At 69.6% G+C, this 57,671-nt stretch carries 46 protein-coding genes and 6 pseudogenes (2 of these 52 running past the window's edge); 20 read left to right on the top strand and 32 right to left on the bottom strand.

The genetic code is table 11. From position 1 onward, the window contains the following. The 3 genes in view from OG485_RS06335 to pdhA are tightly spaced (at most 8 nt apart) and all read right to left on the bottom strand, a layout consistent with a single transcriptional unit that may run on beyond the window. Nucleotides 1-728, bottom strand: the 5' portion of a protein-coding gene (locus tag OG485_RS06335) for a dihydrolipoamide acetyltransferase family protein (RefSeq protein ID WP_328665003.1). It extends 574 nt beyond the left edge of the window; the window shows 728 of its 1,302 coding nt (coding positions 1-728); it begins with the start codon at nt 726-728; its stop codon lies beyond the left edge, outside the window. After that, the gene (locus OG485_RS06330) at nt 725-1,765 is read right to left on the bottom strand and encodes an alpha-ketoacid dehydrogenase subunit beta (RefSeq protein WP_328674249.1); all 1,041 of its coding nucleotides are present in this window, start codon (nt 1,763-1,765) and stop codon (nt 725-727) included. The genes OG485_RS06335 and OG485_RS06330 overlap by 4 nt, the downstream gene beginning before the upstream one ends. A gap of 8 nt (nt 1,766-1,773) precedes the next feature. Then, nucleotides 1,774-2,904 carry a pyruvate dehydrogenase (acetyl-transferring) E1 component subunit alpha gene (gene pdhA / locus OG485_RS06325; protein WP_328665002.1) on the bottom strand — a complete coding sequence of 377 codons (1,131 nt, stop codon included), beginning with the start codon at nt 2,902-2,904 and terminating at the stop codon, nt 1,774-1,776. Nucleotides 2,905-3,407: 503 nt separating this feature from the next. Between pdhA and OG485_RS06320 the strand changes: the two genes are divergently transcribed. Genes OG485_RS06320 through OG485_RS43940 form a run of 3 tightly spaced genes read left to right on the top strand, consistent with a single transcriptional unit; the run spans nt 3,408 to nt 6,050 of the window. Continuing rightward, nucleotides 3,408-4,169 carry an AfsA-related hotdog domain-containing protein gene (locus OG485_RS06320; RefSeq protein WP_328665001.1) on the top strand — a complete coding sequence of 254 codons (762 nt, stop codon included), beginning with the start codon at nt 3,408-3,410 and terminating at the stop codon, nt 4,167-4,169. Nucleotide 4,170: 1 nt separating this feature from the next. Further along, entirely contained in the window at nt 4,171-5,385 is a 1,215-nt protein-coding gene (locus OG485_RS06315) for a chorismate mutase (RefSeq protein WP_328665000.1), read from the top strand. Next, a complete protein-coding gene (locus OG485_RS43940) occupies nt 5,361-6,050 on the top strand; it encodes a TetR/AcrR family transcriptional regulator (RefSeq protein WP_443048662.1) in 690 nt (229 codons plus the stop codon). Before OG485_RS06315 ends, OG485_RS43940 begins: the two co-directional genes overlap by 25 nt. Here the strand turns inward: OG485_RS43940 and OG485_RS06310 are convergent. Together OG485_RS06310 and OG485_RS06305 are read right to left on the bottom strand one after the other, a co-directional pair. After that, nucleotides 6,000-6,686, bottom strand: a complete 687-nt coding sequence (locus OG485_RS06310; protein WP_328674248.1) for a LysR substrate-binding domain-containing protein — start codon at nt 6,684-6,686, stop codon at nt 6,000-6,002. The two genes, OG485_RS43940 and OG485_RS06310, sit on opposite strands and share 51 nt — an antisense overlap. 90 nt (nt 6,687-6,776) lie before the next feature. Then, nucleotides 6,777-6,923: pseudogene (locus OG485_RS06305) on the bottom strand (helix-turn-helix domain-containing protein); the annotation flags it as partial. Between the two features lie 1,303 nt (nt 6,924-8,226). On the opposite strand from OG485_RS06305, the gene OG485_RS43935 reads away from it, so the two are divergent. After that, complete coding sequence (locus OG485_RS43935; protein WP_443048661.1) at nt 8,227-8,532, top strand: response regulator transcription factor; 306 nt, start codon at nt 8,227-8,229, stop codon at nt 8,530-8,532. 83 nt (nt 8,533-8,615) lie between these two features. On the opposite strand, the gene OG485_RS06300 is transcribed toward OG485_RS43935, so the two are convergent. From OG485_RS06300 to OG485_RS06260, 8 genes and pseudogenes are all read right to left on the bottom strand, one after another. Then, nucleotides 8,616-9,311: a TetR/AcrR family transcriptional regulator gene (locus tag OG485_RS06300; protein ID WP_328664999.1), complete on the bottom strand. Its 696-nt coding sequence runs from the start codon at nt 9,309-9,311 to the stop codon at nt 8,616-8,618. A 34-nt stretch (nt 9,312-9,345) separates the two neighbouring features. Next, a complete protein-coding gene (locus OG485_RS06295) occupies nt 9,346-10,500 on the bottom strand; it encodes an MFS transporter (protein WP_328664998.1) in 1,155 nt (384 codons plus the stop codon). Between the two features lie 714 nt (nt 10,501-11,214). Beyond that, nucleotides 11,215-11,412 (bottom strand): annotated as a pseudogene (locus tag OG485_RS06285) (IS982 family transposase); the annotation flags it as partial. Between the two features lie 75 nt (nt 11,413-11,487). Then, nucleotides 11,488-12,528: a vWA domain-containing protein gene (locus OG485_RS06280; RefSeq protein WP_328664997.1), complete on the bottom strand. Its 1,041-nt coding sequence runs from the start codon at nt 12,526-12,528 to the stop codon at nt 11,488-11,490. Between the two features lie 106 nt (nt 12,529-12,634). Next, nucleotides 12,635-13,615, bottom strand: a complete 981-nt coding sequence (locus OG485_RS06275; protein WP_443048660.1) for an endonuclease/exonuclease/phosphatase family protein — start codon at nt 13,613-13,615, stop codon at nt 12,635-12,637. Between the two features lie 370 nt (nt 13,616-13,985). After that, on the bottom strand, nt 13,986-14,984 hold the full coding sequence (locus OG485_RS06270) for an iron-containing redox enzyme family protein (protein ID WP_328664996.1): 999 nt from the start codon (nt 14,982-14,984) through the stop codon (nt 13,986-13,988). After that, the gene (locus OG485_RS06265; RefSeq protein ID WP_443048659.1) at nt 14,981-15,226 is read right to left on the bottom strand and encodes a CDGSH iron-sulfur domain-containing protein; all 246 of its coding nucleotides are present in this window, start codon (nt 15,224-15,226) and stop codon (nt 14,981-14,983) included. The genes OG485_RS06270 and OG485_RS06265 overlap by 4 nt, the downstream gene beginning before the upstream one ends. Next, the gene (locus tag OG485_RS06260; RefSeq protein ID WP_328664994.1) at nt 15,174-15,845 is read right to left on the bottom strand and encodes a HemK2/MTQ2 family protein methyltransferase; all 672 of its coding nucleotides are present in this window, start codon (nt 15,843-15,845) and stop codon (nt 15,174-15,176) included. Before OG485_RS06260 ends, OG485_RS06265 begins: the two co-directional genes overlap by 53 nt. A gap of 207 nt (nt 15,846-16,052) precedes the next feature. On the opposite strand from OG485_RS06260, the gene OG485_RS06255 reads away from it, so the two are divergent. After that, a complete protein-coding gene (locus tag OG485_RS06255) occupies nt 16,053-16,388 on the top strand; it encodes a hypothetical protein (protein ID WP_328664993.1) in 336 nt (111 codons plus the stop codon). A 152-nt stretch (nt 16,389-16,540) separates the two neighbouring features. Beyond that, complete coding sequence (locus OG485_RS06250) at nt 16,541-16,885, top strand: hypothetical protein (protein WP_328664992.1); 345 nt, start codon at nt 16,541-16,543, stop codon at nt 16,883-16,885. Between the two features lie 530 nt (nt 16,886-17,415). Here the strand turns inward: OG485_RS06250 and OG485_RS06245 are convergent. The 8 genes from OG485_RS06245 to OG485_RS06210 all read right to left on the bottom strand — a co-directional run bounded on the left by OG485_RS06245 (nt 17,416) and on the right by OG485_RS06210 (nt 25,803). Next, nucleotides 17,416-18,597 (bottom strand): acyl-CoA dehydrogenase family protein, encoded by a 1,182-nt coding sequence (locus tag OG485_RS06245; RefSeq protein ID WP_328455694.1) that lies wholly within the window; start codon nt 18,595-18,597, stop codon nt 17,416-17,418. 383 nt (nt 18,598-18,980) lie between these two features. After that, a complete protein-coding gene (locus OG485_RS06240) occupies nt 18,981-19,553 on the bottom strand; it encodes a TetR/AcrR family transcriptional regulator (RefSeq protein WP_328455696.1) in 573 nt (190 codons plus the stop codon). 289 nt (nt 19,554-19,842) lie between these two features. Then, on the bottom strand, nt 19,843-20,754 hold the full coding sequence (locus tag OG485_RS06235; RefSeq protein ID WP_328664991.1) for an ATP-binding cassette domain-containing protein: 912 nt from the start codon (nt 20,752-20,754) through the stop codon (nt 19,843-19,845). Nucleotides 20,755-20,762: 8 nt separating this feature from the next. Further along, nucleotides 20,763-21,830 (bottom strand): ABC transporter permease, encoded by a 1,068-nt coding sequence (locus tag OG485_RS06230; protein ID WP_328664990.1) that lies wholly within the window; start codon nt 21,828-21,830, stop codon nt 20,763-20,765. Further along, a complete protein-coding gene (locus OG485_RS06225) occupies nt 21,830-22,849 on the bottom strand; it encodes a sugar ABC transporter substrate-binding protein (RefSeq protein WP_328664989.1) in 1,020 nt (339 codons plus the stop codon). Before OG485_RS06225 ends, OG485_RS06230 begins: the two co-directional genes overlap by 1 nt. 188 nt (nt 22,850-23,037) lie before the next feature. Beyond that, entirely contained in the window at nt 23,038-23,544 is a 507-nt protein-coding gene (locus tag OG485_RS06220) for a helix-turn-helix transcriptional regulator (RefSeq protein WP_328664988.1), read from the bottom strand. Between the two features lie 113 nt (nt 23,545-23,657). Then, nucleotides 23,658-25,085 (bottom strand): sensor histidine kinase, encoded by a 1,428-nt coding sequence (locus tag OG485_RS06215; RefSeq protein WP_328664987.1) that lies wholly within the window; start codon nt 25,083-25,085, stop codon nt 23,658-23,660. 40 nt (nt 25,086-25,125) lie between these two features. Continuing rightward, a complete protein-coding gene (locus OG485_RS06210) occupies nt 25,126-25,803 on the bottom strand; it encodes a response regulator transcription factor (protein ID WP_328455708.1) in 678 nt (225 codons plus the stop codon). A 150-nt stretch (nt 25,804-25,953) separates the two neighbouring features. Between OG485_RS06210 and OG485_RS06205 the strand changes: the two genes are divergently transcribed. Together OG485_RS06205 and OG485_RS06200 are read left to right on the top strand one after the other, a co-directional pair. Beyond that, nucleotides 25,954-26,559 carry a hypothetical protein gene (locus OG485_RS06205; RefSeq protein WP_328664986.1) on the top strand — a complete coding sequence of 202 codons (606 nt, stop codon included), beginning with the start codon at nt 25,954-25,956 and terminating at the stop codon, nt 26,557-26,559. Nucleotides 26,560-26,911: 352 nt separating this feature from the next. Further along, complete coding sequence (locus OG485_RS06200; protein ID WP_328664985.1) at nt 26,912-28,759, top strand: hypothetical protein; 1,848 nt, start codon at nt 26,912-26,914, stop codon at nt 28,757-28,759. Between the two features lie 244 nt (nt 28,760-29,003). Here OG485_RS06200 and OG485_RS06195 read toward each other — a convergent pair whose 3' ends face one another. Together OG485_RS06195 and OG485_RS06190 are read right to left on the bottom strand one after the other, a co-directional pair. Further along, entirely contained in the window at nt 29,004-30,161 is a 1,158-nt protein-coding gene (locus OG485_RS06195) for a Gfo/Idh/MocA family protein (protein WP_328664984.1), read from the bottom strand. A gap of 282 nt (nt 30,162-30,443) precedes the next feature. Then, nucleotides 30,444-31,007 (bottom strand): PadR family transcriptional regulator, encoded by a 564-nt coding sequence (locus OG485_RS06190; RefSeq protein WP_328664983.1) that lies wholly within the window; start codon nt 31,005-31,007, stop codon nt 30,444-30,446. An 82-nt stretch (nt 31,008-31,089) separates the two neighbouring features. Here OG485_RS06190 and OG485_RS06185 point away from each other — a divergent pair, with 82 nt between their 5' ends. After that, the gene (locus OG485_RS06185; RefSeq protein ID WP_151468855.1) at nt 31,090-31,482 is read left to right on the top strand and encodes a nuclear transport factor 2 family protein; all 393 of its coding nucleotides are present in this window, start codon (nt 31,090-31,092) and stop codon (nt 31,480-31,482) included. Between the two features lie 51 nt (nt 31,483-31,533). Further along, complete coding sequence (locus OG485_RS06180; RefSeq protein WP_328664982.1) at nt 31,534-31,908, top strand: ferredoxin; 375 nt, start codon at nt 31,534-31,536, stop codon at nt 31,906-31,908. An 18-nt stretch (nt 31,909-31,926) separates the two neighbouring features. Here OG485_RS06180 and OG485_RS06175 read toward each other — a convergent pair whose 3' ends face one another. After that, nucleotides 31,927-32,514 carry a histidine phosphatase family protein gene (locus tag OG485_RS06175; protein WP_328664981.1) on the bottom strand — a complete coding sequence of 196 codons (588 nt, stop codon included), beginning with the start codon at nt 32,512-32,514 and terminating at the stop codon, nt 31,927-31,929. A gap of 206 nt (nt 32,515-32,720) precedes the next feature. Here OG485_RS06175 and OG485_RS06170 point away from each other — a divergent pair, with 206 nt between their 5' ends. Further along, nucleotides 32,721-33,911 carry an acyl-CoA dehydrogenase family protein gene (locus tag OG485_RS06170; protein ID WP_328664980.1) on the top strand — a complete coding sequence of 397 codons (1,191 nt, stop codon included), beginning with the start codon at nt 32,721-32,723 and terminating at the stop codon, nt 33,909-33,911. Nucleotides 33,912-34,284: 373 nt separating this feature from the next. Here OG485_RS06170 and OG485_RS06165 read toward each other — a convergent pair. Further along, nucleotides 34,285-35,040 (bottom strand): annotated as a pseudogene (locus OG485_RS06165) (transposase family protein). Nucleotides 35,041-35,157: 117 nt separating this feature from the next. Here OG485_RS06165 and OG485_RS06160 point away from each other — a divergent pair. From OG485_RS06160 to OG485_RS06130, 6 genes and pseudogenes are all read left to right on the top strand, one after another. Beyond that, nucleotides 35,158-35,328, top strand: a pseudogene (locus OG485_RS06160) (IS110 family transposase); the annotation flags it as partial. Between the two features lie 17 nt (nt 35,329-35,345). After that, nucleotides 35,346-35,631: pseudogene (locus OG485_RS06155) on the top strand (transposase); the annotation flags it as partial. Nucleotides 35,632-35,749: 118 nt separating this feature from the next. Then, entirely contained in the window at nt 35,750-36,226 is a 477-nt protein-coding gene (locus OG485_RS06150; protein WP_328664979.1) for a hypothetical protein, read from the top strand. 453 nt (nt 36,227-36,679) lie between these two features. Then, complete coding sequence (locus tag OG485_RS06140; protein ID WP_328664978.1) at nt 36,680-37,462, top strand: intradiol ring-cleavage dioxygenase; 783 nt, start codon at nt 36,680-36,682, stop codon at nt 37,460-37,462. A gap of 342 nt (nt 37,463-37,804) precedes the next feature. Continuing rightward, nucleotides 37,805-40,012: an ATP-binding protein gene (locus OG485_RS06135; protein WP_328664977.1), complete on the top strand. Its 2,208-nt coding sequence runs from the start codon at nt 37,805-37,807 to the stop codon at nt 40,010-40,012. Nucleotides 40,013-40,347: 335 nt separating this feature from the next. Beyond that, nucleotides 40,348-40,446 (top strand): annotated as a pseudogene (locus OG485_RS06130) (MerR family transcriptional regulator); the annotation flags it as partial. 599 nt (nt 40,447-41,045) lie between these two features. Here OG485_RS06130 and OG485_RS06125 read toward each other — a convergent pair. Continuing rightward, nucleotides 41,046-43,052 carry a collagenase gene (locus OG485_RS06125; protein WP_328664976.1) on the bottom strand — a complete coding sequence of 669 codons (2,007 nt, stop codon included), beginning with the start codon at nt 43,050-43,052 and terminating at the stop codon, nt 41,046-41,048. Between the two features lie 250 nt (nt 43,053-43,302). Here OG485_RS06125 and OG485_RS06120 point away from each other — a divergent pair, with 250 nt between their 5' ends. After that, nucleotides 43,303-44,736, top strand: coding sequence for an aminopeptidase P family protein (locus OG485_RS06120; RefSeq protein ID WP_328664975.1), 1,434 nt, complete (start codon nt 43,303-43,305; stop codon nt 44,734-44,736). A 38-nt stretch (nt 44,737-44,774) separates the two neighbouring features. Here OG485_RS06120 and OG485_RS06115 read toward each other — a convergent pair whose 3' ends face one another. Continuing rightward, the gene (locus OG485_RS06115) at nt 44,775-45,734 is read right to left on the bottom strand and encodes a LysR family transcriptional regulator (protein ID WP_328664974.1); all 960 of its coding nucleotides are present in this window, start codon (nt 45,732-45,734) and stop codon (nt 44,775-44,777) included. A gap of 547 nt (nt 45,735-46,281) precedes the next feature. Between OG485_RS06115 and OG485_RS06110 the strand changes: the two genes are divergently transcribed. Together OG485_RS06110 and OG485_RS06105 are read left to right on the top strand one after the other, a co-directional pair. Beyond that, nucleotides 46,282-46,974: a hypothetical protein gene (locus OG485_RS06110; protein WP_328664973.1), complete on the top strand. Its 693-nt coding sequence runs from the start codon at nt 46,282-46,284 to the stop codon at nt 46,972-46,974. 74 nt (nt 46,975-47,048) lie between these two features. Further along, nucleotides 47,049-49,955, top strand: coding sequence for a helix-turn-helix transcriptional regulator (locus OG485_RS06105; protein ID WP_328664972.1), 2,907 nt, complete (start codon nt 47,049-47,051; stop codon nt 49,953-49,955). Between the two features lie 3 nt (nt 49,956-49,958). Here OG485_RS06105 and OG485_RS06100 read toward each other — a convergent pair whose 3' ends face one another. The 5 genes from OG485_RS06100 to OG485_RS06080 all read right to left on the bottom strand — a co-directional run. Further along, nucleotides 49,959-52,115 (bottom strand): bifunctional serine/threonine-protein kinase/ABC transporter substrate-binding protein, encoded by a 2,157-nt coding sequence (locus OG485_RS06100; protein ID WP_328664971.1) that lies wholly within the window; start codon nt 52,113-52,115, stop codon nt 49,959-49,961. Between the two features lie 39 nt (nt 52,116-52,154). Then, entirely contained in the window at nt 52,155-54,464 is a 2,310-nt protein-coding gene (locus OG485_RS06095) for a bifunctional serine/threonine-protein kinase/ABC transporter substrate-binding protein (RefSeq protein WP_328664970.1), read from the bottom strand. Then, nucleotides 54,464-55,309 (bottom strand): hypothetical protein, encoded by an 846-nt coding sequence (locus tag OG485_RS06090; protein ID WP_328664969.1) that lies wholly within the window; start codon nt 55,307-55,309, stop codon nt 54,464-54,466. Before OG485_RS06090 ends, OG485_RS06095 begins: the two co-directional genes overlap by 1 nt. Then, nucleotides 55,306-55,845 carry a DUF4184 family protein gene (locus OG485_RS06085; protein ID WP_328664968.1) on the bottom strand — a complete coding sequence of 180 codons (540 nt, stop codon included), beginning with the start codon at nt 55,843-55,845 and terminating at the stop codon, nt 55,306-55,308. Before OG485_RS06085 ends, OG485_RS06090 begins: the two co-directional genes overlap by 4 nt. A 635-nt stretch (nt 55,846-56,480) precedes the next feature. Then, nucleotides 56,481-57,671: the 3' end of a pullulanase X25 domain-containing protein gene (locus OG485_RS06080; RefSeq protein WP_328664967.1), read on the bottom strand. It continues 1,365 nt past the right edge of the window; 1,191 of the gene's 2,556 nt are visible here — the last part of the coding sequence; its start codon lies off the right edge, out of view; the stop codon is at nt 56,481-56,483.

The following is a 57,671-nucleotide window of genomic DNA, read 5'->3' as shown; positions in this document are numbered from 1 at the left end:
AGCCGTGTGGCGTCCACATCGACCCATGTCGTCGCGTCAGGGATCTCCAGATGGCTCCGTGTCAGTTTGTCCGCGATGGCGCGCCGGGCTCCCCTCAAGGGGATGCGTACGGCCTGCCGCGTAGGACACACCGCCGGTTCCCCGGAGGGAGCGGGAGAGGTCTGCGGCTGCGAAGCATCCCCGTACGAAACCCGGTTGGTCCGCTCGACGTCCTTGCGGAGTATCAGCCCACCGGGGCCACTGCCGCGCACCGCGCGCAGGTCGATGCTGTGCTCTCTGGCGAGTCTCCTCACCAGCGGGGAGATCACGCGAACGGGCCCGGTCGGGGGCTCCTTCGCCTCGACAGTCGCGGCCGCCGCCGCACGGGGAGACGGAAGGAGGACCCGCCGCCGACGAGCCGCAGATGCGGAAGTGCCGTAGCCGACCAGTACGTTTCCCGAGCCCTCCGAAGCCGTGGTCGCGGCCTCGGGCGACGCATCCTGTTTCCCGCCGATCGACACAAGCGGCCGGCCGACGTCCAGGCTTTCGCCTTCCCGCCCCCACAGGCGGGTAACGACTCCGGCGTACGGGCATGGCACTTCGACCACGGCCTTCGCCGTCTCCACCTCCACCACAGGCTGGTCGACGGAGACGCGGTCCCCGACCCGGACCAGCCACCGGACGATTTCTGCCTCGGTGAGACCCTCGCCGAGGTCGGGGAGGACGAATTCCCTGACGTCGCCGGTCATATGTCCTCTCCCCGAGCGTTGCCCTCCCACTGCAGACGTGCGACGGCGTCCAGGATGCGGTCGACGTCGGGCAGGTGGTGGTGCTCCAGCATGGGAGGCGGATAGGGAATGTCGAATCCGGTGACCCGCAGCACGGGCGCCTCCAGGTAATGGAAGCAGCGCTCGGAGACACGGGCGGCGACCTCGGCGCCGAATCCGGCGAATCCCTGGGCCTCGTGGACGACGACGGCTCGTCCGGTGCGCCTGACACTCGCGCACACGGCCGCGTCGTCGAAGGGCACCAGACTGCGAAGGTCCAGGACTTCGAGGTCCCAGCCCTCGGCCTGCGCCGCCTCAGCGGCGTCCAGGCACACCGGCAGAGAAGGGCCGTAGGTGATGAGGGTGGCCGACGACCCGGTGCGTCGTACGGCTGCCTCGCCCAGCGCGGGCAACGCCGCCGAGCGGTCCATCTCGCCCTTGGTCCAGTACAGACGCTTGGGCTCCAGGAAGATGACGGGGTCGTCCGAGGCGATGGCCGTGCGCAGCAGGCCGTACGCGTCGGCGACGGTCGCCGGCGCGACGACGTGGAGGCCCGGTGTGTGCGTGTAGTACGCCTCTGAGGCATCGCTGTGATGCTCCACGCCGCCGATGCCACCGCCGTAGGGGATGCGGATGGTCACAGGCATGGGCAGAGCTCCGCGGGTACGGTTGCGCATCTTCGCGACGTGGCTCACGAGTTGCTCGAAGGCGGGATAGGCGAAGGCGTCGAACTGCATCTCCACCACGGGACGCAGCCCGTACATGGCCATGCCGACGGCGGTGCCCAGGATGCCTGCCTCGGCGAGCGGAGTATCGGTGACCCTGTTGTCGCCGAATTTCGCGGCCAGTCCGTCGGTGACACGGAACACGCCGCCCAGCGTGCCGATGTCCTCACCCATCAGATGGACTCGGTCATCGTCGGCCAAGGCGTCGTGGAGTGCCCGGTTGAGCGCCTTGGACATCGTCGCCTGCTCGATGGCCGAGGCGGTGCCGGTGGTCCGGGCGGTGGTCGGATCCATGGTGACAGTCACTGACCGGCCTCCTCGACGCCGCCGCTGTTCGTCCTTCGCAAGGCATCCAACTCCTGCATCAGCATGGAGCGTTGCTCGTCCAGCTGAGGGGTCGGCCGGGCGTATACATGGTCGAACAGGTCCAGAGCGGCGGGGGACGGATCCGTGCCGAGCCGATCGCGCAGGTCCTCCGCCATGTCTTCGGCTTCCTTCCGGATCCGCTCCGCCGACGCGTCATCCAGGAGGCCTCGCTCCCGAAGATGCTGTTCCATGCGGGTGACCGGGTCTCGCCGGCGCCAGAACTCGACTTCGGCCGGGTCACGGTAACGGGTGGCGTCATCGGCGTTCGTGTGTGCGTCGATGCGGTACGTCACCGCCTCGATGAGGGTCGGCCCGCCGCCTGCGCGGGCGTGCTCCGCGGCCTGGCGCACTTGGTGGTAAACGGCAGCCGCGTCGTTTCCGTCGACCAGGACGCCCGGCATGCCGTAGCCGATCGCCTTGTGGGCGAGGCTGGGAGCAGCGGACTGTTTGCTGAGAGGGACGGAGATCGCGTAGCCGTTGTTCTGTACAAGGAAGACGACGGGGGCCCTGTAGACGGCGGCGAAGTTCATCGCCTCGTGGAAGTCGCCCTCGCTGGTGCCTCCGTCACCGATCATCGCGAGAACGACCAGGTCATCCCCGCACAGCGTGGCGGCGTGCGCCAGCCCCACCGCGTGCGGCGTCTGCGTCGCCAGTGGGGTGCTCAAGGGGGCTATGCGGTGGGCGCGCGGGTCGTAGCCGTTGTGCCAGTCGCCTCGCAGGAGCGTCAGCACATCCACAGGGTCTACACCCCGTACCAGCAGGGCCATGGTGTCCCGGTAGGTGGGGAAGATCCAGTCCTGGCGTTCCAGGGCGAGGACGGCGCCCGCCTGGCAGGCTTCCTGACCCGTGGTCGACGGGTAGACCGCCAGGCGGCCCTGCTTGGTCAGTGCGGTCGCCTGAAGGTTGTATCGGCGGCCCCGGACCAGTTGCCGGTACAACTCGAGCAGGACAGAGTCGTCGAGGGACTCCGTGCCGGACGCGTCGGCGATGAGGCTCAGAGGTTCCGAGGAAGGCAGCATCGCCGTCACACCCGTCTCGCGGACACCTGGCGGATCAAGAACTGTCATACGGATGAGCTCCTTCGGCCGGGTAGTGGGATCGCCGGTTCCCGAGCGCACGTCTGCGAGCGCATGCCGGTGGCCGGGGGGCCGACGTCCCCGCACCAGCATTCGTGGTGGGAGGAAGCGGCGGCAGTCGGCCGATACGGCTAGTACCTCGGCTCTACCCTCCGGCCCTCTCGCCCCCGAGGGGTCACCGAACCTGACCTCAAGAAGCCGGGCTTCGGGGGACGTGCCGGCGATCGCCGAGCGGCTGGACGGTCCGGCCGACGAGCCCCGGCCGGGCCGGCCGCCCACCATCAGCGTCGATCAGGCGGAAGCGGTGGTGGTCGCCACGCTGGAACAGCTGCTTCTGCCGACGGATCCGAGGCGCAGGACACTAGAACTCCGGGACTAGACAGCCGGCCCTACTCCCAACTGGCGACTACCGACGGCGATTTGAGGACTTCACGCTGAATGAACTCGGCCGCGACGGTGCGTGGTTGCGGCTTCACCCAGCCAGGAGGAGATCCATGAGCAGTGCAGCCACCTCCCGACTCGTCGTCGGCGACCGGTTCCGCGACTTCGCCGAGGCCGTCGGCGCCGAGACCTTCTCGGGCCTGGCCCGCTCACTCGATGCGGGTGACCTGGATGCGCTCCAGGGCCCGGTACGTGTGGTCACCGGACAGGGCGTCGGGGAGTTCGAGGTCTCCTACCTCCGCGACGCGATCACCCGCCGCCAGTTGGACGAGCACGTCGTGCTGGTGCACTCCACCGGAGAGCCCGCACGCCGGCAGGAACTGCACAAGGCACGCGAGGACAACGTTCTGGTCGCCGGCCTCACGCAGATCGACGACAGTACGTACGAGGCTCAACTGCGGTTGCACGACCACAATGAGCTCCTGGTCGATGTCCAGGACCGGGTGCACGTGCAGGGCATGGTGGCGGTCGAGGCGGCTCGGCAGATGTTCCTCGCGGTGATCGAGCGCTACTTCACGGCACGCTGGCCACAGCAGCGTTACTACATCGTGCTCAACTCCATGAACACCACGTTCTCGAACTTCCTCTTCCCCGTGGGTGCCGTCTTGCGGTTGACGCTGGACGAGTCCGACCTGTCGGAGCCCAGCCGGCTCACCATTCGTACGACGGTGGAAGTGGAGCAGGCGGGGCGCGTCGCCGCCGGGGTGACCATCGACGCGGCGGCCTTCGCCCCGGGTCTGCTGGAGGACAAGGAGCTGCGGCGAGCCAAGAGTGCCGTGGCGAGTGCGGTGGACGCGGCTCTCGCGACCGGCTGACATGAAGCTGCCGATACCGGGCGCGGAGGTACCTCCTGTCGATGGGGAACTCTCCGGCAGTGACCGGAGATTCGCCTACCTGGGACCGGAGGGAACCTTCACCGAGCAGGCCCTGTACTCGATCCAGGAGGCCAGGGGTTCTCGGCTGCTGTCGGCCGCCACGGCTTCGGAGGCCCTGGCGTATGTGTGTCGTGGAGTCGCCGACGCCACGATGCTGCCGGTACACAACACGGTGGCCGGCATGGTCCCGGACACGCTGTGCGCGCTGGTCGAATCACCGTCACTGATCGTGGTGAGGGAAGTCGTGCTCGGTGTCGAGTTCGCCCTTCTGGCGCGTCCGGGGACGCCGCTGTCGCAGGTCCGGACGGTGAGCGGTCATCCTCATGCGCGGACGCAGGTGCGTCGATGGCTGAACAACCATGTGCCACAAGCTCGTTGGATTCCCGCGCCCTCCAATGCCGAGGGGGCGCGCAGTGTCAGGGACGGCGAATGCGACGCCGCGGTGGCCGGAGAGTTCGCTGCCGCGCGCTACGGCCTGGAGCCCACCGCCACGGGGATACAGGACGCCGCTGGTGCCGCCACGCGATTCCTGCTCTGCGCGCGCCGCGGCACGCTGAGGGTTCCGGATCCAGATGCGGCCGGCCGGACGTCGCTGATCGGTCGCATAGCGGGTCGGCCGAGCCAACTGGAGAAATTTCTGGGTGAGTTGAAGAGTCACCGATTTCTGCACGGGGTTTCCCTGAGCGTTGTCCGCTACGGCTCGGACAGCAGCGTTCTCTTCGTCGACTGCCCGGGCCGTATTCATCAGAAGGCGACCGCGCGCGCCGTCGGTCTCCTGCAACTGAGCCTGCCGGGGCTGAGATCGATGGGGTCGTACGCCTCGGCACCTTCCGTGATCTACCCGTCTGAACGGAGCAGGACAGTGCATCCCAAGGGCATCACAGGAGCTGATGCATCGAGAGAACCCGCGTCGGGGGACATCGCCCAGTTGAGGGAACAGATCGACGCCCTGGACCATTCGCTCATCGGCACGCTGCAACAGCGGTTGGAGGCATCCAGGGAGATCCAGCGTCTCCGCACAGGCGGTGGCGGCTCACGTGTGGACTCCGGGCGCGAGCACACGATACGGGGCCGGTACACCGAGACCCTCGGTAAGGGCGGAAGCGAGGTCGCGGACGCCGTACTCGAGATGTGCCGGGGGCGGGTCCCACAGTGAGTCCGCCATCGAAGACGGCACAGTCGCCGTCTGGCCTCCGTCGCGGTCGCGAGAGAGTTCTCGCGGCCGCGACGGCCTTGTTCCACGCACGGGGCTACGACGCCACGAGCATGAGTGACATAGCCGATCACGTCGGTGTGACCAAGGCTGCCGTGTATCGACACGTGCAGAGCAAGGCGGAGTTGCTGTGCGCCGCCACAGGGCCCATGCGGGGGGCCCTGTTCTCGTTGCTGGGCACCGGCGCGGCAGGGGGTGGCCGGAGTGTGGACAGGCTCGCCGGGCTGTTGCGTGGTCTGGCGGACGTGGCGGCGGCCGACCCGGCCGGACACGCCCTTCTTTGGGGAACGGGCGGCCACCCGGACGAGGACCACCGGGATTCCGTATGCCGTGAATCGGTGTTCTGCCGGTTGACGGAACTGCTGGAGCAGGCGATCGCGGAAGGCCACGTACGGGACGACATCGAGCCCCGGCTCGTCGGAAGACTGCTCCTCGGAGCCATAGTGGGACCCAACTGCCTTCCGGGCGAACCGGTTTTACCCTCGTATCCGGCAGTCGACGCTCTGCTCGACGGGCTGAGGCCGGGGCGAACGCCGGGACACACCGCTGGAACGGTGTCAGGCCGCGGACGGGGTCCGCGTGAGCGCGGACCGTATGGCTTGTCGTAGCCAGACATGCACCGGTTCGGTCTCGTGCCGAGGATGCCACGCCTGGCAGATGCTGATGGGGTCCGTCTCGACCGGAAGGTCGAACACCTCGATACCCACGGACTTCTGTGCGCTGATGGCGAGGGAGCGGGGCATCGCCGTGACGAAGTCGGTCAAGGGGAGCATCAAAAGCGCCTCCCCGTAGTTGGGCACGGAGGCGATGACTTCCCTGCGCAGCCCGAATTCGTGCAACGCGACGTCGATCGGTCCGGTCAAGCGGCCCTTGCGTGAAACGCTGACATGTCGTGCTGCAGCGAACGCCTTGGCGGTCACGGCGTCGGCGAGGAGAGGATGACCGATTCGGACCACGCCCACGAAGCCGTCCTTGAAAAGCGGCTCAATGCGCAGTTCCGGCGAGGGCTCGTCGATGATGCCGACTTCGATGTCCACGGCACCTTCCCGTAGCGGTGCGTTGCCATGGGTGCTCTCGACGGTGAACATGAAGCGGGCAAGGGGCACTTCCAGGATCGCTTGACGCAGCAGGGCCGGCGAGAGCACTGCGGCGTAGGCCTCGTCCGCGATGATGGTGAGCGTCCGGCTGACCTGGGTGAGGTCCTCCTGATAGGACGGGGTGAGGATCTCCTCGGCCTCGCGCATGAGAGCGCGGACCTTGGGCTGAAGCTCCAGTGCTCTGGGGGTGGGGACCAGCCCGCGGCCGGCCCGGACCAGGACAGGATCGCCGAGAGCATGTCGGATCCTGGACAGGGCACGGCTCATGGCGGGTGGAGAGAGCGACAGACGTGCGGCCGCACCAGTCACGCTGCCCTCCAGCAGCAAGGCGTCCAGAGCAGGCAGCAGCCGTATATCCACGTGAGGTGCCGGCGGAGTGGACATCTCCTCGGTCCAGTCGTCGTGTCCTGGACTGCCGACGTCGGTTTCAGTCAATGCCTCTCCTGAGAATTGTTGTGCCTTCCGGTCGGCGGGCGCAGGAATGTTATGGCCAGGAGGAAGGCAAAGAACAGAATGATCCCTGTCGCACGCGAGGATTCGGCCATTCCCGCACTGAATGCTTCGCGCACATGGGCGGAGATGTGTGCCGCCATCGCTGCACTGGAGTGTTGGACACCAATCAGAGTGGAGCCTGATGTCTGCCTTCCTGTGGAGCCGTCCCGAAATCGTTGGCCCGGTGCCGACCGCTATGAGCGGTCCGTGACCGGTGTGCGCAGACCCGCCCGCACCACTGGACAGTCCTTCTCATTCATCAAGTGCCGGCCGTCGAGGAGAAAGGCCGAGTACGTAGATATGAAGGACACGGCGATGCCGAGAGTCCCGGCACGCATTGTGGGACGAGGAACACGCTTGGCAGAATTCGAATTCACCGTCGATGACTTGCCTATTCTCGCCGACCCCAGTCGCCTCCAGGTATCCCTGTGTCGCAGATCTGTTCAGAATTCGAATCCCGCATGCGTGCGCATTGCGCGAAAGAACGTGTGCGGCATTCGGCCGATGCCTTCTCGGGGTATACAGCACCTACCGGAATATGTTTTATCCGGAGCGTCCCGGAATTCATCTTCGCGGGGATGTGGATAACGGCGTCGACTTCCACGCAAAAATTGTTGTGCTCATTCTATGGCCCTGTTCGTGAGCCGCAGGCCGCGTACAGGGCTGAGTCACGGCAGGTCGATGACATTACCGCAGGCGGAGAAGAGAAGGTGAGCAGCGGCGAGAGGGGCTGCCCGGACGAATGAAAAGGGCAGGCACCGCAAGAGGAATGCAGGCGTCCGGCCAGGTGAATCTAGTACTTCTTTCGCCGTTCTCGATCGGCTCACCTACCCGTGGGGGAAAATAAGTGGCATTTCCAGATGGATTCCGTTCCTCATCCTACGTGGCCGGTGCAGGTTAATCCAGTACCTTCTGTGTGAAATATATTTTATCAAGGGTAACCACTGATTCGCCGGCGCGTCTCTGGCGGATGGGTTCGCGCCGCTCGCTCGACAGCTGCCGAACAATCAGATTTGGGAATTGATTAAATGCGCAACCACTGCGCGTGACGTAACCCACGTTTAACCTGTCTACTTGAATTTTTCCTATACAATGATTCCGCAAAGTGTAATGGTTGACGAAGTGACACTGCGGGCAACGGGGCTCGCGTGCGTGGTCTTGGTGGACGATTGTCGTTGCGTGACAGGGGGAGCATATGTCTCTTGGGGGACCTCGCATATCCCGTACGATTTCCGGGGGAGTTTCTTCTGATCTGGATCTTGAAAACGGGGGATCTGGACAGGATGGCGAGCAGTTCGTCTCCATGCTGACACCCAGGGAGCGGCAAGTTTTAAACGGGATCAAAGAAGGATATTCCAACCGGATGGTCGGCAGGGTTCTCGGTATTTCTGAATGTACCGTAAAGGTCCACCTGCATTCGATTTTCATCAAGCTGGGCGCCACTTCGCGTACCGAGGCTGTCGTTGCGGGAATTCGGAGCGGCTGCATAAGCCTGCATTGACGGTCGCATGAGAGTGGCCCCCGACGTGACTGTCGGGGGCCACTCTCATGCGACCTTCACCCGCTTGTCGGCGGGACTGTGATTCAGCCGGCTTCAGGAGAGGCGGACTCTCTGGCCAGAGTGAGTACGAGCCGGGCCGTGGTGTCCACGAGTTCCTTGTCGATCGGCTTGCCGAACACGAGGACCCGGTAGTACAGGGGACCGAGCAGCAGATCCACGAGGTGGTCGACGGTCCGGTCGTCGACTGTGTGGTCCTGGGCACGCGCGAGGAGCACGCGCAGACCGGCGATATCGCGCTCGCGCTGTTCCAGCAGGAAACCGCCGCGTAGCGAGGCGGCGGTTTCCTTGTCCAGTTGGGCATGTCCGAGGAGAGCCTGCATCACCTGGCCGGCCGGCTCCTGGAAGAAGTCGGCCACACGCTGCAGATGGTCCTTGAGGTCGTCCTCGGGGCTGCCTTCTCCTGTACGCCACTCAAGTGCCTCGCGGGCGTCGTCGGTGAGTGTGTCAAGGAGGATGTCGACCTTCGACTTCCACCAGCGGTAGATCGTCTGCTTGGCCACGCCCGCGCGCTGGGCGATGCCCTCGATGGTCAGGGCGGCGAACCCCCGCTCGACCAGGAGGTCGTCCGCGGCATGGAGTACTGCGACCCGGACGCTCTCGCTGCGTCGAGGACCGGTTCGGCTGACGACGGGGTGCTGGTCGCAGGCCGGTTGTGGCTTCCGCGTGGTGCTGATGGTTCCTTCAGCCTTTCGAGTAGTACGTTTCCACGATTCTGGCACAGCCGGTTCACCGGGATGTGGTGTGCGGACCGGCTCAAGCGGCCTTCTTGGCGGGGCGGACCAGGCTCAGCAGCACGCCGAGGGCGAGCGCGGCCACCGCTGCGCTGAACGTCTCGCCCGCGGGGCGCAGGCTGGTCTGGCGGATCAGGACGCCGACACCGATGGCGGGCACCGCGAGCATCGAGTACAGGATGGCGAAGAACGTGGAGACGGACGCGCCCCGGTGCTGCGGAGCACTGCGCGTGGTGATGCTGCCGATGCCGTGACCCACGGCGATTCCTGTCGCAAGGCCGTTCACGGCGGCTCCGATGAGCAAGGGCGGCAGGGTGCTGGTGGCCATGGCCACCGCGATCAGGGCGGCGGCGGCGATCAGACCGATGCATGCCACGGGCAGCGCGGTGCCGGGCTTGAGTGTGCGGACCAGGAGCTGGCCGAGGGCGGTGCAGGCGAAGGCCAGGAAGACCACGAGCCCGGTCAGTGTGTGGCTGGACTCGTTCAGCACGGTCCCCAGGAACAGACCCGTCACGGCGGTCAGAACTCCGAGCACGGCGAATCCTGCGCCCCCCGCCATGGCCGAGCGCAGGAAGTCCGACCGAATCTCTCCGGGAATGTGCAGGGGCTGGAACCGGAGGGAAAAGCTGGACCGGTGATCCGAGCTCTCGCCGCTCACCACGATGCCGAGCAGGCCGATGGCGGCGAGGACGAGCATGACGACCCAGGGCGCACGGAGCGGAGACGGCGCGAGATCCGCCAGGATGCCCGCCAGTAAGGTACCGCACGCGAGGCCGCCCATGTTCGCGAACAGCGCGAGGGTGGCGGGCTTGACCCGGCTGTTCTGGCCGAGTCGTTCGGCGAGCGAGGCGGTGGCCGCGCCGGTGACGAGCGCTGCGGAGAAGCCGGAGACGACCCGCGCGACGAGCAGCGCCGCGAGGTTCTGGGCCAGGATGAAGACCACGGCAGCGCATACGGACAGCAAGGTCGCGGCGATCAGGACGGGTCGGCGTCCCACCTGGTCGGACAGCCGCCCGAACGCGAGCAGGCCGACCACGACTCCGAGGGCGTAGACGGCGAAGATCACGGTGACGGTGAACGGCGTGAAACCGAACGCGTCGCCGTAGAGCGGGTAGAGCGGTGTGGGCGCCGTGGTGCCCGCCATGGTGATCCAGAAGGCGAAGGCCACGCTGAACACGGCGAGGCTGCTACCGCGGACCCTCGCGCTTGGGCCTGTCTGGTCGACGGCGCGGACGGTCGAGTTCCCCACTGAAGTGGCCTCTCGTGAGTGTGGATGCAGATGGAGCAACGGGAGGACAAGGCGAGACTTACCGTTGCGTCTAATCAGTGAGACTAGACTAGTCGTCGCGTCTATTCAATGGCTCTCGCTGCGTACGCGGTCGCCCGGCCCGGGCCGCCTCACGTGCCTGAAGATCACTTGGTCGCCGAGCGGAACGTGACCGGCAAGGCGCTCTCGTGCACCGTGTCGCGGACCGTCACTCGCTTCTGCCGGTCCGTGGACCGCGTCATTCGGCGCCACCATGTCCCGCGGCTGCGCGGCATCGAAGCCGAAGGCCCGCATGCCCAGCTCATGCGCCTGCTGGAGGAAGGCCGTCGTGTCGCCCTCGTCGCCGGAGGCGCTGGCCGGCGGATCACCGCTGAGCTGGTGAACAGGCTCGGGGCGCACGGTCGATTCCGGCTGGGGGCGCCGGCCACCCGGTGCGGGTGGCTCGTCTGATGGGCTTCGTGCGCGGCGGGCGGCCCGTCGGCCTTGTCGCGTGCCCGATCCCCGCAGGTGGGCCGGCACCGAGAGGACCCGGCGGCTCGTCGAGTCCGGCAAGGGCAGGTCGAGTTCGGTCAGGACGGAGCCGGAGTGCTTGCTGACCGTGCCCTCGCTGACGGCGAGGGCCTCGGCGCGGCGCAGTCGGCGCCGCTCGGACGTGTGACCGAGCAGCGCGGACATGACCGCTGGCGTGACCAGTTCGGCGTCACTGAGCGTAGATGCGATCCCGCCGACAGGCCGCCACGGGGCCAACCATGGCGAAGCCTTCAACTCGTCGTCGATGCGGGCATGGAGTGCTGTCGCGAGGGTGTCCAGGTCTGTCTTCACACACTGCGCGCACCGGCTTGATGAAGATCCTGGGCGATCCGCCGCGGATCGCTTGCGGACATCACGCTCAAGGTGTCAGAGCATGAGCAGCAGTCGCGTGTTCGGTACGAGCTTCCGGTTCACACTGGTGCTCTGCACGAAGATCGTGAAGTCGTCGTTGTGGTCGGGCTTGACGCGCACTTCCACGTCCGGCAGGCCGAGCAGGGCTCGGGCCTCGGGTCCCGAGTACACCCGGTCCGTCTTCTTCTCCAGCACCGCGATCTGCTTCCGTGCCTGGATCTTCTCGGGCTTGCTCAGCTGGTAGAACGCGCCACCGGTACGGTAGGTGTGCCCGCATTCGACGACCCAGTCCCGTATCGCCGCGTCACGGGTCACCGGGATCAGCCGGTACCCCGACGGATCCACCGCAGCGAGGCCGGCCGCCTTGATGGTGTCCTTGTTGACTGCCTCCGCGCCCACGGAGAACACTGCCCGCGACCCCCGGATGCCCTGGGTGCGGCCCACCATGAATTTCTCGGTGGCCTCCCGGATGACCTGTCCGGCTTCCTCCAGCCCCTGTGTGCTCGTGGCGTCCCATACGGCGATGTTGTCCCGCGGGAAACCGCACTGCATGGCTTCGCGCTTGCCCATCTGGTCCGGCACGAGGACGGCCAGCGTCCAGTTGTCCTCCTGCGTCGCGATCATCTCGGCCACGGCCTTGACCAGTTCACGCGGATCCCTGGCAGGCGCATCCGGACAGCGATGACTCGCGTTCTCCTGCCCGTCCGTGAGGACGAACGTCAGGAAGCTGTGGTCGCCGTACAGTTGGGCCGTCTGTGCCAGCTCCTGCTGTGACTTCAGTGCGGCTGCGAGCAGAGCCGTCATTCCACCGACCCGGTACAACTGCTTCAGCGACGGCATCCGCAGCACGTCCTTGTCATAGATGACGCACTCCACCTTGTCCGCGAAGACGTACACCGTGACACGGGTTTCCTGGTCCAGCTCCCTCGACCGGCGGGCAAGATACGCAATCTGCTGGTCGGCGACCTCGACAACCTTGCGGCTCAGATGCGACATGGACGAACTGGCATCCAGCACAAGGGCAACGTGATTGATGTAGTTCTGACTACCGGCCATGGCAGCTCCCCCTCGTTCCGACTCGATACCCCTACCGTCTCACCCACCACTGACAATCGATCTTGGCCCGACACTGCGGGGAAAGCGCGTTGTCCCGGGGATGCCCTCAGTCCAAGGTGATCCGGGCGATGACCGGCAGATGGTCGCTGCCAGTAGCGGGCAGGGTGCGAATATGGCTGACGGTGGCCGAGCGGGTCATGATCTGGTCGATCCGGGCCAGTGGGAAGGCGGCGGGGAAACTGAAGGCGAATCCCCGTGCCGGCACGTTCATCTGTGAGGACAGCGGGGTCAGCCCGCGGTCGCCCACCGTGCTGTTGAGGTCGCCGAGGAGTATTACCGTGCGCAGTTTCTCGGCGGTGACGGCCTTGCCCAGCAGGCCGGCGCTTTCGTCGCGCCAGGCGGAGGCGAGGCCGGTTGCGTGGATACGGACCGAGGGCAGGTGCGCGACGTAGACCGCGATGTCACGGTGTCGGGTGTGGACCACGCCCCGTAGCCCGCGGCTCCAGGGTTCTGTGATCTCAGGGGGTTTGATGCGCACCTTCTGAACATCGGTGAGCGGGTGTCGTGACCACAGTCCGACGGTCCCCACCACCGCGTGGTACGGATAGCGCGGGGCGAGCGTTCTTTCGTAGACCGGCAGCGCCGCGGGCAACAGCTCCTCCAGGGCGATGAGGTCGGGCTCGGCGTCGGCCAGGGAGCGGGCTGTGCCCGCGGGGTCGGTGTTCTCGTCGCCGGCGTTGTGCTGCACGACGACCAGGTCGTGCGCGCCTGGCTGTGCCCCGGGCAGCAGCAACCCGCCGAAAAGGTATGTCCAGGCCGCCGTCGGCAGCAGGAGGGCCACGAGCGCGAGCGCGGAGCGGCGCAGCAGCGCCAGGCCGAGCAGCACCACGATCACCAGGCCGGACCAGGGCAGGAACGATTCCAGCAGACTGCCCAGGTGCCCGGGGGTGTTCGGGACCAGCCGATGGAACGTCACCAGCACCGCGGTGAATACCGCCAACGCGGCGAGCACTCGCCCCCGGGTCCAGGACGACCGATCGCGGCGCGCCGCCGTCTTCGCCGCCGCACCGGGGTCCCGCTCACTCATGGCTTCCCATCCGCACGGCTCTTGCTCCTGCTCTTGCCCTCCAGGACGAGCGCCTGGTGCATCCGGTTCTGCTCTTCGCAGCGAGACCCGTATTCAACTCATGGGACGGGGTGCTCGTCGCCCATGAACCCGACCTGCGTCGAAAATCGCGTGGCTCCTTCGGCGGCGGCGGCCCGGGAAGCACATGAGTCCGGCATCGGCCGAATCCCGGGAATTCAAGGCCGGCGGCCGCATCGTACGGGTCAGCCGGCCCGACGCGTTCCGGCGGGGCCGTTCGCTCGGCCCCGCACGGCGCCGGCTCGACCGGCGGTGCTGACCGGACGACGCGTCCGGCCTCCTGCGCCGGTCGTCCGTCCGCGCCGAGCGTCGCTCAGCCGTCCGGGCCGAGTGGAATCCGCAGCGCACTGCGGCGCTGCCGCCACGCGGCCAACAGGTGGGCCGCCAGCCGGTCTTCGAGGAAGCCGGTGACCCGGACGCCGAAGGCGACGTCGGGCTCGAGTTCGGGTTCGCTCGCCAGCAGACCGCCGACGACGTCCCGGCGTACCACTTGCTCGTGGACGGCGTCGGCCTCGACGTGCTCGTCGTAGAAGCGCTGCGCCGCCTTGCCCGCCCCGACCCTGCGTAGAGCGGCGGCCAGGCGTCTGGACCCCGGCGAGGAGGCGATTTCCACTGCGGCGAAGTGTCCGACCAGAGCGCCCCGAAGGGCTCGGTGCAGGCCCAGCAGGGACATGAGATTGACCGTGGTGACCGCTTCGGTGGGGGCCGCGTCGACGTAGTGGCCGTAGTCCGTGTGCAGGCCGAGGTCGGCCATGAGGTCCGCGAAGAGCCGGGCATGGACGTCCTCCTCGCGGCCGGCACCGAACTCGTCGAACTCGACCGCCACCATGGCCGCCTTGGCGCGGCCGTACAGGCGTGGGAGGACCCAGGCGTGCGGATCGGCCTCCTTGAGGTGGTACAGGGAGCGCAGGGCGGCGTACTCCCGCAGTTGCCACAGTTCGCCGTCGCGTTCGAGGAAATGACTGACGCCGGCTTCGTCGTGGCCGACCGGTTCGAGCAGCAGGGCTTCGAGGGCGTCGTCGGCATGCGGTTCGGCGGTCACATCGTCGCGCAGGGCCTTCAGGAAGCGCAGTTCCAGAGACCGGCGCAGGGCCAGCAGTCCGGGGTCCCACTCTCGTTCGTCGCTCACCTCGGCGAAGCCCCGGTAGTGGAGTTCGTACAGCGTGTAGAGAGTGAGCTGTACGTCGTCACCGTACGGATCGGCGTCCTCCAGGCCGTGCGGGAGCGCGGGCAGCGGGGTGCCGTAGCGCAGGGTCGAGACGAGAGAGCGCGATATCCCGCCCCGCGGGGTCGGAAGGAGGGGGCCTCTCACGTCGTTTCCCGCCTCTCCCGACGTCGGTGACTGGTGTCGCACCAGGGATAGGTCCGACTGCGCCGGCAGATGCAGATCGCCGCCCGGAAACGGCGGGAAGCCACGACCGTGCCGTCCTCCAGCACCACCTCGACCGGACCCTCGACGAGAAGAGGGCCCTCGCGGTTCACGGTGACGCGGCGCGGTCGCTCAGGCTTGCCAGGCACGGATGACCACCAGCTCTTCCCGGTTGTCGTTCTCATCGGTGACCAGCCCCTGGTGTCGCAGCCAAGTCCGGCGTGAGTTCAGCACGGGGCCGAAGGGGACGAAGGCGCGATCGGTGACCGCCGCCTCGAAGCCCGCGCGGGCGAGCCGCCGCAGCGTCGGCCGCGTCCCGCACAGGGCGGAGTGGACGAGCAGCAGTACGCCACCCGCGCGCAGAGCGGCGGGCGCCTCGTCACAGACGCGGTTCACGATGACACGCCCGTCCGGCCCGGCGTCCCAAGCACGTTCCGGGGACCGGGACGGCATCCGGAGCGCGGGGGAGGGAACGTAGGGCGGATTGCTCACCACCAGGTCGTACGTCCGTCCGTGTACGGCCGCTGTGAGATCGCCGTGGCGAACGATGACACGACGCCGTGCGAGGAGCGCGTTCAGGCGCGTCGTGAGTACGGCGCGCCAGTCGATGTCGACGGCCGTCACCCGCGCCCCCAGTCTCGCGGCCCGCAGGGCAAGGGCCCCGCTGCCGGTTCCCAGGTCGAGCACGTCGGTGGAGGGGCCCACGTGCTCCCGCGACAAGGCGTGCATCAGGAGCTCGGTGTCCTGTTGAGGCGCGTAGACGCCGGGCGGCGTGATGAGCGGGACCTCGCCGGGCATCCCCATGGGGCACTTCCACATCTCGGCGTGTCTGATTGATGCCGATATATTCGACTCTGTGCCCTGAGTGCCCCTCAAGCGGAGGTCTACACGCGATCTTCCCCTCCTTCGTCGCTGACCAGCACCGGGGCGGTCCGGCGGCCACCGGCATCATCGTCGGTGAGAGGGGTACTTGCGCCTGACGCCACACCCGCGTGAGGAAGCGAGGACGCCGTGAACGAGCGCCACCCGGATGGCCCTGGGGCCTGTGGCGGGCCGATACCGAAGCCCGTACCGAGGGATCTGCCCGACCAGCAGGCCGCAGCCGACGAAGACCCGTGGGACGCCGTCGGCGTACCGAAGCAGTGGACCGCCGATGAGCGGCCCGAGACGGAGGGTTCCGGTGCGCAGCGCTCCGGGGACGAGATCCCGGACCCGGAGACCCCGGACGCGGAGATCCCGGACGCGGAGATCCCGGACACGGACGAGGCCGGCACCGGGCGCAGAGGTGCCCCGCACTCCGGCAGCGCCCGCCTGGAACATCCCGTGCCCGACGAACCGTCCGCCTGACGCGTCGGCACGCCGCGGGAGCCCGGCCGGGTGAGGCTGGGACGGCTCGCGGGGCCGCCCTGTACCCGCTTCGGGGTCTTCCGCGGCGGGCATCGCCTCCGCGGAAGACCCGAAGTGCACCGTCGTACCGCAGCGGAAAGGAGAGTGACCCGATGGCCACCGTGTCCCTCACCGGAGTGTCCAAGGAGGACGTCGCGACCGTGTTCGGCGTCCTGCGGACGGCCTTCCCGACCGACCGGCCCGCCGCCGACGTCCCTCACGAGCAGCCGGGCGACCGTCCTCCCGTGTGGAGCGCGGACTTCGATCCGACCGAGGAGCGCATCCCGACCGGTCCCACCCCTCTGGAGGGATCGGTCAGCGCCACGTTGCAGGGCGGCTACGTCGCCGTGGACCGGCTGCGTGAAGCCCTGAGGGGCTCGTTCGCCGTCGAGGAACAGGGTACGGCGCCGGGAGACCAGGAGAAGGAGGTCGACCTTCGACTCCGGACGAAGCGATAGAGCGACGAAGCGGCAGCGTCGGCGAGGCGCAAGAACGCGCGGCGCGGCCACGTGGGTTCCGCCGCCGACCAGGCCTGGGGAGTTCCGGCCCACCCCGGCGGCGCCCGGCCGCGAGGGGGAGAGCGGCATGGTGCGGATCGGGTACACGACGATGACGGAACGGTCCGCGTGAGCTCGTCGGTCATGTGGCCGGAGCCGGAGCGGGCTCCGGCCGTGGGGATCGGGTCGGGCTGTGCGAGCGGGATGTCGCGTATCCCGCGCAACGGGGAGAAGAACGGCCACAGCCCCGCGCAGCAGCCGCCGGCGACGGCGATCCACAGGGTGGTCCGGACGCCGAGGAGAGTGGCGAGTCCCCTGCCGGCCAGGCTGCCCAGTGGGGGAGTGCCCCAGGTGATCCGGCGTGCGGCGGCGCTGACCCGGCCAGGCATCTCCGGCGGGCAGACGGCCTGCCGGTAACTGGCCAGTGAGACCCCGGCAACGGTGGAGGAGAGCCGCCCACCGGTCCCGGCCGACGGGCGGTGCCGGACCCGCTACTTCCCCGCGCCGCGCACCCGGAGGCTGCCGCGGTCGCTCTCCTTCAGGCCGCGGCCGATGATCAGGCGCTGGATCTGGTTGGTGCCCTCGAAGATCTGCATGACCTTGGCCTCGCGCATGTAGCGCTCGACCGGGAAGTCACGGGTGTAGCCGGCGCCGCCAAGCACCTGGACTGCGTCGGTGGTGACCTTCATGGCGTTGTCGGTGGAGATCAGCTTGGCGATCGACGCCTCGGACTGGAACGGAAGTCCCTCGTCCTTGAGCCGGGCGGCGGCGAGCGTGGTGGCCCGGGAGACCTGCACCGCCGCGGCCATGTCGGCGAGGACGAAGGCCAGTCCCTGGTGCTCGATGATGGGCCGGCCGAACGTCTCCCGCTCCCGGGAGTAGCGCAGGGCGTGGTCCAGCGCCCCCTGGGCGAGGCCCGTGGCGACCGCCGCGATACCGAGCCGTCCGCAGTCCAGTCCGGCGAACGCGATCCTGAGCCCCTCGCCTTCCTCGCCGAGCCGGCGGCTCGCGGGGACGCGAACGTTCTCCAGGCGAACCGTGGCGGTGGCGGACCCGGTCAGGCCCATCTTCTGCTCCGGGGGGTCGGCCACCACGCCGGGTGTGTCGGCCGGGACGAGGAAGCAGGAGATGGCGTGCGAGCCCTCGTCGGACGTGCGGGCCATGACCGTGTAGAAGTCCGCGTACCCGCCGTGGGTGGTCCAGGCCTTCGCGCCGTTGAGTACGTAGTCGTCGCCGTCCCGTACCGCCCGCGTGCGCATCGCGCCCGGGTCGGAACCGGCATGGGCCTCGGACAGGCAGTAGGCGCCGAGCAGCTCGCCGCCGAGCATGTCCGGGAGCCACTCCTTCTTCTGGTCCTCGGTGCCGAACTCGGCGAGGGCGAAGCAGGACAGCGCGTGTACCGAGACGCCCACCGCCACGCTCGCCCACACGGCGGCGATCTCCTCCAGCGCCTGGAGGTAGACCTCGTAGGGCTGCTCGCCCCCGCCGAATGCCTCGGGGTAGGGCAGGCTGAGCAGCCCGGCCCTACCGAGCGTGCGGAAGACCTCGCGGGGAAAGCGTCCCTCGGCCTCCGCCTCGGCGACGCGCGGGGCGAGCTCCTTCTCGGCGAGTTCGCGGGTCAGAGCGATCAGGTCGACGGCTTCCGGCGTGGGGAGGGTGCGGGTCGCGGGCATGGCATGTCCTCGGTGGTGGCGGTTCGCCGGACGATATTGATACGCCAGGCGATACAACAGTATCGTTTTTGGTACCGCCAGGCCATGTGGACCGTCGATGGATTCGCTCCTGCGGTTCCTGGACGGTGGGCCCTGGGTGCGTGATGTCCTGTACGCGGTGGGTCGGGCTGCGGTCGGCCGGCTCCGTGGGGCAGGGCGGGCGCGGGCTCGGAGACGGGGTGCCGCGGCGCCGGCGGCTGTGGGGGCGCGGACGCGCGGGCCGTCGTCCCGGGGGTGTGGGTGGCTCTCGCGACGCCGGTCGATGCCACTCGACGGGGACGTCGGGGTGGACGGCGTCAGAGGCGGACGGCGTCAGAGGCGGACGGCGTCAGGGGTGGACGGCGTCAGGGCGAGACGGCGTGCACGATGAGCGAGGCGAGCTCGGCGTAGGCTTCGGCGTCGTTCAGTCCGGTGCGCGCGGCGACCTCGCCGCGCTGGATCTCCTGCATGGTCGCGGCCACGACCTCGCCCACGAACGCGGCATGGACGTCACGGAACGCCCCGGCGGCCACGCCGTCCGCGATCAACTGCCGGATCCTTCCCGCGGCGAGGCGCGTATTGGCCTCGTACACCTCGCGGGCCGGCTCGAACTGGGCCATGTCGTCGAGGAACTGCCGGGAGAGTGGCCGCAGCTGCTCGGCGACCGCGTTCAGGTAGGCGACCACGCGTTCGGAGGGCGCGGAGGTGTCGGCCACCTGCTTCTCGACGGCCTGCGCGGCCTCCCGGAAGTAGTGTTTCACCGCTTCCCGTACCAACTCCTGCTTGCTGCCCGCGAGTTGATACAGCGTCGTCTTCGAGCAGTGCAGCCGGTCGGTCAGCTCGTCGAGCGTGAACGCCGCGAAGCCCTCCGCCACCAGCAACGCGACCAGCCGCTCGAGCAGGTCGGTCTGGCGCGCGGTACGACGTGTGGACGGCATGATCTCAGCGTAACCGCTGCTCCATCCCTGTGACCGTCGCCCCTCCAGAGGCGTGATCACAGGACGGAAGGCCCGCTGCCCTGGGCCGATGGCCTCCAGGGAGGTCCGGCGCCGCACGCCCGCCGGCTCGCCGGCCCGGCCGGGCCGACGAGCCGGCACGAGCGGCCGGGCCGAGCCGCTCACCCACCCCGGTAACCGGTCCGTGCGATTGGTCAGCGCGATCGGTCCGGGCAACCGGTCCGGGCAAATCGGGTTCGGCAACCGGTCCCTGGGGCAGGGCGGGGGAGTGTCAGGGCGCCTCCTCGGGGGTGGCCGGTGCGGGCGCCCCGAGGTCCTCCGCCTCCGGGAGGCGCTGTACGTCGACCCCGCGCACCTGAGCCAACTCGTGCTTGAGCGCGGCCAGTTCGGCGCCGCCCGCCATGTGGTCGGTGAGCTCCTCCAGCCCGACCTCCCCGCGGTCGGCGCTGAGTTCGAGCGTGCCCAGCCGCAGCACGCTGAAGTGGTCGCCGACCATGTACGCGTGGTGCGGGTTGTGGGTGATGAAGATGACGCCGAGGCCGCGGTCGCGGGCGGCGGCGATGTACTTGAGCACGACACCGGACTGTTTGACGCCGAGGGCGGCGGTCGGTTCGTCGAGGATGAGGACGCGGGCGCCGAAGTACACCGCGCGGGCGATGGCCACGGACTGGCGCTGCCCACCGGACAGGGTGCCGATCGGCCGGTCGAGGTCGTCGAGGACGATGCCCATGTTGCGCAGTTCCTGGTCGGCGGTCCGCCTCATCCGGGCGATGTCGAGCTGGCGTACGGGCCAGGGGCCCTTGGTCAGCTCCGAGCCGAGGAAGAAGTTCCGCCACACCGGCATCAGCGGCACCGTCGCGAGGTCCTGGTAGACGGTGGCGATGCCCTTGGCGAGGGCCTCGCGCGGGGTGCTGAAGCGTACCGCCGTGCCGTCCACGAGGAACTCGCCCTCGCTGTGCTGGTGCAGCCCCGAGACGATCTTGATGAGGGTGGATTTCCCGGCGCCGTTGTCGCCGAGGACGCAGGTCACCCGGCCGGGACGGACGGTGAGGGACACGTCGTGGAGAGCGCGGATGTTGCCGTACGACTTTCCCGCGCCGCGCAGTTCGACGATCGCGGCGCTGCCGTCCCCGGGCGGGGTGCCCGGGCGGGCGCCCGCGGCCGCGGATCCGTTGTCTGCCATGGGTCGGTTCACCTCCGGGTCGCCGTGCGGCGGACCCACAGATTGACGAGCGTGGCGCCGAGCAGCATCACGCCGAGGAAGGCCTTGAACCAGTCGGGGTTCCAGCCGGCGTAGACGATGCCCTGGTTCACCATGCCGAACATGAAGGCGCCGAAGACCGGGCCGATCGCGGAGCCGTAGCCGCCGGTGAGCAGACAGCCGCCGATCACCGACGCGGCGATGTAGATGAGTTCCTGGCCGACGCCTTCGCCCGACTGCACCGTGTTGAACGAGAACAGTTCGTGCATGCCGACGAACCAGGCGCCGAAGCCGACCGCCATGAACAGCGTGATCTTGGTGAAGGTCACCGGTACGCCGACCGCGCGGGCGCTGTCCTGGTCGCCGCCGACCGCGAAGACCCAGTTGCCGTACTTGGTGCGCAGCAGTACCCAGGTGGCGAGGGCCGCGAAGACGAGCCACCACACGACCGTGATCTTCACCTGGACGCCGCCGACGCCGAACGACGAGGCGAAGATCTTCTTCGCCTGGCCGAAGCCGTCCATGTCGCTGATGTCGTCGGTGGCGACATTGTCGGTGACCAGTTTGGTGACGGCGAGGTTGACGCCTTGCAGGATCAGGAAGGTCCCGAGCGTCACCAGAAAGCTGGGCAGCCCGGTGCGGACCATCATCCAGCCGTTGAACGCCCCGATCGCGAGCGAGAGGACGAGCGCCACCACGACACCCGCCCACACGTTCATGGTGAGCTGGTAGCTGAGCATGCTCGCCGTCAGCGCCGAGGTGATCACCGCGACGCCGGCGGACAGGTCGAACTCGCCGCCGATCATCAGCAGGGCCACGGGCAGGGCCATCAGACCGATCGTCGACGACTGGTAGAGCACGGTCGCCATGGAACCGCCGGAGCGCACCGACGGCGCCGCGATCAGGAAGAAGACGAACACGGCGGCGGCGCCGAGGAACACCCCGACCTCGGGCCGGGCGAGCAGCCGCAGCGCCAGGGGTCGCCGCGAGGTCCGCCCGTCGGCCGTGCGAGGGCCGGGAGCCGGCGGCGCGGTCGCCGTCGGCCCGGCCGTGCTCATCACCGGGTGCCCTTCGTGGCGTACTTGGCGACGGCGTCGACGTTGCTCTTGTCCACGAACGCCGGACCGGTGAGCACGGGCTGCTCGCCGCCGCCGCTGTAGTTGCCGTTGTTCTTGTAGAGCCACAGTGAGTCGATCGCCAAGTAGCCCTGGAGGTACGGCTGCTGGTCGACGGCGAACTGGATGGTGCCCTTGCCGATGGCGCCCGTGAGTTCCTTGTTGAGGTCGAAGGTGGCGATCTTCGCCTTGCTGCCGGCCTCGCTCACCGACTGCACCGCGGTCAGGGCGTACGGGGCGCCCAGCGCGACGACGTAGTCGATCGCCGGGTCCTGCTTGAGCTTCGCGGTGATCGTCGACTTCACGGACGGCATGTCGGTGCCGTTGACGTACAGGTTCTCGGTCGCGCCGCTGAAGGTCTTCTTCACGCCGTCGCACCGCTGGGTGAGGCCGATGTTGCCCTGTTCCTGGATCACGCAGACGGCCTTCTTGGCGCCCTGCGCGTTCAGTTTCTTGCCGAGTGCCTCGCCCGCGACGGTCTCGTCCTGGCCGAAGAACTCCGTCAGGCCCAGCTTCTTCCAGTCGCTCAGGCCCGAGTTGAGGCCCACGACGGGTATGCCGGCCGAAGTCGCCTTGCTCACCGCGTCCTTCATGGCGTCGGGCTTGGCCAGGGTGATGGCGATGCCGTCCACCTTCTGGTCGATCGCGTTCTGCACCAGGTTGGCCTGGTCGCCCGCGTTCGGGTCGTGCGCGTAGACGAGATTGATGTTGTCCTTGGCTGCCGCGGCCTCGGCGCCCTTGCGGACGATGTCCCAGAACGTGTCGCCGGGTGCCTGGTGGGTGACCAGAGCGACCGTCATCCGCGGTGTGTTCGCCTTGCCCGCGGTGCCGCCGTCCCCGCTCTCCTCGGCCTTCTTGCCGCCGGAGTTGCTGGAGCAACCCGCCACGAGCAGTAAGGACGCCGCGGTCAGGGCGACGAGCGGGGCGATTCTCCGTGAACGGGGGTGGAACGTGCGATCCATCTCTGCAGCACCTCACTGTGCGACCGGGGCCTCTGTGTCTCCTCCCCTACATCCCCAGCATCAGGCGCATCACTCACGTGAACGGAACCCGATCGACTGGCAACACCCTTGACCGGAGCCCGACTTGAGACCTCTTTGGGCCGAGGGTCTCCGGGGCGTCCGCGCGACCGCCCTCGCCGCTTCGGCCGTCATTCCCCCTGCGATGTGTCCATGCCCGCACGGTAGTTACCGGGGGTGATGCCTGCCGTCTGGGCGAAGGTCTGGACGAAGGCGCTGGTCGTCGCCCATCCGCAGGCGTGGGCGGTGTCGGTGACGGTGGCGCCCTCGGCGAGCATGACCATCGCGGTGAAGATCCGGGCGCGGGTGCGCCACTGGGGGAAGGTCAGGCCGAACTCGTCGCGGTAGAGGCGGGAGAGGGTGCGCTCGCTGGTGTGCACGCGGGCGGCGAGCTGGGCCAGGGTGCACGGCTGGTGCAGGTCTTCTTCGACGAGGCGGCAGGCGTCGGCCAGTCGTCGGTCGCGGGCGGCGGGCAGGGCGACGGGCTGCGCTGTCACGCGGCGCAGTCGGTCGCGCAGCACTTCTTCGATGTGCCGGGTCGCACTCGCGGTACTCGCCACCGTGCCGGTGCTCGCGATGCTGCTCTCCGCCTTCTTGCGCGAACCGGTCCAGGACGAACCGGAAACCGCCGAGGACACACCCCTCACCGTCCCCTGACGTTCCGATCAGACGTACGCCGGCGCGCCCGGACCGGTGCGCGGGCAGCCGTGTACCCGACGAGCTGCGCAGCCGATTCGAGTGCCACCCGCCGTCATACCCGGGTGCCGGCAGGGAGGTGGGTGCGGAACGTGGTGCCGTCCGGGGTGTCGAGGACGGTGATCGTGCCGCCGTGGAGGGCGGCGATGTCCAGAGCGATGGGCAGGCCGAGACCGGTGCCGCCGTCGTCACGGCTGCGGGCGTCGTCGAGGCGGGCGAACCGTTCGAAGATCTTCTCCTGGTCGGCGGGGGCGATCGGGGGGCCGTCGTTGGTGACGTCCAGGACGGCGTCTCCGGACTCCGGGTCCGCTGACAGCCGCACCGTGACGGTGTGCCGGGCGTGGCGCTGGGCGTTGTCGAGGAGGTTGGTCAGCAGTCGGCCGATCCACAGGGCGTTGCCGGGAACGGTGACGTAGTCCGGGGTGTGGAGCGTGACCGGGTGGGAGTCGGTGGAGCGGACCGCCACGGTGCTGCGGGCGAGTTCGACGAGGTCGACGGGTTCGGCGGGCCGGCTCTGTCCCGTGGCGTCGAGGCGGGCGAGCAGCAGCAGGTCGGCGGAGAGCGCCTGGAGCCGCTGGGTGTCCTGGAGGGCGCCCGCCACCAGGGTGTCGCGCACTTCCGGATCGGGGTGGGTGAGGGCGACCTCCAGCTGGGTGCGCAGAACCGCGAGGGGGCTGCGCAGTTCGTGGGAGGCGTCGGCGATGAACTGGCGCTGCCGCGTACCCGCGGCTTCCAGCCGTTCGAGCATGGCGTTCATGGTGTCGGCGAGGCGGGCGATCTCGTCGTCGCTGCGCGGGGCGGGGACCCGGCGGTCCAGGGCGCGGTCGCCGATGGCGGCGACCTCGGCGCGGATGGCCTCGACCGGCCGCAGCGCGCGGCCGGTCGTACGCCAGGTCAGGACACCGACGGTGGAGATCAGCAGGGCGCTGAGGGCGGCGAGGGCCGCGGCGGTGACGTCCTCGGCGGCGTCGGCGGTGCGCAGTGAGGCCCCGACGTGGATGGTGACCGGGCCGTTGGGGCTGGTGGTGGTGACCGTGGTGACGCGCTGGTGGTGTTCCTCGCCGAGGGCGTCGAGGTTGTACGTCCGGTGGCCGTTGTGGGTGCCGGTGGGTGTGAGAGCGGGGCGGCCGGTGAGGTTCTGGCTCTGCGCCACGACCTTTCCGTGAGCGTCGACGACCTGGATGAAGTCGGCTCCGGGGTCGAGCGTCACCGGTTGGGGCAGGCGTCCGGCCGCGGCGAGGCGGGCGACGTCCCGGGCCTGCGCGCGGCCCCCGGTCTCCACGGTGCGTTCGAGGTTGCCCCGCAGCAGCAGCAGGACGGCGGCCGACGTGGCGAGCAGGACGACGGCCACGCTCGCGCACGCGGCGAGGGTGGTGCGGGTACGGACCGAGCGCGGCGCCAGCCGACGGATCAGCACGGCCGCACGGGGTTGTCCGGCGAGGCGGCGCAGCGCGGCACGGACCCGGTGGCGCGCCGCGGGCACGATCCCGGGACGCTTCGGTCTCCGCGTGGTCGCATCCGGCTCAGCCACCGTCGGCCGCCAGTCGGTATCCGGCGCCTCGGACGGTCTGTACAGCCGCCCGCCCGAACGGTGTGTCGATCTTGCGTCGCAGGGCGCTGACATGGACCTCGACGGTGTTGGGGTCGCTGTCGGCGCCGCTGTCCCAGACCTCGTCCAGGATCTCCCGCTTGGAGACGGCCTCCCCGGCCCGCCGGGCGAGGTGGTCCAGCACGGCGAACTCGCGCGGGGTGAGCGGGACGGACACGCCCCCGCGGGTGCAGGTGCGGGCGGCGGAGTCGACCACCAGGTCGCCCAGCACGGTGCGTCTCGGGGCCCGGGTGCCGATCCGGCGGGCAAGCGCCCGCAGGCGGGCGACGAGCACCACGAAGGAGAAGGGTTTGGACAGGTAGTCGTCGGCGCCGGTGTCCAGCGCCTCGGCCTCGTCCCACTCGCCGTCCTTGGCGGTGAGCATGAGGATGCCGACGTTGCTGCCGGTGGCCCGCAGCCGCTGGCACACCCGGTAGCCGTTGAGGCCGGGCAGCATGATGTCGAGCACGACCACGTCGTAGGCGCGCTCGGTGGCTTTGGTGAGCCCGGTCAGGCCGTCGTGGGCGACGTCCACGCTGAAGCCCTCGGCCGTCAGGCCGTGCTGAAGCGCCAGGGCCAGCCGGCGCTCGTCCTCCACCACCAGTACACGCATGCCCCCAGGGTGGCAGGTCGCCGGGCGGGGAAGGCACCAAGCTGAAGACGCCTTCAGGTCTTCAGGAAGTCTTCAGCAGCCGCCAGCGATGCTGTGCCCGGACGACCGGGCACAGGGCCCGGACCTTTCCGGGAGATCGGGGTGGGCACAGTGAGCGAATCCATAGGTGCGCAGGAGCCGCAGGAGCCGCAGGAGCTGCAGGAAGGGCCGGACGAGGACGGTCCGGGTACGACGGGGACGAAGCCGGCCGGCAGGCGTCGGCTGGGCGGTCGCGGGGCGCGCTGGGCCGTGGCCGGCGCGGCGGCCGTGGTGGTGATCGGCGGCGGCGTTGCCGCGGCGGCGATCCACCACCACGAGGAGGACGGCCGCGGGGAGCACAAGATGGTGCCTGCCGGCGTGCGCGAGTGGCGTGGCGGGTTCCGGGCCGAGTCCGAAGGCCGTGACGGGCACGACGGCTTGAGGCAGCGCGAGGGCCGGATCCGGGACGGCGAGGACGGCCCGCGTGGCGGGGACGGCCCTGAGCTGTCGGCCGGCGAGGCTCCGGCCCCGCTGCCCTCGCTCTCCGCGGCGGACGCCGTGGACAAGGCCGCCTCCGCGGTCAAGGACGGCAAGGTCGAGTCGTTGGCGCCGGTCACGGAGCAGGGCGGTGGCCGTGCCTGGCGGATCGTGGTCGTCGGCCCCGATGGGGTACGGCATGTGGTGACCGTCGACGGCACCGGCGGCACGGTGACCGGCAACACCGTCCTGGGCGGCTGAACCGGATGACCCGAGCGGCGCGGCCCCGGCCGCGCCGCACAGGAAACCATGGCCGTCCTGCGTCGCCGGCTCGCGCAGGCAGCGGACGCATCCAGCCGCCCCTGTCGCCTGCCCCGCATCGTCACCCTGCGGCGACACGGCCGCAGATGGGAAAACGGACGCCCCGTTCTGACGACCGGTGGAATGACCGGACACACGCGGGTACTGCACCGGACTGAGTCCACCCCGCATGGGTTCACGCATCAGCCGCGCAGGACTCCCTGGCTTCAGAGTCGCCACAACATCCGGTTCAGCTCGCGTTCGCGGCTTGCGCGAAGCCGGTCGGAGGGCCGCGCGAGTACTGGGATGCCGCATGAGCGCGTCGAGATGGCAGCCCGGTCAGACCCTGGGGCCGCCGGAGGAACCGGACGAGTACCGACTGGTGCAGTACATCGCCAGCGGCGGCGAGGGTGAGCTCTGGAAGGCGGTCCGCGAGGACAGGTACGGTCACCAGGAGTTCCATGCGGTCAAGGTGCTTCACTCGCAGTACTGCGCCTCCGACGAGAGCCTGCAGAAGTGGACCCGACGGTGGAACGACAACTTCCACGACGTACTGCAGCTCCACAACGTCACGGGACTGGTCCGCTCCCGGGTGGTGAAAGGGCCGCAGCCGCACCCGAAAGGACGACCGGGAGAGGACCGCGGGCTGTACCTGATCGGTGCCTGGGCGACCGACGCCTCACGCCTCGACGACTGGGCCCGCGACTGCACGGCTCCTCCGGCGGAGCGGCTCCGGGCGCTGGTCGGCCTGTGCGAGATCGTCGACGGCCTCCACCGGTACGGGTGGGTGCACCGTGACATCTCGGCCGGCAACGTCATGGTCGACTCGGCAGGCAACGCCTTGCTCATCGACCTGACGTTCCTGCTGCGACTGAACCGGGCGATCACCGTTCCGATCGGCACCGGCGGGTACGCGGATTCCGACGCCGAGGCGCAGGGGGGACTGCCGAGCATCGGCAAGGACCGCCGCGCGGTGGGCGTGCTGGCCCGGGTGCTGTTGCTGCCGCACGAACCCATTTCGCAGGGGGAGCTGAGCGACGTCGCCGCCGCGGCGCCGGGAGAACTCGCCGGCGCCGGCTACTCCGGTGCCGTGATCGACTGCCTGATGGAGGTTCTTGCGGAGCACGAGGACACGCGTGCCCAGCCGCTCACCGACTGGGGCCGGAGACTGGTGGACCTGGTCGCGGCGGAACCCGACCGCCGCCAGGTCTGCGTCGCGGTCGCCGTGGACGCCCAGGACCGCCCGGTCGCCGTCACGGGCGGCGACACAGGACTGCGGTGGCACGTCCCCGCCGGGACGGACATCCGCCCGGACTCGCTGCCCGCGCTCGGCGGTGGGCCGCGCACGGTCCGTGACCTGACGCTGGTCCGGGACGGCCTCGGACGGCTGGTGGCGGCCGCGGTCGACGGCGCGGGCAAACTGTGGATCGGGACCCCCTCCGACGGCGACGCGGAGGGGAACGGCGACGGATGGCAGGACCCCGTCGGGGAGGCGCGGGGCGTCGCAGCCCTGGTCTCCCCGCACGGCGAGACGCTGGTCTGGACGGCGATACCGGACGGCCTTGTCATGGTCAGAGTGCCTGCCGAGGGATACCCGCGTCGCCGCGCCGTGCGAACGGTGGCGGGATCCCGGGTACTCGGGGCGACCTGGGACGCCCAGGGCCTCCCGGCGGTGCTGGTCACCGGCTCCGACGGCGTCTGGCACTGGACGTGGCCGCTTGGAGCCGCCGAACCGCACCGGGCGCAGGTCTGCCGGGTACCCGCGATGGACGGCTCCCTCGCGCTCAACCGGAGTTGGGGCGAGCTGGAGGCGTGGATGCTCGGCGAGGACGGCGTCGAGCGCCGCCTGACACGGCACCACTCCGGTTCGTCCTGGGAGGTGCTGACCGACCTCCCGGCGACGGGCGGGCGTACGGCGTTGCACAGCGTCCACCAGGGAATCGTCCGCGTCCACGCCGGTCCGGCCGGTGTGGCGCTGACGATGGAGAGCTCCGCCCCTCGGGTGGAGCAGGCACTGGACGGCGGCGAGGCCGGACCCCTCGCCCTGCACCAGGCCAGGGACGGCGCCGTTCAGGTGGCGGCCGTGGTCGACGGCCGGCCGCGCTGCTGGGCAGAGAGCTGGTCCCAGGACTGGGTGCCGGTGGAATTGCGCGCCCTGTGATTCCGCGGCCCTGTCCCTCCGGTGTTCTCCGAGGATGCCCCGGCGTTCAGGCCGGGCAGGAATCGACTCCTACGGGGCAGGACAAGGGCAGGGCAGGGCGCCGGCACCGCGCGCCGCCTGACGGCCCGGAGGGCCACAAGGCCGGTGATCGAGTCGCGGCCCCCTACGAAACCACGTCTGATCCACCGGCGCCGGGCGGATGTACCGATACGGCCCCGACCCACCCGGTGACGGGCCCGGAGGGCTATGCCTCCAGGGTCACCCACGCCCCCGACGCCGCCGAGCGCGCCATCGCGTCCAGCACCGTCGCGCTGCGGACCGCGTCGACCAGTGTGGCGCCGTACGGTCTGTTGTCGGCGATGGAGCGCAGGAAGGTGTGCGCCTCGACGACCTTGAGGTCGTCGTAGCCCATGCTGTTCGCCGCCCCTGGCTGAAAGGCGGCGTAGTCACCGGCTCCCGGACCGACGTACACGGTGCTGACGGGCTGGTCCTGGTACGACGTGCCCCGGCTGACGCCGAGCTCGCCCATCCGGCGGAAGTCCCAGAACACCGCGCCCTTCGTGCCGTGGATCTCGAACCCGTAGCTGTTCTGCTCGCCCACCGAGACCCGGCACGCCTCCAGGACGCCACGCGCGCCGGAGGCGAAGCGCAGCAGGCAGTTGACGTAGTCCTCGTTCTCCACGGGCGCCTGCTCGCCGCCCGCAGCGCGTGCGTGTCCCGCGGTCGCGCCGGCCGGCCGGGCCCGCACGGGCACGAAGACCGCCGTGTCCGCCGCCAGAGCCTCGATCTCGCCCAACAGGAAACGTGCCAGGTCGACGCCGTGCGAGGCCAGGTCGCCGAGGACACCACTGCCGCCGCGCTCCCGCTCGTAGCGCCAGGTCAGCGCACCCTCCGGGTGGGCCGCGTAGTCGCTGAAGAGACGGATGCGCACGTGGGTCACGTCCCCGATGCCGCCGGAGGCGATCAGCTCGCGGGCCGCCACGACCGCGGGGGCGCCCCGGTAGTTGAAGCCGACCGTGCCCCGGACCCCGGCCTCGGCCACCGCGCCCGACACCGCCCGGGCGTCGTCGGCGGTCAGCCCCACCGGCTTCTCGATCCAGATGTGCTTGCCGGCCTCGGCCATGGCCACACCGATCTCACGGTGCAGGAAGTTCGGCGCGGTGATGCTCACGGCCTCCACGCGGGGATCGGCGGCGATCTCCCGCCAGTCACGTACGGCGCCGGCGAAGCCGTACCGCGCGGCGGCCTCCTCGGCACGGCCGGGTACCTCGTCGGCGACGGCGATCGGTTCGGGACGCAGGGCGAGCCTCGGGAAGTGGTGGAGTACGCGGGCGTACGCCTGCGTGTGCACCCGTCCCATCCAGCCGAACCCCACGACAGCGACACCGAGCGCACGCACCACGATCGCCCTCCTTCGAACCGAACCGCACCAGAGCCATCCGCACCAGAACCATCCACACCGGAACCGTCCGCTCCGGGAACGATCCCGCACCGATCCTGGCCCATCCGCGCCGATCCAGACCTACCCGCGACCATTCGGACCACCCACACCGAACGAGACCGAACGAGACTGAACGGGATCGAATGAGACCGAACCGAGCTGAACTCGGCCGAATCGGATCGATCGGAACGGGATCACACCGGTCCGCTCCGGCCTGCGATCAGGCTAGTGATGAGGCCCCGGTCAGCCTGCGACCGACGCCCGCTGTTCCAGTACCCGCAGGGCCCGCTCCGCCCACGCGATGATCGCCTGCTCGAAGGCGCGTCCCCCCAGGAGAGTGAGATACGGGCCGACGCGCTCCGCCCCGGCGAGGTACTCGTCCTCGGAGCGCCCGTCGAGCAGGCGGGCGCCGATCCGCTCGTAGTGCGCCAGCTTGGCGCGCGACGACTCCAGCCGCTCGGTGATCGCCACCCGGACGGCATCGGCGTCCCCTATGTCGAGTGCGTACACCTTCACCATCAGCTCGTCACGGATCGCGGTGGGTCTCGCGGGCCCGGAGGTGAAGGAGGCCAGTGCTGCGAGCCCTGCCTCGGTCAGCGAGAAGACCCGCTTGTTGGGCCGCCGTTCCTGCTGCACGAGCCGGGCCTCGATGAGCCCCTCGGACTCCATCCGGTCGAGTTCCCGGTACAGCTGCTGCGGGGTCGCCATCCAGAAGTTGGCCACCGAGGCGTCGAACCCCTTGGCCAGGTCGTAGCCCGACGCCTCGCCCTCGAGGAGCGAGGCCAGTACCGCGTTGCGCAATGCCATCCCGCAAGGCTAGACGGCCTCCGCCCACAGGACTAATCTTATCCGCACCTAATCAATTAATTGAGTAAGAGAGGCGGTCGCAATGAACTCCTTCCGCAAGGCCGTGGAGGCCGGAGACCTCGACGCGGTCGAGGAGCTGCTGGCCGACGACGTCGTGTTCACCAGCCCCGTCGCCTTCAAGCCGTACCCGGGCAAGCCGATCACCGCCGCCATCCTGCGCGGCGTCTGGCGCGTCTTCAGCGACTTCCGCTACGTCCGTGAGATCGCCGGTGCCGACGGCCGCGACCACGCGCTGGTCTTCACGGCCAAGGTCGGCGACAAGGAGATCAACGGCTGCGACTTCCTGCACTTCGACGAGGACGGACGCATCGACGAACTCATGGTGATGGTCCGCCCGTTGTCGGCGGCGCAGGCGCTCTCCGAGGCCATGGGGGCGCAGTTCGAGCAGATCTCCCGGGAGGCGGCCGGCGCGTGAAGGTCAGGACTCGCGCTGTTTGAACCGACTCCCTCCGGCTACCCGGCTGTTGTGACGACGACGACTTCACAGCAGGAGCTCTTCCGGTTCCTGGAGGACCGCTTCGAGTGCGCCCGGGCCTGTGCCGAATGCGCCAGGACATCCGCGCTGCGCGCCAGCCTCATGAATCCCGACGGGCCGAAGAAACAGGAGGCCGCGCGGCGTTCGGGCATTCTGTGCGCGGAGGTGTGCGAGGCGACCTGCCATGTCCTGTCCCGTCACTCGGGTCAGGACGAGCGGGATGTCCGCGCTCAGCTGGAGTGGTGCAGGGATGTATGCCTGGAGTGCGCCGAGGCCTTCGACGCATGCCCCGGAGCGGAGGCCGCCGCGCGGAAATGCCGTGAATGCGCCCGGTCGTGCACGGACTTCATCGCCACGCTGCGCTGAGTCCGTACGCCGCCCGGGTCAGACCCGTCCGGCGAGCGGGCGTCCGGCGCGGACGTTCCAGCGCCCCGCGCGCCCGCTCAACTCCGTGACGGTGAGCGGCGGTACGTCCACGCGCCAGAACGCCGGCTCAGGTGCCCCCAACGCCCGTACCACCAGGGCCCGTACGACCTCGGGCTCCACCACGGCGACAGTTCGGCCGTCGAGAGCCGCCGCCGCGTCGAGGCGTTCCGCCACCCGGTCACAGAACGCCCGCACCGACTCGCCGTCGTGCGGCGCCGACGCGGGATCGGAGAGCCAGCGCGCCACCGCCTCCGGCTCCTTCGCGCTCACCTCGGCCAGCGTCGCCCCGTGCCAGCGGCCCACGTCGAGAGGAGCCAACTCCGCCGCCTCGACGCCGCCTTCGAGCCCGAGTGCCTCAGCGGTCTGCCGGCACCGCACGGTGGGGGAGACCCACAGGCGCCCGCCCGCCGGAACGGCACCCGCGTCGGCCGCCGACCGGGCGGCCCGCAGGCCCGACGCGTCCACCGGACTACTGCCGTCGTCGAAGCGGGCCTCGCGCAGCGCCTCGCCGATCGCCGCGGAGATCAAGAACACTCGGCTGGTCATGCCATCACTCTCGTGTGTCGTGGACCCGGCTCGTGCAGTACGGGTCGAGTTCGTGCTGTACGGGCCACGATATTCCGCGACGGCCGGGGAATCCGGCCCGCACGAGGGGCGGCGTCCGTCTCGCCGGTGTCATCGGCATTCCCAATTTCTGAAACACGTTCTACGGTGTGCGCCGTCAGGTCGGGCCCGGGGAGGCAGGAGGCGCCGTGCATCTCGAATACACGCCGGAGCAGCAGCGGTTGCGGACCGAACTTCGTCTCTACTTCGCCGAGTTGGTACCGGACAACGCGTACGCGCGCTACGCGGATCCGACGGCGCAGAAGCGCTTCTACCGCGAGACGATCCGACGGCTCGGCGCGGACGGCTGGCTCGGGGTCGGCTGGCCCAAGGAGTACGGCGGGCGGGGTCTGAGCCCGATGGAGCAGTTCATCTTCTTCGACGAGGCGGCCCAGGCGGGCGTACCGCTGCCGCTGATGGCGCTCAACACCGTCGGACCGACGATCATGCGGTTCGGTACGGAGGAGCAGAAGTCGTACTTCCTGCCGAAGATCCTCTCCGGCGAGCTCGACTTCGCGATCGGCTACAGCGAGCCCGGCGCCGGGACGGACCTCGCCGCGCTCCGGACCAGGGCCGTACGGGAGGGCGACGAGGAGACCGGTCACTACACCGTCGACGGCCAGAAGATCTGGACGACCAACGGCGACACGGCCGACTGGGTGTGGCTCGCCGTCCGCACCGATCCGGACGCCCCGCCGCACAAGGGCATCACCATGCTCCTCGTACCGACCTCGGACCCCGGCTACTCGTGCACCATCATCAACACGCTCGCCTCGCACGACACCACCGCCAGCTACTACGAGAACATCCGGGTCCCCGCCACACGCCGGGTCGGCGAGGAGAACAAGGGCTGGCGGCTGATCACCAACCAGCTCAACCATGAGCGTGTCACCCTCGCCGCGCACGGCACCATGGCCATCCGCGCCCTGCACGACGTCCAGCGCTGGGCGATGGAGACCAAGCTCGCCGACGGCCGCCGCGTCGTCGACCTCCCGTGGGTACGCCGCCTCCTCGCCCGGACGCACACCAGACTGGACGCAATGAAACTCCTCAACTGGCGCATGGTGAACGCCGTCCAGGAGGGCACGCTCACCCCGCAGGACGCCTCCGCCGTCAAGGTGTACGGCTCCGAGGCGCGCCGGGACGCCTACGCCTGGCTGATGGAGATCGTCGCCGCCCCCGGTGTCCTCAAGGAGGGCTCCGCCGGTGCCGTCCTGCACGGCGAACTCGAACGCGGCTACCGATCGGCCGTGATCTTCACCTTCGGTGGAGGTAACAACGAGATCCAGCGGGAGATCATCTCGTGGATCGGACTCGGGATGCCCCGGGTGCGGCGCTAGCGCGATTGTGACGAGGCTTTTCAGTTGGCACAAAAGAGGGACAGTTGGCATCAAGATCGACGTCGGTGTCAGAGGTGACGACGCGTCACTTCGATGCAGGCGGCGCGGGCTGCGGTTGAGATCGAGGTCGGCTTCGGTCAATCTGTGGCCGACGTCGCGTGCTGCGATTCCGAACTGGAAGCGGTTCCATCGGCAGCCACTGCCTTTTGAGGTACCCGCTGATATTGCCGCAGAACTCCTGGAGTTCTGCGGCGGGCCGCAAGCGCCAGCCTTCCGCGAACACTCGAGTCAGCCAGGCAGCTTTCTTGCTTCCCGGCACTTGAGGCACCCAGGACTCAATTTCTCCTGCAGGGACAATGAGCCCTTTCCAAGCTCAGGTTGAGGCGTGGTGAAGGACGACGACGGCCTTCACGATGCCGGTGATCCGGTTAGTGCTGCAGCGGAGCTTGCGTAGCAGGCGCCAGCCCTTCAGGATGGCCATGGCCTGCTCGCCGAGGCACCGGATTTTGGCGTGGGTGCTGTTGTGCCGTCGCTTCCAGCGCTTGAGCTGGCGGCCCCGGAAAGGTACGCGGACATGGCGGCCGACCCCTTGGTACGCCTTGTCCGCCCAGCACTTCAGCCCTGCCGCCCGCGAGCGCGTCGATGATGCCGTGTTCGCGCGCGGCGGTCAGGTCGTGGGTGGAGCCGGGCAGGGCCGCGGAAGCCCGCAGCAGTCGGCCGAACGGATCCGTGATGACCTGGACGTTCATGCCGTGGCGCTTGTGTTTTCCGGAGTGGTACGGGGTGTCGGCGGCGATCCGGTCGATGGGCAGGAGGGTGCCGTCCAGGATCACGTACGCCTTCGTTTGGACGGTCGTCATTACCTCGGCCAGGGTCTGCGCCTGAGCGGCCAGCACTTCGACGGCCTCGGTATGTAGCGGTAGACAGTCGCGATGCCGATCTCGAACCCTGCGGCGAGTTGGGCGTACGTGTCGCCGCATCGCAGGTGGGCCAGGGCAAGCAGGGCCTGACGGCCGACGGACAGACGCCTCCATCGCGTGCCGATCTCCCGCCGGTGAGCGGCCAGTTGCCTCGTCAGGTGCCGCAGCGTGCGGCTGGACAGATCGATCGACGACGGGTAGACAAGCACGCGGAGCTCCTGGCGGACACGGGTGATCTTGGTCGAGAACCCGTCTACCAGGAGCTTCGTCGTTCCGTACAACCCATGCCCACCAACACCCCGATGCCACAGCCAGGTTGGAAAGGGCTCACTCGCCTTCGCCGTGATATGCGCACACGTCTCTACCTCGAACGACGCACCAAGCAGGGCATGTCGAAACGCGAGATCATCCGTTGCCTCAAACGCTACGTCGCTCGCGAGATATACGGTCAGATCCAGCGAACGCCAGTCCTTGGTACCCCGTCTGCTGCCGCTTGACGCAACATAGGGGCATCCTCAATGTCCACAAGGACCGCCGAATGCGGCAGTTCATCGACACCCACGACTGGATCAGATGCTACTTCCTGCCGGCCTACGCACCCGACCTCAACCCCGTCGAGGGCATCTGGTCACTACTGCGACGCAGCAGCCAGGCCAACACCGCCTTCACCGACCCAGACCACCTCATGCGCACGGCTCCGGCACGGTCTCCGCCAGATCCAGTACCGCAGCAACCTCATCGACGGATGCCTCGCCGAAACCGGCCTCACCTTGACGACACCACGGCCGCAACCTCAGTAACTACCCGGCCTTGGGTCAAGGCCCGGGTGGGCTCTCCTCCGATGAACTGGACCGCCATCATTCCCAGAGCAGCTGCCTCGTCGATGATCCGGTGCCAATCCGCAGCCGTCATGCTGCCGTGCTCGCGTGTCGGCCCGTGCTCGGCCGCCTGCCCGGAGCAGAGCACATCGTCGCGGGCGGTGCCCCGTGGTGGTTCGGCTTCCACGGAGACCTGAAGGACCCGGCGGAGATCTTCGCCGCCAGCGTCCGTCTGACCGGCCGCCTGCAGCGCACCCACCCGCAAATCGCCAGAATCCTCGTGCGCACCGGCATGGCCTACCTGACCTCCGACAGCGGCCAGGCCCCGCAAGCGATGCGGGACCTGCAGGCGGCCGCCGACAACGGACGGCTGGACATCGACGACGTACGCACCGCGGTCGCCATGGCCGGCGGCGCCCTGCTCGGCGTGCTCCACCTCCTGGAGACCAGCCCCGACCTCGATGCCGAGCGCGTCACCGACCAACTGGCCTCCCGTCTCCTGTGCATGTTCGGCATGACGCGCGCCGAAGCACAAGAGCTCGCCACCCGGCCCCTGCCATCGCTGCCCGCGACCTGACAGGGCGACGGCGACAGAGAGGGCAAGGTCGACGCGGCACTCCAAGGCCGGATGAGCAAAGATCATTTTGTTAGGAGTTCTTGGGGTCCGGGCAGTCCAGGTCGACTCGTTGGACCGGTGGATCGCATCCCGGACGGCGTCCTCGTCGGCCTGCACCGGCTGCGCGGTCACCGGCACGCAGTTCCCACCGGCTGAGGCCGGCAGCATCATCGCGCGCCGGTGACAGCATTCGGCGCAGCTGCCTGATGGTGGTGATGCGGTGCCGGGCGAGACCGGCCAGCATCTGGCCTCGTCGCGGACCCCGGCTACGAAGTCGACCGTGCCGGGGGCAGCAGGGCCCGGCTGCGGCCGGCATCCGGGCAGGTCCGGGCGACGCGGTGGGTTTCGTAACGCGCCCGATTCATCGGTCGTCCGACCGATCCGGTAAACCGCTGCACGGGTCATCGTGGCGGCATGACTGAAACCCCCCACCACGACCCCGCGGAGCCGGCCGACGCCACCCGCAGATCCATCCTCACCACCCTGGGCGGCGCAGCCCTCGGCGTGGCCGTTCTCGGAATCCCGGCTTCGCGCGCAGCAGCCGCAGACCCGGGCAACAGGCCCCAAGCCGCCGCCGGACCGGCCGCTGCCTGCGTCCTGACACCCGAGCAGACCGAAGGCCCCTACTATCTGGACCTCGAAACGGTCCGCAAGAACATCACCGAGGGCAAGGCGGGCGTCCCACTCACCCTCCGCGTGACGGTCGTCGACATCGCGACCTGCTTCCCGTTGCCCAGCACGGCGGTCGATATCTGGCATTGCGACGCGCTCGGTGTCTACTCCGGCTACGCCGCGGGCGGCTCAACACCGGACACCACATTCCTGCGAGGCGTGCAGCTGACCGACTCCGCCGGCGTCGCGGAATTCACCACCGTCTATCCCGGCTGGTACGTCGGCCGCGCACTCCACATCCACGTCAAAACCCATGCTGGCGGAACCGTATCCAACGGGACGTACCACGGAGGCCACGTATCCCACACGGGCCAGCTCTACTTCCCCGAGACGTACAACACCAAGATCGCCGCCTTGACCCCGTACCGGAACAACACGGCCACCCGCACCCTCAACGCAAGGGACGGCATATACCGCAACGGCGGGTCCTCGACCCTGCTGAGCATCACCCAGGCGAGCAGCGACCTCGGCAAGGGAGTAACCGGCACCGTGATACTCGGTGTCAATCCGGCCGCAACGCCCTGACGCACCCTCCCGAGGGCGGCCGAGCCGATGAGACTGGAAGGTTTCGCCCAGGAAGCCCGCGGCCAGGAACCGGGGATGACCCGGCACAGGACATGTGAGTTATGCGGAGCGGCGCTGACCGCCGGACCGCACGGTGGTCGGCCGGCTCGGTATTGCTCCAGTGCGTGCCGGCAACGGGCGTTCAGACAACGCTCGATGCACAAAGGCTCCGGAAGGGAACGGCCAACCGTACCGGATGCCTCCCCTCCGGGCTCGGGTCGCGGGCTGCCGCAAGCGCTCGACTCCTTCGTGGGGCGACGGCAGGAACTCTCCGTCCTGCGCACCCTGCTGAGGACGTCGCGCTTGCTCACGCTGACCGGTGCCGGTGGCGTCGGCAAGACGCGGCTGGCGCTGGAGTTCGCCAAAGGGCTGCCTGAGAGCTACGCGCGGGTGGACCTGATTGAACTCGAGTCGCTGCACGACGACGCTCCGCTCGCGCAGTCCGTGGCCAGCGCGCTGGGCGTGGGCGAGCGAGCGGGGCGGCCCGGCACCGACGCTCTGGTCCGTGCGATCGGCAACACCTCCCGGCTGCTGATCCTGGACAACTGCGAACATCTGGCGGAGCCGTGCGCTCGGCTGGCCGCGACCCTGCTGAGCTACTGCCCCCGGTTGCGGATCCTGGCCACCAGCCGGGAGGCGCTGCGGGTTCCCGGAGAGACCGTGTTCCGGGTCGGCGAGCTGTCTCTGCCGCCGACAAGCACCGGGGGCGACCCTGACGCCCTCCTGCGCTCGGATGCCGTCCGCTTGTTTGTCGAACGTGCCGCCGGCTGTGTGCCTGGCTTCACCCTCGGGCGTGGCAACGGTGCGACTGTCGCAGAGATATGCCGTCAGCTGGACGGTCTGACGCTCGGCATCGAGCTCGCGGCGCGGCGCGTCGGCACGCTCCCACTGGACGACATCCTTGCCGGACTGAACGACCGGCTGTTCCAGCTGTCGCTCTTGACCGACGGAAGCCGGACAGGTCCCCGTCGTCACACCGGACTGACTGCCGCGATCGCCTGGAGCCATCGACTGCTCGAGCCGACGGAACAGGCGGTCTTCCGGCGTCTCGCGGTGCTCGTCGGGGGATTCGACGCGGGGGCCGCAGAGGCAGTCTGCGCCGGCGGCACCGTCGCCCCACGACAAGTTCTCGGCATCCTGTGCGCACTTGAGGCCAAGTCGCTGATCGTACGGCTGCCGGACAACGCACATCCCGCGCGGTTCCGGCAGCTGAGCGCCGTTCGCGCCTGCGCCATGGAGCACCTGATCGCGTCGGGCGAGCTGGACGCCGTACGGCGGCAGTCCCTCGACTGGCTGAACAGCCTCACGGAACGGGCCGATGGCGAGGTGTTCGCCGACCAGGCTGTTGGGCCGCTCACCGGCGAACGGGACAATCTCACGGCGGCCTTGACCGACACCGGAGGCGGCGGTGGCGCTTCGCGCGACCGGCTGGCCCTGGAACTGGCCCGCGTGCACTACCAGCATGAACAGCCTTCGGCTGCCCGCTCGCTACTGGACAAACTTCTGCGGCTGCCTGCCGGGCCTGCCCTCGACGGTGCGGTAGCGGCACTCGCCACCCGTGTCGCCTGTCAGCAGACTGACCTGGCCGGAGCACTACGCCTTGGTGAGCAGGCGGTACGCCAGGAAAGCACGCGCGACCACCCCGCCGGTCTCGCCAATGCCCTGGACGCGCGGGCGGCAGCACGGCTGTGCCGCGGTGAATTCGCCGCCGCCGTCGCGGACCTGCGCGATTGCCTGAGTATCGTCTGTGCTCTCGGCCGACGAGAGGACACCGCATGGTGCACCCATCACCTGGCTTGGGCTCTGCTCCAGGCGGGCGCGGAGGCCGAGGCCGACTTGCTCATGGCTCGTTGCCTTCCGGTGCTCAGGGAGCAGGCTCACTGGAGCCGGGCTGCCGCCGCCCTGCACACCGCCGGCGCCGTACGGCTGTCCCTGGGCCGTCTGGACAACGCCGAGGAACTGTTCGGCGAGGTGCTCCGCATCGTCCCCGAAGCAAGCTTCCACGCGCTGTACCCGGTCGAGGGCCTGGCCCTCGTGGCCGCCGAGCGCGGTGACTTGCGGCGAGCCCTGCGCTTGTACGAGGCGAGCGCACATGCACGCCGCCGGCTGGACACCGAGCCGGAGGACCCATGGCGCCAGCGAGTGGAACTGACGGCGGCTCGTGCGCGGGCAGGGCTGTCGGCAGCTGCGCAGGACGCGGCCGTCAGCGGCGGACGTCGGCTGCGCGGGGACCGGCTCGTCGCATACGCCCTGCGGAGGGGAAGCGGCAACCCTCGCTCGGCGTCTTACGCCACGGCGGTCGTCGTGGACCAGTTCCCGCTCACGGGCCGGGAGTTCATGGTCGCTGAGCTCGTCGCCGAGGGCCTGACCAACCGCCAGATCGCCGAGCAGCTGGGTCTTTCGGCGCATACCGTCGCCACGCACCTGGACAAGATCCGCGACAAACTGGGCCTGCGCTCACGCACTCGGATCGCTGTGTGGGCGGCCACACGAAGCAAGGACGATGGCTGACGACGCGAGAGCGTCGCCCGCTACCGGGACTATTCGCAGTGCACCGGGCTTCGGCCCGGTGGTGAAGCGAATCTGAGACTGCTCTGACCTCGGATGTCAGCACGGATCCGCAGTGTTGACCTGGCCCATGTCAGAGCGGCCGGTTCTGCTGCTCGATGTACTACTTCACCGGATTCCTCCGAGGATGACCCGGGCTTCAGGCCGGGGTGGGGGTACCTCCCGCTTGCGGGGGAGAATCGGACTCCTGCGGAGCAGGGCAAAGAACGGGGTTTCGCCGCCAGGGCGAAAGACCGCCCGCCCGATCGGGAAAGCTGGACGCCGCGCGTTGCGAGAACCAAGGCCGCATCGTCATCCTCGAAGACCAGCTCGAAGAAGCCCAGCGCATCAACGCCGAACACCGCCGCGCCGCGTCCCGGCACACGACCGGCACCTGACCCGCGGTCCTCGGCGACACGCCGGACCGCACTCTTCCGCCGATTTCAGAATATGAGCGCGCGATCGCCGAAGACACTCAGCCGTCGGCCACACGGACGACACTCCCGGCCCCGGCCCCGGCACCACGCCCGACGCCCTGCGCACCCTGGCGGTTGATGCGCCCGCAAACGCAGCCGGTCGGCTGACTGCCGGGCAGGCGGCCGCCGACCTGGAGGCGAGGTGGAGCGTGCGGCGACTGTGCTGAAGCCGAGGATGCGCGGCTGGCTGCATGCTGGCGTGTTCCCGCTCTCGCTGGCCGGTGGCACCGTCCTGATCGCCGTTTCGCGCTCGCTGTAACGGTATGAGCGGCCGAGAGTGCCCGCGTCGTCCGGGCCCCCGATCCATGGATACAGGCCAGGCGCAACAGCCGTGCCCTCGATCGGTCACCAGGATCCCAGAGTGTCCAATGCAGCGTTCGGACAACGGCATTGGGTTCCGTCTTGGAGGAGCGGCGCGAGTGGTACGTCTGGCACGCGTTTCACCCCGCCGCCTTGTCAGGCCGCGGGGTGACAGGGAGAGGCAGGGGCAGGCGGCGGCTGGCTCAGCCGTCAGGGCTCGGTCAGCTGCTGCTCCCCCGGCAGGCGCCGGCCGCGCAAGTGTCGAGCCAGGCTGCGAAGTCCGTGTCGTAACGGGTGCCGATGCCGGTGTTGTAGACCGCATAGGCTCCGGCGTAGTCGCCGGTGCGGAACTTGGTGAGCATGGCCTGCACGTCGTCCGGGTGGTTCTCAATCATGTAGCGGACGGCCAGGTAGCCCCATGGGTAAGTGCGGGTCAGGTCGGAGTTGGCGTACGTGCTCTGCCACAGGGTGCTCAGGGCGTAGGTGTGCTTCCCGGCATCGGAGAGCGCTTCGGTGTCGGGCACGCCCCGGTAGCTGTACGAGACGTACTCGGCGAAGCCCTCCATCCACCAGATGTCCGGGACCGTCTGGCCCGCGGAGAAGTCGCCGTACGTGTCGTAGCGGCCGTCGAGGTAGTGGGTGTACTCGTGGTTCAGGTTCCAGATGTCCGCCGGGAAGCCGTCGCCCACGCTCTTCACGTAGGCGACGAAGCGGGCCTGGTTGTTGGGGTCGGCGGGGTTGCCCTCCAGATATTCGCCGCCGTTGTTGGTGCTGTTGCCGAAGATCCAGCCTGAGTACGTCTGGTAGTCCCTGGGGCTCGCGAAGACGACGATCTGGATGTTGGTGTTGCGGTCATCGGCGACCGGGCCGCTGTCCTTGACAATGCCGTGGAAGTAGCCGTCCTGTCCCTGCACGCTCTTGCAGGCCTCGGCGAGCGCCGAGCCGGTCAGGGACTGGGCCAGGAACGTGTGCCCGTCATCGCATTTGTAGGTGATGGGGAGTGCCGCCGCGGTGAGCTTGGATGTCAGGTCGCAGGTGTCGTAGTACGAGCATGGGGCCGCGTCGTGCGCGGAAGTCATCTCGGCGGCGCCGACCCACAGCGGAGCGGTCGGGCCGGTGATCGAGGAGGCGCCGAGGAGGCCCTTCACCATCGGCCGCACCTTGTCCTGGAGCCCGGCCGTGTCGAGGAAGCGCGCCGTCTCGGTTCCGGCGTTGGCGGTCATGAAGTACCAGGTCCCGCTCAGCATCGACATGTGGTTCAGGGCGAACGAGTTCAGCGTGTCGATGATGCTCGGGTCAGCGGTGACCGCGCTGATGAACGCGGAGTTGAAGTGGCCGCGGAAGAGCGGGGTGAAGACGTCGTTGACGGCCGTGTCCATGCTCCAGTAGGCGTCGTAGGAGCTGTCGTAGGCGTTCAGCACTCGCTTGTACGTGTCCAGGTAGCGAGCCTGCTCGTTGGCACTGTCCGTAAGGATGATGACGTCGCCCAGGACGTTGCCGTGTTCCGAACTGACGTGCATGAAGTGGCAGTTGGCGGTGAACGCGTCCAGCCCGCCTTCGATGGCCGCGGCCAGGGGCGGGCCGTAGTCGCCGACGTCGGCCGAGTCGTTGTACTGCACGTAGTAGCCGGCGCGCAGGAACAGCACGAGCTGCCACACGTGGGTGGAGTTGTCGCCGGGATACCTCTGCGACGCGTCCTGGAAGGCGCTTGCGACGGTCACCATCTGCGCCTCGCGGAACACGTTGCGGGCTTCCGTGCCGGTGATGCCGAACAGCGTATTGATGCAGTCGGTGGTCGAGTCCTGGATGTACGCGACGAGTTCGGATCCGGTACGGGTGCCGAAGTCGGCCGGGGTGCACGACGCGGCTGCCGCGTGTTTGGTGGCTTTGGGAGGCCGTACGGTCTTCGAGGTCGAGGAGGTCTGCGGCAACTGCGGGCTGAGCGGCCGGACATGGGCGGCGGCCAGTCGCCCGCTCCGGACGTCTGCTTGATCGGACGCAGTGGTGTTCGCGCCGAGCGGCGACAGTGCGCGCGGCTTGGGCTTGGTCACGGCGGTGGTCGTGGGAGCAGCCGTTGTGGCGGTCTTCGGTCCGGCTGCTGCGAGGGCCGGTGCGGCCAGCAGGCCTGCTGTCAGGGCACTGACCGCCAGGCTGACGGCCAGGAATCTGGACGCGAATCTGGACGGACTTCCGGGATGGAATCCGGGCAGGGCAGGTCGACGACGCATCAATGCTCCTTCGTGAGTGGGGGGTCGCTTCGAGCACGAGCGGCGAGGCGTGGGGGGAACGTCCCACTCACAGTGGCCAATGACAACGGACCGAGGGATACGACAATGCAGGGGCTGGCCATAACATCCGTGCCCACAAGGGCAGTTGACGGTCAGGGCGGGGACGCCGAGCAGGTCTCCGGCTCGTGTTATGCGTGCGGCGGAAAAGCGGTATGGGGCGGGGCGGCCCCCTGCTCCCTACGATCCCGGTATGACGACGAAGAAGCCGCTCCACACCGGTTCGCACGACCTTCCGGTCTCCTCAGCGCTCGCCGAGTTCCTCATGGGGAACTGGGAGTCTTCGCCGCGCGCCGATCCGCCCCCGCAGTCGATCGCACCGTGGGCGGCCAAGCGGCGCGACCGGCTGTCCGCGCGCTTCCCCGGCGAACGGCTCGTCGTTCCCTCAGGCGTCCTCAAGGTGCGCAGCAACGACTGCGACTACCGGTTCCGGCCGCACACCGCGTTCTCGTACCTGACGGGTGGGACCGAGCCGGGCAGCGTCCTGATCCTCGAACCGACCGCCTCTGGTCACGAGGCGGTGCTGCACGTCCGCCCGCGATCCCCGCGCGACACCGGGGAGTTCTACCGCGACCGCCGCTACGGCGAGATCTGGGTCGGCCGCCGCGCCACCCTCGACGAGGCCTCCTCACTGCTCGGCGTGACGACCCAGGGCCTCGACGACGTGCCCGCCCGGCTGACCGGCGCGCGGCCGACCCGCTTGCTGCGCGGCGTCGACCCGGAGATCGACGGGCTCGTCGACAGCACCGGCCGCGACGAGGCCGACCTCGAATTCGCGTCGTACCTGTCCGAGATGCGCCTGGTCAAGGACGAGTGGGAGGTCGAGCAGCTGCAGATCGCGGCGGACGCCACGGCGGCCGGATTCACCGACGTCGTGTGCGCACTGCCCGAGGCCGTCCGCCATCCGCGCGGCGAACGCTGGGTCGAGGGCGTCTTCGGCCTGCGCGCCCGCCTCGAGGGCAACGGCCTCGGCTACGAGACAATCGCCGCCGCCGGAGCGCACGCGTGCGCACTGCACTGGATCGCCAACGACGGTCCGGTCCATCCCGGTGACCTGCTGCTGCTCGACGCCGGCGTCGAGTCGGACATGCTCTACACCGCCGACATCACGCGCACCCTTCCGGTGAGCGGCACCTTCACCGCCGCGCAGCGCGACCTCTACGACCTCGTGCTCGCCGCGCAGGACGCCGGTATCGCTGCGGTCCGGCCGGGCGCGCGCTTTCGTGACTTCCACCTCGCTGCGATGCGGGTCATCGCCGAGGGGCTGCACTCCTGGGGCCTGCTCCCGGTGACGCCGGACGAGGCCCTTGAGCCCGAGAGCGGTCTGTTCCGCCGCTACACGTGGTGCAGCAGCGGCCACATGCTGGGCATGGACGTCCACGACTGCGCCGCGGCCCGTGCCGAGCAGTACCTGGACGGCGTCCTGGAGGCGGGCCACGTCCTGACCGTCGAGCCGGGCCTGTATCTCCAGCCGGACGACCTGACGCTGCCGCCGGAGCTGCGCGGCGTCGGCGTGCGCATCGAGGACGATCTGGTCGTCACGGAGGACGGCGCCCGCCTCATGTCGTCGGCGCTGCCGCGCACCGCGTCGGCGATCGAGACGTGGATGGGCGAGCTTCTGGCCTGACCCTGCGTCCCAAGGCGCGGGCGCCACCGTAACCGGCCCTAGGAACGCGGCAGATGGAACGTCTGCGCCGCCCACGCCTGGAAGTGCGCCGACCGCGTGATGAGGTCGCGGTAGGACGCGTGCGCGGAGCTGAACAGTGTCTCCGTGATGTCCTCCGTGACCTGGTCGCGGCGCCATGCGAGCAGATAGCGGGTCCACAGCGGTGTGCCGGTCAGCGGTTTGACGATCACGCCCTGGTTCGGCCGGGTCGTGGCCTGCACGATGGAGACGCCGAGTCCCTCGGCGATCATGTCCTGGAGCTGGAGCCGGTCACCGAGGTACTCATGGACGGCCGCGGGCGTGAACCCGGCTGCCGCGCAGGCCGCGTAGAACACGCCCGGCCAGCCGGCACCGTCGTCGGGGGTCAGGAACCAGGCCTCGTCGGCGAGTTCGGCGAGGGGGACCTCCATGCGGTGCTTGAGCCGGTGACCGGCGGGCAGAGCTACGAACGCGGGTTCGTTGACGATCTCGCGATGCGCCACGGCCGCGGAGTGCCGAAGCTCCATTCCGGGGTAGTCCGCGGCGATCGCGGCGTCCAGCTCGCCCTTCTCCAAGTGCTCGACTATCTCCGACGACGGGTAGACGCTGCTCACCGTCAGCGTGAGATCAGGCCTCCGGCTGCGTATACGGACGACCATGCCGGACAGGACGGGCGAGTTGGTCGCCGCAAGGCGCAGGATCCGGGGTGTTCCGACGCCGTTCCCCGGCGGACGACGCCTGATGGCATCCGCACGGGCCAGAATGTCGCGCGCCTGAGTCAGGATCTCAAGGCCGTACTGGGTCGGCTCGACTCCCGACGCGGTACGCACGAACAAGTCCTCACCGAAGAGCCGCTCGATCCGGCGCAGTTGGGTGCTCATCGCCGGCTGCGAGTACTTCAGGAGTGCCGCGGCCCGCCCCAGACTCCCGGCGTCCGCGATCGCACACAAGGTCCGCAGATGCCGAAGCTCCAGGTCCATTGTTCGGGCTCCTCGTCTCGATGCCCCTGCCGTCCGCGGCCACCGGGCGACTCTAGCGGTGGTTCATCGCGGGGGCAGTAAGGGGAGAACCACTCGATGCCGAGACTGCCGGAGAGCCGCTCGGCCTCGCGCGGCTCGCGGGACAGGTCGGCGGGGAACTGCCTCGGAAGACACGGGACTTGGCCACCGCCGGGACGCGGACGTGCGGTTCGGGACGGAGCGGATCGGCGCGTACCGGCTGCTCCCGTAGCAGGATCGCGCACAGTGCGAAGCGGACCGGTCGACCCCGAACCCCTCACCCACCAGGCCGACGGCCTGGGACATCTGCCATCCGTGAGGCGGTCACGGCCGGGGTGGTCGACCGCAACCATGGTCGGCTGTGCGGCGTGTGATCCGGTGGGGCGGCTTTCGTCTGTCCCCGACCGGAAGGCGAGGGGGCCCGATGACGCAGGAGCAGACCGGGGACACGACGTCGCGGACGAGACCGGGCACGAGGCGGCCCAGGACAGTGCGAGGCCATGCGCTGCGCTGGGTGTTCCGCCTGGTCATGGCTGCCCTGATCCTGCTGCTCGCCATGCGCACCTACGAGGAGACGGGCGTCGCGCACGCACGGTCGAACGGGACGCTGCACACGGCCGGGGCCACCATTACGAAGCTGACGTCCCACTCGACGAGTGGGAGAGACGGCGGAGGCCAGGACGGCGGCAGCGGCGTCTGGATCGTCACCACCAAGTACACGATCGAACTGCGCGTCGGTGACGAGACGAAGACGGTGGACGGCGTCCCGGACGATTCTGCGAACGGCCTCCAGGAGGGGCAGCGGGTCCAGGCGGGCCTGTGGCATGGGCGGGTCGTGGAGATCGACGGGCGTGACGTGTGGCCCGGCTGGCATCCCGGTGGGTGGGACATGGCACTGTTCATGCTCTACCCGTTGATCATGGGGTATCTGATCGCCCTCGCCCTGGCCGCTGCCGCGTACCTGGCCGGCCTCGGCGGCCGGGTGCGGCTGGTGCGGCGGGACCGGTCCCCGGCGGTGGCGTTCGGGTTCCTCGTCGGGACGGCGGCGAGCTTCGTGCTCATGGGGTGCGCGGCTTTCGGGAACAGCATCGCGTACTGGCCGGTCGTTCCCGTCGGAGCCGGAACCGCCACCGCGCTGGCGGGGCTGAGGCGAGCGCTCCGGCGGGCCCAGGCCACCCGCGTCGAGGACGCACCCAGCAAGAACGCACCGGCCCAGGTCTGATGGCCAGGGCCCGGCCGCCCAGGGGACCGCTCTGGAATGATCATGCAAACTCGGTGGAGAATGGAGACGCGCTGGTGCCAGCGTTGGACGGGACGGCGACGATGCTGGTCGGCAGATCCGAGGAACTGAGGCGGTTCGACTCGGTGATCGCCGGTCTGGGGAAGGACGGCGTCCCCGCCGTGGTCGACATCGCCGCAGACGCCGGTATGGGGAAGAGCCGGCTGCTGAGCGAGTTTTGTGCGCGGGCGCGGCAGCGTGGGCTGACCGTGCTGCGCGGCAGGGCCACGGAGTACGAGCGGCACACTCCGTTCCAGACGTTCACGGACGCGTTCGCCGACGTCGATCGTGCCTTTCTCGACTCGGACGACGTACCCGAGGCGGCGGCACCGGTGCTGTACGGCGCCGACAGTGTGCACGGCGCCGCGTCGGGCACGGGCAACCGCGATCGATTCGGCCTCTATCGTGCCGTCACGGAAGTGCTGAGCAGGCTCGGGGAGCGGAGCGGGCTGGTGATGGCCCTGGACGACCTGCACTGGGCGGATCCCGCGTCCCTGGAGCTGTTGGACCACTTGATCCGACACCGGGCGTCAGGCCGGGTGCTGCTGGTCGTGGCCCGGCGCGAACGACAGACGCCACACTCGCTTGCCGCCGCTCTGACACGCGGCGTCGACAGCGGAGCCGTACTGCGCATGCCGCTGCGGCCGCTGCCCGAGCAGGACTCGATCGAGGCGCTGGCCTCCGACCTGCCACCGGGCGACGCCAGCAAGATCTATGAATCCAGCGAGGGCAACCCGCTCTATCTCCTCTCCCTCCTGCACGCCTACCGGCACGGCGCGTCGTCGCGCGGCACCACCGTCCGGGGCCACGACGACACCGCGTCCGGCGTGCCGAGCGGACTGGGATCGCTGCTGCTGGACGAACTGACCGCGCTGACCGAGGCACAGCGCCGTACCGTCGAAGCGGTGGCGGTCCTCGGTGACCATGCCACGCCCGCGATGCTGAGCCTGACGACCGGACCCACCACGGCGGAGGAACTCGACGACTGCATCGGTGCATTGGCGCGACGGGATCTGCTGCGCAGGGGGTCCGACGGGCGCTGGACCCTGCGCCACCCGCTGCTGCGGGCACTGGTCTACGAGAACACCCCCGCACCGCGCCGCGCCGAGATCCACCGGGGCGCGGCGGACGAACTGGCGCGGGCAGGAGCCTCCGCCGCCGAGCGGGCTCATCATGTCGAGAGGTCGCTGGTCGGCTGGGATCCGGTGTCGGCGGCCGTGTTGAGCGAGGCGGCCGCCCAGTTCGCCCACACGGCGCCCGCTACCGCCGCACATCTGCTGGAGGTCGTCCTCCGGCTCATGCCGGACACGCCCGCCCACGCCCAGCAGCGTGGGGATTTGACGCTGGCGCGCGCCAGAGCCCTCGGTGTGGGCGGCAGCCTGCGGGAGAGCCGCGATCTGCTCCACACGCTGATCAGCGGGTCCGGGCCGGACGACGCATCGCTGCGCGGGGACGCGATAGCGCTGTGCGCGATGATGGAACGGCACCTCGGACACTCCCCGGAAGCGATCGCCCTGCTGCAACGGGAACTGGTCCGCAGCCCTGGTCCTGAGCCCCGCCAGGCGGTCTCCCTGGGGCTCGCGCTGGGCATGGCGGCCCTGAACACCGTCTCGTACCCCGACGTACGCGACGACATCGAGCGGACGCTCGCGACGGCCCGCTCCCACGGCGACCTCATGGGAGAGATGGGGGCCCTGGCGCTGGGGTCGTTGGGCGAGGCTTACGAAGGGGAGACGGAGGCGGCCCACCGGTTCGCCGATGCCGCCGCCGGGCTCGCCGACGGTCTGACCGACCCCAACCTCACGGAACTGTGCGAGTCACTGGTGTGGCTGGCCTGGGCGGAAGCCCTGCTGGAGCGCTACACCGACGCGGAACGCCACGCCGACCGGGGGCTGGACATCGCCCGTCGCGGCGGCCAGGTCCACGTCATGCCACACCTGCTGAGCAGCAAGGCCTTCGTGCACCTCAACACCTGTCGGCTGCCATCCGCCCTGGAGTCGGCGGAGGAGGCGGAATCCGTCGCACGAGCCATCGGCAGCAGCGATCTCCTGGCCTTCACCCTGTGTTTCAAGGCGCTGATCCTGCTCCCGCACCGCCCCCTGGGCGACACCAGGGCCTTGCTGACCGCCGAGGAGGCCGTGGCCGCGGCCGGCGGAAGCCGCCACTGGTGGGCGTCGCTGGCCGGCTGCGTGCTCGGTCACACGGCGCTCGTGAGCGGCGACCAGTACCGCGCGCAGGACGCCATCCTGAGGGCGGGCGGTCCTGAACTGCTGGGGCTGCAACCCTCCATACGCCCAGGCCAGCTGGACACCCTCGTCAGCACCGCTCTCGCGATCGGCGACGTCGAGCAGGCCGCGCGCTGGGCCGCACGAGCCGTCGAGGAGGCCGACCGGATGGGGCTGCACGGCCAGCGCGGGGCGGCACTGCGGGCCGAGGCGGCGCTCGCCCAGCACCAGGGTGACGCCCGCGCGGCCGCAGACCTCTTCGAGCGTGCCGCGCAGGCGTACGCACCCTCCGGCGCGAGGCTCTGGGAGGCGTACTCCCTGCTGCTGGCGACGACCCAGGCACAGGCCGCGGGCGACGGTCCGCGCGCCGTCGCGATGTGGGAGCGGGCCCGCCGTATCGCCGACGACGGCGGCGCGCGCCTGCTGTCCGACCTGGCCGCGCTCGTGCGTCCCCAAGCCGAGGAGGCACCCCTCGCTCCCACGGAACTCGATCAACTGACCGCACGTGAATGGGAGATCGCGGAACTCGTCGCCGAAGGACTGAGCAACCAGGCCATCGCGACCAAGCTGTACCTCAGCCGCCGTACGGTCGAGACCCACCTGTCGGCGATCTACCGTAAGACCTCCGTGTCGTCCCGCTCGGCGCTGGCGGGCCTCATGACGCGCACGGTCCTGGACCGGCGCGCGCGTGAACAATGAAACTCAGGCCGTTGCGTCCCGGTAGTCGCCGAGACAGCGGAAGGCGCCTCCGGTCGCCCGGAACAGGTACATCGCGTCCGCGTACCGGTAGGTGGACGAGTCGTAGCGCAGCCGTTTGGTGATCCCCCGGTAGTCGGTCTCGCGCAACCGGCCCATGATCGCGCCCCGTTCCGCGCGTGACGCGCCCAGGGCCGTCATGGCGCGGGCCACGAAGAGCGTCGCGTCGTAGGCCTCGGCGGAGTACCAGGGCGGGGCGGTGTCGAAGCGTGTGCGGTAGGCGGCGACGAAGGACTTCGCTGCTGTCACCCGGGTCGGATCGAGGAAGGCGGTGGTGAACACCCAGCCCTCGGCGGCGTCGCCCGCCGAGGCGAGGAAGCGGGGGTCGAGGGCGCGTTGACCGGCCAGCCGTGCACCGGAGTAGCCGGCGGAGCGCAGCGCCCGGGCCAGCCGCGCGGCCCGCGCGTACCCGCCACCGAACACCACCGCGTCCGCGCCCGCATCCGTCACCGACTCCGCGAGGGCACGGAAGTCGCCGTCCGCGTCGTCCTCGGCGGTGAGGGTGCGCCGGACCGTGGATCGCACGGCCGCGTCGACGCCGGCGCACAGACGCCAGCTGAAGTCGCCCTCGGCGGCATCGTCGATCAGCACCGTCTTGCGGGCCCCGGCGGTGCGGACGAGGTACGCGACGACCGGAGCCGCCAGGGTCGCGTCATCGGGGCGGGTGGCCGCATACACCCGGTACTTGGTGGGGTCCACCTCGTTCAGTCCCACCGACACGGTGACCATCGGGAGCCGTGCCTGCTGGTAGAGGCCGAGGGTGGACTTCGCGCAGGCGTCGGTGGTCGGCCCGAGCACCGCGCGGACCCGGTCGTCGGCCGTCAGCCGCCGGGCGACCTGCCGTGCCCGAGTCGTGCTGCCTTCGTCGTCGTGCACCTGGAGCGCCAGGTCGAAGCCGCGCCCGGCGCGGGAGTTGAGGTGGTCAAGGGCGAGCCGGACCCCGTTCTCCTGGGCTCGGCCCGTCGTACGGCCGCTGCCGCTCAGGTCGGCGTGCAGGGCAACGACCAGGCGCGGGAGGCGGGTTTCGCTTCCCTGGGCCGAGGAGCGGTCGGGCTTGCGCGCCGTCCACCACGCCGCCGTTCCGCCGGCCGCCAGGACCCCGGCGGCCGAGCCCAGCACCAGGAAGCGGCGACGCGTGGAGCCTCCCGAGCCGACGGCCGTCTCGGCGCCGGGCGCCGCGTCGGCCACCGTCGCCCCGGACACCTCGGTCGCGTCGACGGCGGGCAAAGCGAGCACCGCGGCCGAACGGCGCGCGATCAGCCGGGTCAGGGACTCCGGCAACCAGCCCCCGCCCTCGCCCGTACCGTCCAGGGCCCGACGTATCCCGGCCACCGCCGGCCGGGAGCCGGGCTCCTTCGCCAGACACCCCCGCAGCAGTGGCAGCAACGGCTCCGGTACGCCGTCCAGTTCCGGCTCGTCATGGACCGTGCGCACCAGCATCTCGGCCGCGGAGCCATGCCCGAAGGGGCGCCCGCCCGTCACGGCGTACGCCAGCAGACAGCCGAGCGAGAAGACGTCACTGGCCGGCCCGATCTCCCGGCCCCTGCCCTGCGCCTGTTCGGGGGAGAGGAACCCGGGGGAGCCGACCACCATCCCGCTGGCGGTGAGCGCGGTGTCCTCCGGCATCCGGGCGATACCGAAGTCGATCATCCGGGGTCCGTCGACGGCGAGCAGCACATTGCCCGGCTTGACGTCCCGGTGCACCAGCCCCGCCCCGTGCACCGCGTCCAGCGCCTCGGCCAGCCGCGCCCCCAGGACACGGACGGTCCCGTACGGCAGCGGCCCGCACTCCTCCACCGCCTCCGCCAGCGAGGGCCCCGGCACGAACGCCGTGGCGAGCCACGGCGACTCCGCGTCCGGGTCCGCGTCGAGCAGCGGTACCACCCAGGGGCTGGCGACCCGGCCCCCCGTCTCCACCTCACGGCGGAAACGGGCCCGGAACCCCGCGTCGTCCGCGTACGCCGCACGGATCACCTTCACCGCGGCGAGCGCGCCTCCGGCAGAGCGGGCCAGGTACACCACACCCATGCCGCCCGCGCCCAGCCGGCGCAGCAGCCGGTAGCCCGCGATCCTGGCCGGGTCGGCGCCGCGCAACGGCTCCATCAGCGCCTCACCCGGTGCACACCTGGTACGAGCGCCCCATCAGGTGGACACCCGGTACGGCGCCACGCCCTGGTACGCGAACCGGCCGCCGTCGACCTTCCACAGGTAGACCCCGCTGCCGTCGATGACCAGGGCCCCGGTCGTCTTGTCGAACGCGAGGTTCCGGCTGATCCCCTTGTACGTGGCCGAGCGCAGCGCCGTCGTCAGGTTCTGCCGGGTGCGGCGCCCGGCGGTCAGCGAGCGCAGACCGCGTACGGAAAGTTGCGCCACGTCGTACGTCTCGACGGCGTACCGCTCCGGCTCCGCGTCGAAACGCTTGCGGTAAGCGGCCCTGAACGCCTTCGCCTCGGGCGCCACGGTGGCGTCCATGACCGGGGCGACGATCACCCAGCCGTCGGCCGCGTCCCCCGCGGCGGACAGGAACCGTGCGTCGAGCACCCCCTGGGCGGCGGCCCTGGCCCCCGGGAAGTCACGGCTGCCCAGTTCCCGGGCCAGCAGCGCCGCCCGGTCGTGGTAACCGGCGAACACCACGGAGTCCGCGCCCCCGTCGAGCAGGGCATCCAGGGTCGGCCCGAAGTCGGTGCGCAGGGCGCTGACCACCTTCGGCACGGCCGGCTGCCGTTCCTTCCGCAGGATGTTGGCGAGGGTGCTGCTGATCTCCCAGCCGTAGGCGTCCGCCGCCCGGTCGTCGACGATCCCGACCGTGCGCGACTTCGCGGTGCCGCGCATATACGCGTCCAGGTAGAACGGCAGGACCGTGTCCGTCACCCGGGCGTGCAGGAAGGACCGGCTGCCCATCACCCCCAGCACGGTGGCGCCGGGCGACACCGCGATCAGGGGCAGCGAGGCCGCATCGTACGCCGCCAGCGAGGCCAGGGCGGTGGCGTCCGTGGTGGGACCGATCACGGCCAGCACGGAACGGTCGGCGACGAGCTTCGCGGCCGCCTCGGGCGCCCGGGCCGGATCGCCACCGTCGTCCACCGTCTTCACAGCGAGAACAAAGGGACTGTCCGCACGGGAGTTGAACTCGTCGACCGCCAGCCGCAGCCCCCGCTCCTGAGCCCGGCCGACCGCCTTCTGATCGCCGCTCAGGTCGGCATGCAGACCGAGGGTGTACACGGGACTGCTGGAGTTCGGGGCGGTGTTGTCGTTCTCGCCGTCACCGGAGAGCGCCGCCCACGTGGCCAGTCCGCCCCCGGCCGTGACCACCGCCGCACCTCCGGCCAGCAGGAGGAAACGGCGTCTGCCGACGGCACGGACCGCGGGCTGCGCGGCCGCCGTGTCCGTCGCAGCGGTGCCGACGGACGCGGCGTCGACCTCGGTCTCGTCGATGGAGGGCAGCGCGAGCCCGGCGGCCGACCGTTCCGCGATCAGCCTGACCAACAGCTCGGGCAGCCAGGCCTCGTCGCCGGGGGCCGACTCCGTTTCGCGGAGGGTCGGCTCCGTTTCACCGGGAATCCTGTCGTCCTCGGGCTCTGGAGGACGTACGACGCGCAAGGCCTCCCGCGGGTCGCAAGGCGAGGCGGGCGACGACGGCGACAAGGGCGCGGCGACCGTGAGGGCCTTGGACAGCACCCCGGCCGTAGGCCGCAGCTCCGGGTCCTTCTCCAGACAACTGCTCACCACCTCGGCGAGCTCCGCCGGAACATCCTCCAGATCCGGCGCGTCGTGCACCGTCCGGTACAGCAGCGCGTCGATCGACCCGGTGCCGAACGGAAGGCGCCCCGTCGCGGCGAAGGCCAGCACGCAGCCCAACGAGAAGACGTCTCCGGCCGCTCCCGGATCCCGCCCGCCCCGCGCCTGTTCCGGTGGCAAGAACCCCGGCGTGCCCACCACGACACCGGTCGAGGTGAGCGCAGTGTCCTCGGAATTGCGGGCCACACCGAAGTCGATCAGCCGTGGGCCGTCGAGCGCCAGCAGCACATTGCCCGGCTTGACATCCCGGTGCACGAGACCGGCCGCGTGCAGCTCTCGCAGCGCCTCGGCGAGCCGCGCCCCGAGCACCCGCAGGCTCGGCACCGGCAGCGGCCCGTGCGCGGCGAGAGCCTCGGCGAGCGAGGGACCGGGGACGAAGGTGGTCGCGAGCCAGGGCTGTGCCGCCTCGGGGTCCGCGTCCACCAGGGACACCACCCACGGGCTGGTCATCCGGCGGGCCGTGTCCGCCTCACGCCGGAATCGCTCCCGGAAATCGGGGTCCTCGGCGTACTCCGCCTGAATCACCTTCAGCGCGACCAGAGTTCCGCCGGCCGAGCGGGCCAGGTACACCACCCCCATACCGCCCGCACCGAGCCGTCCCAGCAGCCGGTAGCCCGCCAGCCTGGCAGGATCCGAAGTTCGCAGCGGCTCCATCACTTCCCCTTCAGCCGCTGCCCGATGCGCGTCAGCATCTGAGCCAGGGCCTTGCTGCCCAGTTGTTCCAGTTCCTGCGCGGTGTTGCCCTTCGCGCCCGTCACGGAGACGGCCACGACGACCGTGCCCAACCGGGCGACCATCCACCGGTACGGCTGTGCGGCACCACCGTTCTCGACGTAATCGCCGGCCTCGAGTACGGAGTCGTCGGCGTACTCCTGCTCGCGGGCACCGAAGGAGGTGCCGAGCGACATGAGACCCGTGATCCGCTCGTCGGACCGGGGCCGCTGCTCCGGGCACCGCAGCACCTCTTCGAGAGTGGTGCTCAGCTGCTCGTCGGCACCGAGGACGGAGGCGTGCACGGTGGCGACCGCCGTCACCTTGACCGCGCCCTTGCCTCCGCCGGCCGGCAGCCGGCTGTAGCGGGACGTGCTCGCCAGCACCCCGCGCGAGAGCTTCTCACGCTGCCAGCGGCAGTCCTCGTTCAGCACGGCCCAGGTGCCCGGGGTGCTCCCGGCCGGAGTCTGGGCGACGAAACTCCGCCCCCAGCCGGCCGGGGCGAGCACGACGGATTCGGCCAGCCGGCGCCCGTCCTTGGAGGTCCGGGGGACGAGGGAGGCATCGGGCATGAAGACGGAAGAGGCGGCGGACGCGCCGGCCGACGGGGTCTCCCCCCTGACCGGCGAGGAACTGGCCGAGGCGCGCGGCGCGGTACCGGCCGAGGGCGAATCGCTCTGCCGGGAAAGCTGGTTGTCCGTCCCCTGGGCCGAACACCCGGCCAGCAGAGTCCCCGCGACCAGCAGCGTCATCCAACTGCCCCGCATCCCATGGGCGTTGCTTGTCACTCAGTCCCCTCAACACCGTTCGTGCCATTCGACTCGTCGAACATAGACGGCCGGGAGGGAACGGACCTCCGTAGAACCACGTATCTGGTTACGTAATCCGCAAGGGGAACGACGACAGTCGCGGTCAGCACCAACGCGCCCGCAAACACGCACAGGAACCGTTCGAAGAAGACGACCGGGATACGCCCATCGGGGAACAGGGCGGAGGCGACGGTGCCCAGCGTCGTCTTCACCGCCACCGGCGCCCAGAACAGTACGGGCCGTACGACACCCCGTGGAGGCGAGCCGTGCCAGCGCCTCAGCAGCCCGCGACGCCCGATGGGGGCGGTCGCCCAGACCCAGCCGACGATTCCGACCAGCGTGGACGCCTGTGCAGGGCCGATCCACCACGGTATGCCGGGCACCATGGGCCTCCCGAGTACGGCGAAGCCCAGTGACCTCCCGGCCGGCCCGTCGTGCGTGAAGTCGTCCCAGAGCCCGTGGGTGACCGCGCCGAGCCACGCCGAGATCACGGTGACGTACCAGCGATGGCGCACCTGCCCCAGGACTCCGTACTCACGCCACCAGCCCCGCAGGCGTACCCACCCGATCCAGGCAAGCCGACCGGGGCACAGGTGTCGGGCGATGGCGGCTCCGGTCGTGCTCCGGTCCCGGCCGATTGCGACGGCGCGGGCATCGGCTCGGGTGCGAACAAGGGCAACGGAACAGTCCTGTTCCGTGCGGTCGGGCGGTGGAGTTCACCGCCCCGTGGCGGCCCGTTCGGTTCCGACACCCGAGTGAGGGTGGGCCCGGCCGGCTCACGCGCGACGGCCCGGCGTCGCAGCACGGTTTGCATCGAAATCGGCGACGCTCCGCCCTGTGCTGCAGCAGGTGTTGGTGGAGGGTGGACGACGCCCGGGGGAGGTGAACGAGACCGGGCCCGGATCCGGTTGCAGCTTCTCGGCGACGATTGTGGCCGGGACCAGCCGTTCCGATTGTCGACGTCCGAAGCGAAGGTGGTGACCTGCCGGCAGCGCCACCAGCGGGACAGGTCGTGCGTTCAGCCGGTGTCGACGGCATCTGGGGCGTCGCACCGCTGGTGGCTCTCACTGCGGTGTCCGAGTCGAGAGGCACCCCGATGGGTGCCTCTCGACTGTCGGTCTGACCGTACTGTTCGAGACCCGCAGTGTTGTCAGTTCTTCTTGAAGACCGTCACCGCCAGGCTCGCGCAGGCGTTGCCGCTCGCGGCGACGGCGCCGGTGGTGTCGAGTACCTTCGTCCAGGTCCCCGGCGGCAGCGTCACGTTGTAGGTGCTGCCGGTGGGGTTGTCGACGACGACGGTGTCGTAGGTCGTGGGCGCGGCGGGGTTCGAGCTGAAGCGGCCGATCACCACCGAGCCGTCGACGGTCGCGGACACCTGGTTGTGCACCGCGCCCCAGGTGGTGAGGCGCAGGGCCGAGCCGGCCTTGCGGAGCGCGATGGCGTCCTTGTAGTAGCTGAAGATGTTGGCGTTGGCGGTCTTGTCGCCCCAGTGGATCGCGTTGACGGCGTCGGAGGCGGCGTAGGAGTTCATCGCGGTCGGGTAGTCGCCGCTCACGACCTTGGAGCGGAGGAACTCGTCGCCCTCGGCGATGATCGGGACGCCCTCGGAGGTGAGGACCATACCGACGGCGAACCGGTCGATGCGGCCGGCTGTTCCGGTGGCTCCGCCGGTCGCGCCGGAGTACGTGATCTTGTCGTAGAGGTTCAGGTTGTCGTGGATCGAGGCGTAGTTCATGGTCTGCTCGGGGTCCTCGGCGAAGGCCGGGGTCCACAGGTTGGAGACCGGGGCGGTGCTGTTGGCGTCCGTGGGTGATCCGCGCATGCCGAAGGCGATGGCCGCGGCGTTGCCGGCGCCGCCCATGTAGCCCATGGTGTTCGTGTCCGTGCCGCCGCGGATCGCGTCGCGGTAGACGCCGTTGAAGACGCCGAAGTGTGCGGGCGCGAGGGCGGGGAGGTTGCCGTAGCGGACCTTCTGCGGTTCCTGCGGGTCGCTCGCGCCGCCGTTCCAGGGCTCCCCGTACATCATCAGCGTGCGACCGGCGTAGGCGGTGTTGAGGTAGTTGGCCCAGGTGTTGACGTTGTTGGTGTACTGGACGCCGACCAGGTCGAAGCGGAAGCCGTCGACGTTGTAGTCACGGACCCAGTGCTCCAGGGAGTCCTGGATCATGTGGCCGACCATCGGGTTGCCGTCGTCGATCGAGTTGCCAGTGCCGGACAGGTCGGTCGACGTGTAGTACTTGCCGGTGATGTTGCCGAAGACGCTCTTGCTGAAGGTGTGGTTGTAGACGACGTCCATGACGACGCGGATGCCGTTCTTGTGGAACACGTTGACCATGTCCTT

It is taken from the genome of Streptomyces sp. NBC_00328 (genome assembly GCF_036139655.1).
GTDB lineage: Bacteria > Actinomycetota > Actinomycetes > Streptomycetales > Streptomycetaceae > Streptomyces.
This window is presented reverse-complemented; position numbering and strand designations above follow the sequence as displayed.

Excerpts from the sequence above, each read along its gene's own strand:
- OG485_RS06330 (WP_328674249.1), bottom strand. The coding sequence starts at position 1,765 with ATGGATCCGACCACCGCCCGGACCACCGGCACCGCCTCGGCCATCGAG.
- pdhA (WP_328665002.1), bottom strand. The coding sequence starts at position 2,904 with ATGACAGTTCTTGATCCGCCAGGTGTCCGCGAGACGGGTGTGACGGCG.
- OG485_RS06320 (WP_328665001.1), top strand. The coding sequence starts at position 3,408 with ATGAGCAGTGCAGCCACCTCCCGACTCGTCGTCGGCGACCGGTTCCGC.
- OG485_RS06315 (WP_328665000.1), top strand. The coding sequence starts at position 4,171 with ATGAAGCTGCCGATACCGGGCGCGGAGGTACCTCCTGTCGATGGGGAA.
- OG485_RS06310 (WP_328674248.1), bottom strand. The coding sequence starts at position 6,686 with ATGCGCGAGGCCGAGGAGATCCTCACCCCGTCCTATCAGGAGGACCTC.
- OG485_RS43935 (WP_443048661.1), top strand. The coding sequence starts at position 8,227 with ATGTCTCTTGGGGGACCTCGCATATCCCGTACGATTTCCGGGGGAGTT.
- OG485_RS06280 (WP_328664997.1), bottom strand. The coding sequence starts at position 12,528 with ATGGCCGGTAGTCAGAACTACATCAATCACGTTGCCCTTGTGCTGGAT.
- OG485_RS06275 (WP_443048660.1), bottom strand. The coding sequence starts at position 13,615 with ATGAGTGAGCGGGACCCCGGTGCGGCGGCGAAGACGGCGGCGCGCCGC.
- OG485_RS06265 (WP_443048659.1), bottom strand. The coding sequence starts at position 15,226 with ATGAGAACGACAACCGGGAAGAGCTGGTGGTCATCCGTGCCTGGCAAG.
- OG485_RS06260 (WP_328664994.1), bottom strand. The coding sequence starts at position 15,845 with ATGGGGATGCCCGGCGAGGTCCCGCTCATCACGCCGCCCGGCGTCTAC.
- OG485_RS06250 (WP_328664992.1), top strand. The coding sequence starts at position 16,541 with ATGGCCACCGTGTCCCTCACCGGAGTGTCCAAGGAGGACGTCGCGACC.
- OG485_RS06245 (WP_328455694.1), bottom strand. The coding sequence starts at position 18,597 with ATGCCCGCGACCCGCACCCTCCCCACGCCGGAAGCCGTCGACCTGATC.
- OG485_RS06240 (WP_328455696.1), bottom strand. The coding sequence starts at position 19,553 with ATGCCGTCCACACGTCGTACCGCGCGCCAGACCGACCTGCTCGAGCGG.
- OG485_RS06235 (WP_328664991.1), bottom strand. The coding sequence starts at position 20,754 with ATGGCAGACAACGGATCCGCGGCCGCGGGCGCCCGCCCGGGCACCCCG.
- OG485_RS06230 (WP_328664990.1), bottom strand. The coding sequence starts at position 21,830 with ATGAGCACGGCCGGGCCGACGGCGACCGCGCCGCCGGCTCCCGGCCCT.
- OG485_RS06225 (WP_328664989.1), bottom strand. The coding sequence starts at position 22,849 with ATGGATCGCACGTTCCACCCCCGTTCACGGAGAATCGCCCCGCTCGTC.
- OG485_RS06210 (WP_328455708.1), bottom strand. The coding sequence starts at position 25,803 with ATGCGTGTACTGGTGGTGGAGGACGAGCGCCGGCTGGCCCTGGCGCTT.
- OG485_RS06200 (WP_328664985.1), top strand. The coding sequence starts at position 26,912 with ATGAGCGCGTCGAGATGGCAGCCCGGTCAGACCCTGGGGCCGCCGGAG.
- OG485_RS06190 (WP_328664983.1), bottom strand. The coding sequence starts at position 31,007 with ATGGCATTGCGCAACGCGGTACTGGCCTCGCTCCTCGAGGGCGAGGCG.
- OG485_RS06185 (WP_151468855.1), top strand. The coding sequence starts at position 31,090 with ATGAACTCCTTCCGCAAGGCCGTGGAGGCCGGAGACCTCGACGCGGTC.
- OG485_RS06175 (WP_328664981.1), bottom strand. The coding sequence starts at position 32,514 with ATGACCAGCCGAGTGTTCTTGATCTCCGCGGCGATCGGCGAGGCGCTG.
- OG485_RS06140 (WP_328664978.1), top strand. The coding sequence starts at position 36,680 with ATGACTGAAACCCCCCACCACGACCCCGCGGAGCCGGCCGACGCCACC.
- OG485_RS06125 (WP_328664976.1), bottom strand. The coding sequence starts at position 43,052 with ATGCGTCGTCGACCTGCCCTGCCCGGATTCCATCCCGGAAGTCCGTCC.
- OG485_RS06120 (WP_328664975.1), top strand. The coding sequence starts at position 43,303 with ATGACGACGAAGAAGCCGCTCCACACCGGTTCGCACGACCTTCCGGTC.
- OG485_RS06115 (WP_328664974.1), bottom strand. The coding sequence starts at position 45,734 with ATGGACCTGGAGCTTCGGCATCTGCGGACCTTGTGTGCGATCGCGGAC.
- OG485_RS06110 (WP_328664973.1), top strand. The coding sequence starts at position 46,282 with ATGGCTGCCCTGATCCTGCTGCTCGCCATGCGCACCTACGAGGAGACG.
- OG485_RS06100 (WP_328664971.1), bottom strand. The coding sequence starts at position 52,115 with ATGGAGCCGTTGCGCGGCGCCGACCCGGCCAGGATCGCGGGCTACCGG.
- OG485_RS06095 (WP_328664970.1), bottom strand. The coding sequence starts at position 54,464 with ATGGAGCCGCTGCGAACTTCGGATCCTGCCAGGCTGGCGGGCTACCGG.